This window comes from Gemmatimonadales bacterium (assembly GCA_035502185.1).
In the GTDB taxonomy this organism is placed as follows: domain Bacteria; phylum Gemmatimonadota; class Gemmatimonadetes; order Gemmatimonadales; family JACORV01; genus Fen-1245.
Map to the genome: position 1 here is coordinate 1 of DATJUT010000035.1, position 41,597 is coordinate 41,597.

A 41,597-nucleotide genomic window follows, 5' to 3' on the forward strand; every position below is an offset into this window, starting at 1 on the left:
GCCGCCCGCCAGGCCGATGGCCGGATAGACGGTGATGTCGTGGCACTGGTCCGGGCCGGGCTTCGGGTGGCCCGCCTGCGCCGGCGTGTTGCCCACCATGATGTCCACGATGCCCTGGATGGCCGGGCGCAGCGCCGCCGAATCCGCCGCGGTCGGCGCGCCCGTGCCGTTCCGCGACTTCACGACGCTGTCCAGCAGCGGGGCGATGTACCTCGGCGGGATGACGAATTCCATCCCGTTGATCGTCGCCGTGTAGCCGCCCTTGGCGCGCGCCTCGGCGGCCGCCTGCGCGGCGGCCGCGACGTCCTGCGGCGCCTCGGCGTGCGTCGGCGGCGCGGTCAGGCTGTCGAAGATGCGCGGCGAGGACACGATGTGCGCCCGCTCCGGGTGCGCGAGCGGCACCTGGATGACCTCGATGCGGAACAGCGCCGAGTTGGGATCCTGGTCCGGCGCCAGCCGCGAGCAGCCGGCCAGCTCCGTCGGCGAGCGCACGCCGGCCTGACCCGAGACGTACACGTACACGTTGGCCGTGTCGTTGAGGTCGGGCACGACCGTGTGCGTGTGCGAGCCGCGGCACGTCTGCACGTTCGCGATGTAGCGGGGATTCGTGATGTCCGTGATGTCGAAGATCCGGATGCCGCGCAGCCGGTCGGCGCTGACGGAGTCGTGCACGCCCTGCGTGCCGCAGTCCAGGCGGCCCCCGGTGCCCTCGCCCGAGACGAACAGCAGGTTCCGGTACACCGAGACGTCGCTCTGCGAGGCCGGGCACAGGTACCCGGTCTTGAGCGCCGGCGCCGCCGGGTTGGTCACGTCCCAGACCTGGAAGCCGTTGTAGTTCCCCTGGATCACGTACGGCCCCTGGAACGCCAGATCGGAGTTCGTGACGCCCTTGAACCGCTCCGACGGCTGCGTCCTCGAGACGACGCGCAGGTTCCACGTCGCCTCGGCGGCGTCCATGAGGCCGGCGCGGAGGCCCACGCGCGGATCCGGGGTGGGCGGCGTGGTGGACAGGTTCGGGGCCTGCGCGTACGCCATCGTGGCGCCCGCGGCAAGGGTGAACGATCCGATCAGGAGCGTCAGCGAGCGTCGCATGGACACCTCATGAGGACGGGGGACACGGGGCATCGAGATCACTGGCTGGGAGCGCCGAACAGCACCGTGCCGAGCATCCGCTGCATGCGGGCGATCTCGGTCGTCTGGTCGGCGTACACGTCGGACGCGAACTTGTAGACGGTTTCCTCTTCCCCGGCGCCGCGGGCGAACAGGGCGTTCACCATGGTGACGGCGCCGCTGTGGTGCTGGATCATGAGCCGCAGGAACAGGCGGTCGAACTCGGGGCCCCGGGCGGAGTCGAGCTGCGCCATCTGGGCCGGCGTGAGCATGCCGGGCATCAGCATCGGCTGGTCCATCCCGGGCATGGACATGCCGCGCGGATCCGGGGCCGGCACCGGCTGGTGGTGATCGCCGAGCCAGCGCCGCATCAGTGCGATCTCGTCCGTCTGCGCGTTGATGATGCGCTCGCACAACGTGCGCACCGACGGGCTCGCGCCGTGGCTCGGCGCCCAGCGGGACATGGCGACCGCCTGCGCGTGGTGCGCGATCATGCCGGTCATGAAGTCCACGTCTGCCGCGGTGTAAAGCAGCGCGCCCCGGACGGTGTCCGCCGGGACCTGGGCCAGTGCGCCGGCCGTACTGCCGCACGCAAGGGCGCACGGTACGAGGAGTGCCGCGAAGCGTTTCATTTATAGTAGTGGTTGTGGGTCCAATGAAGACTAACCACGTCGGAGATTAGACGCACGGGGCGAGCGGAAGGTTTCAAGCCCCCGCGGAGGCATCACCATGCCGGTGCCATGAGGATCGTAGCCGGACGGTTCGAGGGCCGGGACCTTGTCTCGCCGAACGATTTCCGCGTGCGGCCGACCGCCGAAGCCGTGCGCGCGGCGTTGCTCGATGCGCTCGCCGCGGAGGTCGGTGGCGCCCGCGTCCTCGACCTGTTTGCCGGCACGGGAGCGCTGGGGCTCGAGGCCCTCTCGCGCGGCGCGCGCAGCGCGGACTTCGTCGAGTTTCGGCCGGCGAGCCTCCACGCGCTCAAGGCCAATGTCGTGGCCCTCGGGCTCAAGCCGCAGACCCGCATCTTCAAGCGCGACGCGGTCCCGTTCGCCGAGGCGCTCGGCGCCGACAGCTACGACGTCGCGTTCGCCGATCCGCCGTACGGCTCGAAGATCCTCGATCGCGTGATCGCGGCGTGGCGGCGGAGCGGCTTCGCGCGGGTCTTCGCGATCGAGCACGACCCGGCGCACGACCTGCCGGCCGGCGTCCGTCGGATGGACTTCGCCGAGGCCGCCGTGACGATCTACCGGCTCTAAGCCGCGCGCGGCGGCAGCGCCCGGGCCCCACGCCCGGACGCGCAATGACACAGTAACTCATTGCGATATAGGAGCTTCCAGCGTCGGCCTTCACGACGCGCCCGGACCGGTCGCGTCGCCAAGCGCGCTCATTCCCGGACGGTTACATTTCCCGTCCACCTGCACATCGAGGTACCCATGGGCGCCCGCGCCGACGCACTAGCGGACCGCATCGAGCTTGGGGCGCGCGCGCTCGCGAGCTTCGCCGAAGGGCTGACCGACGCCGAGTGGCGCACGGCGGTCCCGCCCGACGGGCGCCAGGCCGGCGTGATGATTCATCACGTGGCCAGCATGTATCCCATCGAGCTGGACCTGGCGCGCACCATCGGGTCGGGCAAGGCCGTCACCGGACTCAGCTGGACCGACGTCGCCAAGCTGAATGCCGAGCACGCGCACCACCACGCCGCGGTGGGCAAGCGCGAGACGGTGGAGCTGCTGCGGCGCAACGCCCGGGCGGCCGCGGACGCGGTCCGCACGTTCACCGACCAGGAGCTGGACCGCGCCGCTCCCCTGTCGCTCGAGGCGGACGCCCCGCTGACGGCGCAGTTCTTCATCGAGCACCACCCGTTGCGTCACGCCTTCCACCACCTCGCCAGGATCCGGGCGGCGCTGCAACGCTAGTGTCTCACCGTTGCCGCCGCGCGTGACCGGGGCCGGGGTGCTCCGCCCCTGGCTGCCGGCCCGCTGCGGGGATCGTCCGCCCTCGCGCGCGCGGCGACGGAAGCCGTGACCCGCATGCTGCGCTTCCTGTCCCGCTTCTTCCACGACGACGTCGCGTTCGCCCGCGGCCGGACCGTCGCGCTCTACGCGGTGCTGGCGGCCGCCAACGCCGGGGCGTGGCTGTGGGCGGTCACCGCGTTCCGCGCCTACCCGCTGCTGCTCGGCACGGCGCTGCTGGCCTACAGCCTCGGCCTGAGACACGCCATCGACGCCGATCACATCGCCGCGATCGACAACGTCACCCGCACGCTGATGCAGGAGGGGAAACGGCCGGTCGCGGTGGGGTTCTTCTTCTCGCTCGGCCACTCCACCGTCGTGGTGCTGGCCGCCGTGGCGATCGCCGCGACGGCGTCCGCCCTGAGCACCCGGCTGGCGTCGTTCCGGACGGTGGGCGGGGTCGTGGGCACCTCCGCTTCGGCGGCGTTTCTCCTGCTCATCGCGGTGATGAACCTGTTCATCCTCGTGTCGCTGTACCGCACGTTCCACGGGGTGCGCACCGGGCGCCGCTACGAACCCGAGAGCCTGGAGGAGCTCCTCGCCGCGGGCGGGCCGCTGGCGCGCGTGCTGCGCCCGCTGTTCCGCATGATCCGGCGCAGCTGGCACATGTACCCGCTGGGACTGCTGTTCGGGCTCGGGTTCGACACCGCCACCGAGATCGGCCTGCTGGCCATCTCCGCCGCCGAGGCTGCGAAGGGCATGCCGATCTGGTCCATCCTGGTCTTCCCGGCCCTGTTCACCGCCGGGATGTCGCTTGTGGACACGACCGACAGCGTGCTGATGGTGGGCGCCTATGGCTGGGCGTTCACGCGGCCCATCCGCAAGCTGTACTACAACCTCACCATCACGTCGATCTCGGTGCTGGTGGCGTTGCTGGTCGGCGGCGTCGAGGCGCTCGCCCTGCTGGCGGACCGCTTGCACCTGAGCGGCGGCCTGTGGAGCGTCGCCGTGGCCCTCAACGGCGACATCGGGAGCTTCGGCTACCTGATCGTCGCCGTGTTCGTCGCGTGCTGGCTGGTCTCCGCCGCCATCTACCGCCTGAAGGGGTACGACGCGCTCGAGCTGGCGGAGCCCGCCGCGCTCGGAGACGCGGAGCCTCGCTGATCCCGCGCGCGGCGCGCGGCGTCCCGCCGCCTCACGAGCTCCCGATGAGCACGCCTGCCGCGAACACCAGGATGCCCCCGACCATCACCTGGACCACGGCCGGGATCGGGGGCGTGTCCATGTAGCGGTGGCGCACCCAGGCGATGGCGCTCAGCTCCACGACCACGACCGCGATCGCGACCGCCATCGCCACCGTGAACTGGGGGATCAGGAACGGGAGGGAGTGGCCGATCCCCCCGAGCGCCGTCATCGCGCCGCAGATCGCCCCGCGCAGCCACGGATGGCCCCTGCCCGTCAGCGTCCCGTCGTCCGAGAGCGCTTCGGCGAACCCCATGCTGATGCCGGCGCCCACGGAGGCGGCGAGCCCGACCAGGAACGCGTCGTGGGTGGCGTGCGTCGCGAACGCCGCCGCGAAGATCGGCGCCAGCGTCGAGACCGAGCCGTCCATCAGCCCCGCCAGGCCCGGCTGCACGATCTGCAGGACGAACAAGCGGCGCTGCGACTCCTCCTCGGTCGCCTTCGCGCCGCCGCCGAGCTTCTCGCTCTCCAGCTGCTCGGCGCGGTCGGCGTGCGAGATCTCGGCCTGCGCGAGGTCGTCGAGCAACTGCCGCGTCCCGACGTCCTGGGCTCGCGCGGCGGCGTGCTCGTAGAAGCGCCGGGTCTCCAGCTCCATGGCGCTCGCCTGGGCGCGGATCTTCTCCAGCCTCAGCGGCTGCATCAGCCACACCGGGGCGCGCTGCACGAACCCGCGCACGTCCTGGCGCCGGATCAGCGGAATGTGGTCGCCGAACCGCTGCCGGTAGAGCTCGAGCAGGCGCCGGCGATGGTCGGACTCCTCGCCCCGCATGCCCTCGAAGACCGCCGCCGAGGCCGGATAGTTCGGCCGCAGGCCGTCCGCGTAATCGGCGTAGATCCGCTCGTCCTCTTCTTCGAGCGAGATGGCCAGAGCGAGCACCTCGCGGTCGCTCAGGCTGTGGAAGTCGCGCATGGCTGTGCTCCCGGGCGCGCCCGCGTCGGGGACCGAGGACGCCGGGCGAGTTGGTGAGGATGGGCAGGCCGTGGCCTGGCCGGAGACTCGGCGAATGGTCGCAAAGTGCGGACCACGAGCCCGATGCGGAAGGACACCACCGGCATTCCCGCCGCGCCGCCCCGGTCTGGCCACCGCTCGCAGGCGCCACGGTGGTTGCCGCCAGCCGGCCCTGCCCGGGAGGGCGGCCCCCGGCGCTGGCCGACCGCGGCCACGCGCCGTAGGTTTGACGACCATGAGCGACACGCCACCTCCGCCCGCCGGCGGCGCTGCCCCGCCGCCCCCCGCCGCCCCACCGCCCCGCAAGCGATGGTGGCATCATTGGCGCGGCATCCTCGTCACCATCGTCCTCACGCCGGTCCTGCTGTTCGTCGCGTACACCTTCGTCGCCGTGAACTGGAGCTACTCCGACGGCGAGCGCGCCGGCACGCTCCAGAAATTCTCGCGCAAGGGGTGGCTCTGTAAGACGTGGGAGGGCGAGCTGATGCAGCCCACGGCGCCGGGCGTCGCCCCGACGCTGTGGTACTTCACCGTGCGCGACGACGAGACGGCGCGTCGCGTGGAGGCCGGCCTCGGTGTGCGCATCGTGCTCCACTACAAGGAGCACCGGGGCGTCCCCTTCGCCTGCTTCGGCGACACCCACTACTGGGTGGATCGCGTCCGCGTCGAACGGTAGGCCGCGCGCGGCGGGGTCCCGGCCCTCGCGCGGATCACGATCCCCCGCCTGACAAAACGCGCCTCACCGGCGGGCGAGCCGCCCGCCGGTGAGGCGACGCCGTGCACTGCGGAACCCGCGGCCCAGGCGCACGCTGCGGCGCCGCGAGCCGGACTCCACGCGCTCGCTAGGCGGCGGGCGCTTTCCCGACGGGCCAGATGATCAGGGCACCGGCCACGATCGCCAGGAGCGCCATGATCGTGTTCAATCCCGAGAAGTAGAGATGCAGCAGCGGGATCACTCCGGTGAGGACTAGCCAGATGCCCAGCAACAGCATGCCCCAGTCCTTGGTGATCTTCATCGAGAGACTCCTGCGAAGGGTGGACTGCCCTGAGGTAGCCGACCGTCGAGCGCACCGCGCCACGGGCGCGGGCGACGCCCCGCCGGCCATCCCTACGATGCACGCGGCAGCCCGGAAGCGTTAGAGCCGGCGTCGGGGCGACCACCCGCCGTCCGGATCGTTCCCTGCCCCCGCCTCGCTGGCGGGTGTGCCCCGTCGAGCGCCTCGAGCAGGAGGCTCCCGGCGCTTCGGGACGCTAGGGACGGGGTCGCGCCCCGGTGGTGTCGTGATGCTCGGCTCGCGGATGCTCGTGCTCCACGCCGACGATGGTGCCGTCGAGCGCGCTGACGTTGCACTCGTACACACCCGGTCGTCCCGCCAGCGTGAACTCCCAGGACCAGATCAGCTTCCCGTGCTCGTTCTCCAGCTCGACCGCCTGCACCTTGCCGCCCGGAATCCTGGCGGCGGCGACCTTGAGCGCCGAGTCTTCGCTGACCTTGGCCTGCCGCAGCAGGGCGGCTGGAACCTCACGCTGGTAGCCGGCCGCCGGGTTTCGCCCGGGGCCAGGCTGCTGCGCCGGGGCGCCGCCCGCCGCGATCAGCGCGAGTGCGGCCGCCATGAGGGATACGCTCTGCATGTCGTCCTCCTCCTGGACCGTGACGTCGAGCGGGGCGTGGACGGGGCGAGGTTCGTGAGTCCACCGCCGTTGCCAAGACTAGTCCGCCAAGCTGTCGGGAGGATGACACGGCGACAATCCGCGGGTCGGCGCCGGATCCGTCGCCGAGCGTACCCGAAGGCCTGCCGCGACGCCCGCGCGTCCGTGCGCGGCCCTGGCAGGAGGCCGGTCCCGCTGCTAGGCTTGAGGGCCATGTCAACCTGCGTCACCTGCAGTCGAGAGCTGTCGCCCGAGACGGCGTACTGCCCGGCCTGCGGCACGCCCAACCCCGAGGCGACGACGGAGACGATGCGGACGTCCGCGAGCCATGCGGCGCGCGCGATGGCCCCGACCGACCTCGCCTGGCAGCTGCAGAAGGCACTGGGCCCGAACTACCTCGTCGAGCACGAGCTGGGCGAGGGCGGATTCGCCCACGTATTCGCCGTCACCGACCGCAAGCTGTCGCGGCAGATCGCCGTCAAGGTCCTCCGCCCCGAGTTCACCGGCAGCCGCGCGAGCGTCCTCCGCTTCATCCGCGAGGCGGAGTCGGCGGCGAAGCTGCACCACCCCAACATCCTCTCCATCTTCTTCGTGGGCGAGGGCGAGGGGCTGGTCTACTTCGGGATGCCGCTCGTGCACGGGGAGACGCTCGACGCGAGGCTCAGGCGCGAGGGACAGCTCCCCGAGGCGGAAGTGATCCGGATCGGCGGCGACATCGCGGACGCCCTCGCGGACGCGCACGCGCAGAGCCTGGTGCACCGCGACATCAAGCCGCAGAACGTGATGCTGCAGGGCGAGCAGCGGCGGGTGCTGGTGGCCGACTTCGGGATCGCGAAGGCCGCGGCGGGCAGCGGCGAGCGGCTCACGGGGACGGGCACGGTCATCGGCTCGCCGCACTACATGAGTCCCGAGCAGGCCGCCGGCGGCCTGGAGGTGGACGGGCGCAGCGACATCTACTCCCTCGGCATCGTCCTGTGGGAGATGCTCGCCGGCGAGGTGCCGTTCGACGGCCCGACCACCCAGGGCATCCTGATCCAGCATCTCACCAAGGCCATGCCGGGGCTCAGGACCCGGCGGCCGAACGTGAGCACCCAGCTCGACCGGATCGTGGCGCGCTGCACCGAGAAGAAGCCCGCGGACCGCTTCCAGACGGCGAGCGAGCTGGCGGCGGCGCTGAAGGCGCGCGCGACGGCCGCGGCCCTGGCCGCGGCCGAGCAGCGCCGGTTCCCGTTCGCCCGCGCCGCGGCCGTGCTGGGCGCGGTGGTCGTGGTCGTCGGGGGTGGAGCCCTGCTCGCGAAGTCGTTCCGGGCACCTCGCGCGGCCTCGGGCGCCCGCGCCCCCGAGGCCGCGCCGCACGGTGCGGCGGCGCAGGGACAGGTCCACCCGGCCCCGCGCGCCCGCCCCGTGCCGGCGCAACCGCCCCGCAAGGTGCAGCTGGCGCCGACCGAGGTGACGCTGACCGTCGGCGCGACGCACAAGCTGACGGCACTCGCCTACGACGCGGACGGCAACGTCATCCTGTCCGGCCTGCGCTACCACTGGACGTCCAGCAACCCGCAGGTGGCCCGCGTCTCCTCGTCGGGGACCGTCACCGCTCTGTCGCAGGGGAAGGCGACCATCCGCGCGGAGGCTGCCGCCTCCGGATCGCCGCCCAGGAGCGGGACCGCAGACGTCACGGTGAGGCGGCGCGCGCCCTAGCGCCCCCTCACCTCGTCCGCCCCGACCGGGGGCGGCCCTGGCCCTCTACCGCACCCTTGACCGTCACCGCGAAGCCGCCGGCGCGAGCGACTCCCGGCAGGGCGCCGGGAACGCCGCGCGGAGGGTCAACCATCGGCAATCCGTCGCGAGGCGGGCCGCAACAGCGCTAATTCGGCGGCTGCACCTCGTCTTCCCGGGCCGGGCCCGGCATTCGCGCCCCGTCGCGCAGCTCCCGGCGCATCAGGGGTGCACCTCCGTCGCCGGGTGGGCGACAGGCGCGACGTCGTCGAACTGCTCGCGCGCGAGATCGTCCGCGGACTCCGCACGCGAATCGAAGGGACGCAGACGGAAGGCGTAGTGGTAGCTCGGCGCCAGCATCCGGTACTCGTCGTGCGTGTAGGCGCCCCAGGAATTGTCGCCGCCCACGCCCATCACGTGCAGGTCGAGGTCGAGCCAAACCAGGTCGCGGGGCCGGACGTCGTTGACGTGCCGGTTCACCGACTGGTCCCGGTCCACGTAGCCCGCTTCGGGCGTCTCGAAGTCCTCGGGCAGGTTCTTCAGGGCCGTCACCTCGAGGACCGGGGCGCCCACCGCGAGCAGCCCGACCCCGCTGCTGTCGGTGAGCGCGGCCCAGCGCACGTCGGTGCGGTTGCCGTTCTCCTGAGGCCGGACGTACGGCGTGTAGAGGCCGGCGACCGCGCTGGCGTACCGGCCAACCTGCGCCCCCGTCTTGCGGTCCCAGTAGTTCTCGAACGGGCCGCGGCCGAGCCACTCGTCGTGGTCGAACGCGCCCGGCAGGATGAGGCTCATGCCGACCCGCGGCAGCTCCGGCAGCGATGCGGACGCCTTGGTGAGCGTGTTGTCCACCAGCACGTCGCCGGACCCGAGGACGGTGTACGTGCTGGCGAACGTCGCGATCGGAAGGCCGGCCTCGTCCTTCAGCTGCTGCTCGATCGTCACCCGGACGACGCCGGCCGCCACCTGCTCCACGCCAGCCGACGTGACCGCGCGGTTCTCGCCGGCGTAGCGCCAGGCGCGGGCGCGCCGCGGCAGACCGTTCCCCCAGTCGTTGTCCGTGGCCGGGCGCCAGAAATACGGCTGCAGGGCCCGCTGGACCAGCTCGGTCCCACGGTAGCGGAGTGACGCCAGCTCCCCGCGGCCGAGGTCGAAGCGCACCGCGAGGTCGCGCCCGGTCACCGTCGCGCTCGAGTCCGTCTGGGTGAGCTGGAGCGCGGGGAGCGAGGCCGCGGCCACACGCGGCGCGGGCGCCGCCACCGACAGGGCGAACTGCTCCGTGGCGACCTCGTGCCCCGCCGGCACCAGGCCCAGCGCCGCTCGACGCCTGAGGCTCAGGTTGAGGAAGTACTCCCGTCCGGGCTGCGGCGCCGGCAGGCGGTAGCCCAGTGCCACCGTGTGCACGGTTCCGGGCGCGCCGGCGAGCGAGTCCACGACCCCGGAGTCGAGCGGCACGCCGTCGCCGGTGATCCGCCAGTGCAGAGCGAAGTCGTGGAGGTCGGTGAAGTCGTACTCGTTCCGCACCGACACCGTCCCCACGGCGAGGTCCACGGGCGCGAAGTTCACGTACTGGTAGACCTTCTTCACCTCCCACAGGCCCGGGTGCGGCGTGCGGTCCGGGTTCACCAGTCCGTTGTCGTTGAAGCTGCCGTCGCTCGGCACGCCCGGCGGACCGTAGTCGCCGCCGTAGGTCCAGTACGGTCGCCCGTACCAGTCGTGCTCCAGCAGGCCCTGGTCCACCCAGTCCCAGATGAATCCGCCCTGCAACTTCGGATAGCGCTTGATGACGTCCCAGTACTCCTGGAGGTTGCCGGTGCTGTTGCCCATGGCGTGGGCGTACTCGCACATGATCAGCGGCCGGTCGGCGTCGCTTCGGGCGTAGCGCTCGAGGTACGCGATCGGCGGATACATCGGGACGTACAGGTCCGAGTGGCGCTCGGGGGCGTTGGTCTGGATCCCCTCGCGCTCGTATTGCACGGGGCGCGTGGAGTCCCGCCCGTGGATCCAGCGGTAGTCCGCCAGCATGTTGTGCCCGTCGCCGGCCTCGTTCCCCAGCGACCAGATGATCACCGCCGGGTGGTTCTTGTCCCGCTCCACCGCCCGCTGGGTGCGGTCGAGGTGGGCCAGCGCCCACTCCGGCTTGTCCGCCAGCGTGACGTCCTTGTCGTAGCCCATCCCGTGCGACTCGATGTCGGCCTCGCCGATGACGTACAGGCCGTATTCGTCCGCCAGCTCGTAGAAGCGTTCCGGCTCCGGGTAGTGCGAGAAGCGCATGCCGTTGAGGTTGAACTCCTTCATGAGCTGGACGTCGCGGCGCATCGTGGCTTCGTCCTGCACCCACGCGGTCACCGGATTGATCTCGTGGATGTTCGTGCCCTTGAGGTAGATCGCCTTGCCGTTCAACAGGTACCGGCCGCCCTTCACCTCCGTGGTGCGGAAGCCGATCCGGCCGTTCACCACCTCGACCGGCCGGCCGGCCGGGCCCAGCAGCGCCAGCGTCAGGGCGTAGAGGTTCGGCTGCTCCGCCGACCAGAGGCGGGGCGCGGCGACGGCCAGCTCGAGACTCACCGCCGCGGAATCGCGGACGGAGACGGTCTGCCGGCCGGTCGCCACCACCTGGCCGCCGTCCCAGAGTTTCAGCTCGACGGCATACGTCCCCGCCGCCGCGCCGGTGTTCTGCAGCGCCACGTCAACCCTCAGGCGGCCGTCCCGGTAGTCCGGCGCGAGCGACGCCCGGGCGAAATAGTCGCGGATGTGGACGCGGGGACGTGCGTACAGATACACGTCGCGGAAGATCCCGCTCAGCCGCCACTTGTCCTGGTCCTCGAGGTAGCTGCCGTCGCTCCAGCGATAGACCTCCACGGCCAGCGCGTTGGTGCCGGCGTGGACGTACCGCGTGACGTCGAACTCCGCCGGCGTCTTGCTGTCCTTGCTGAAACCGACGATGCGGCCGTTGATCCACAGGTAGAAGGCCGAGCTGACCGCGCCGAACCGCAGGTAGATCTCGCGCCCGGTCCATGCCGCGGGGACCGCGAACGCGTGGCGATAGGAGCCGACCGGGTTGTCTGCGGGGAGCTCGGGCGGCGTGGGCCGGCTGAGAGCGTGGAAGGGGTACTTGATGTTGGTGTAGATCGCGACGCCGAACCCTTGGCGCTCCCAGTTGGACGGGACCGGGATCGTCGGCCAGGCGCGATCGTCGTAGCCCACCCGATAGAAGTCCATCGGCCGGTCTGCAGGCCTGGGCGAGTAGTGGAACTTCCACGGCCCGTTGAGGCTCCGGTACCACGGCGCGGTCGTCGGATGGTCGGTCTGCCAGAACGGTGCGATCGGACCGTCCGCCAGCGCCTGCGCCTCGGTCGCGAACGCGGTGAAGCTCGCCCGCGGCGCCTCGGTGTTCCGGTGCACCACGCCGGGGTTGTCCCAGTCGGGCACCGGACCGTCGCGGACCGGCGTGTCGAACGGCCGGCCGGTTCCCTGGGCCAGGACGTTCGCGGGAATCAGGATCGCGGCGGCGAGGACAACGACCGCTCGGGCAAGGTTCGGCGCACGGCTCCGCGGAAAGCGCACCGGGCTCGGGATCATCGGGAGTCTCCTGTTGCTGGTCGTGCACCGCGGTCCCAAGTATGCGGGCGAGGTTCACCCGCCGTCAAAGCGCGTCTGGCGCCGCTCGCGCTCGTGACGCACTGTTACCGGGACGTTGATGCGCTCGGAGCCGAGCGCGGCTTCTTCACCGTGACGGAGCAACGATCATGCGAGGACGCAGCGCGACCCTGGCTGTAGCGTCTCTCCTGGTGCTGGCTGGCGTCGCCGTCGCCCAGGCGCCGGTCCGCATCGTGATCAACGCCGATCTCGGCGAGACCACCATCAGCAGGTACATCTACGGCCAGTTCGGCGAGGACCTCGGGCGCAACATCTACGACGGGTTCTGGACCAGGGCCGGCACGGGCCAGTGGCATCTGCGCGACGACGTGATCGAGGCGCTGCGGCGGATCCAGGTCCCGACCCTGCGCTGGCCGGGCGGCTGCTTCGCGGACTACTACCACTGGCGCGACGGCATCGGGCCGAGGGACCAGCGGCCGAAGATGGTCAACACCGTCTGGGGCGGCGTGACGGAGGACAACAGCTTCGGCACCCACGAGTACCTGGAGCTGATCCACCGCCTGGGCGCCGAGCCGTTCATCGTCGGGAACGTCGGCAGCGGCACGGTCGAGGAGATGTCGAAGTGGTGGGAGTACCTCCACGCGCCGACCGGGAGCCCGCTGGGCGACGAGCGCGCGGCGAACGGCCATCCCGAGCCGTACGACGTCCGCTTCTGGGGCGTGGGCAACGAGAGTTGGGGCTGCGGCGGCGCGATGACCCCGCAGGCCTACGCGGACAACTACAAGCGCTACGCGGAGTACCTGCGCGGCGCCCGGCCGTTCCGCATCGCCTCCGGCCCCAACTCGGACGACTACGCCTGGACCGAGACGATGATGCGCGAGGCCGGCCGGATGATCGACGGCCTCGACCTGCACTACTACACGCTGGTCGGATCGTGGGCGCACAAGGGGTCGGCCACGGACTTCGGCGAGCAGGGCTGGTTCACGGCCCTGCAGCACGCGGAGCGCATGGACACGCTGATCGCGCGCCATGCCACGATCATGGACCGGTACGATCCCGAGAAGCGCGTGTGGCTCATCGTGGGCGAATGGGGCATGTGGCACGACCCGGAGCCGGGCTCCACGCCGGGGTTCCTCTACCAGCAGAACACGCTGCGGGATGCCGTGGTCGCCGGCCTGCACCTCAACATCTTCAACAGCCACGCGGACCGGGTGCGCATGGCCAACCTCGCGCAGACCGTCAACGTGCTGCAGGCGATGATCCTGACCCAGGGCGATCAGATGATTCTCACGCCCACCTACTGGGTCTTCGACATGTACAAGGTGCACCAGGACGCGACGCTGCTGCCGCTTCACATCAGTTCCGACGCCTACACGTTCAACGGTCAGTCCGTGCCGGCCGTCAGCGCATCCGCCTCGAGGGACAAGGACGGGCGCATCCACCTCACGCTCGTGAACCTGGACCCCGACCGCGGCCGCATGGTGCAGGTCGACATCCGCGGGCAACGGGTCTCCAGCGTCGGCGGGCGCCTGCTGACGGCGACGGCGATGAACGCCGACAACACGTTCGAGCAGCCGAACGCGGTCCAGCCCGTGGACTTCCAGGGGGCCAGGCTCACCGGCGGCAACCTGACGCTGGACCTGCCCTCCAAGTCGGTCGTCGTCGTCGAGCTGCGTTGAGCGAGGGCACCGCGTGAACACCGCGATCCGCCGACTGCTGCTCGCCGTCGCACCCCTCTTCGCCCTGACACCCCTCCATGCGCAGGTCGAACCCAAGGCGGACCCGGTCGCCGACCCGCGCAACGTGGTGACCGACGGCACCGTCCGTCTCACGGTGCTCACGCCCCAGCTCGTACGTCTCGAGTGGGCCGCGGACGGCCGCTTCGAGGACCGGCCCTCGCTCGTGTTCCTGGACCGGCACACGCCGCCCGTCGCGTTCACGCAGCGGAACGAGGACGGCTGGCTGGTGATCGCGACCGCGCAGCTGACGCTCCGGTACCGGCCGAAGAGCGGCCGTTTCGGACCGGAGAACCTGAGCATCACGGTGAAGAACGCGGACTCGACGGTGACGTGGCGGCCCGGCACGACGGATACGGCGAACCTGGGCGGCACGACTCGCACGCTGGACGGGGCGGCGGGCCCGGTGACGATCGAGAAGGGGCTGGTCTCGCGCGACGGCTGGACGCTGGTGGACGACTCGGACCGCCCGCTGTTCGACGCCAGCCCGTGGCCGTGGGTGGTGCAGCGCGCCCCGGCCCAGCGGCAGGACTGGTACTTCTTCGGCTACGGGCACGACTACCGCCGCGCGCTCGCCGACTTCACGCGCGTGGCCGGGAAGATCCCGATGCCGCCGCGCTTCGCGTTCGGCGCGTGGTGGTCGCGTTACTGGGCGTACACCGACACGGAGCTGCAGCAGCTGGTCGAGGATTTCCATCGCCACGACGTGCCGCTCGACGTGCTGGTGGTGGACATGGACTGGCACAACACCTTCGAGCTGCGCTGGCAGGGCCAGCCGAAGGACCAGGCGGGACAGCGGCTGGGCTGGACCGGCTACACCTGGGACCATGCCTACTTCCCGGATCCCGACGCGTTCCTGGGTTGGGTCAGGCAGCGGGGGCTGCACACCACGATGAACCTGCACCCGGCCTCCGGCATCCAGCCCCACGAGGCGCAGTATCCGGCGATGGCGCGCGCCACGGGTATCGACCCGGCCACCGGGCAGTACGTGCCGTTCCGGATCGAGGACCAGCACTTCGCGGAGGCGTACTTCGCCAACGTGATCCACCCCCTGGAGCGACAGGGCGTGGACTTCTGGTGGCTGGACTGGCAGCAGTGGGGCAATACGTCGATCCCGGGACTGACCCCCACCTGGTGGCTGAACTACGTCTTCTTCACCGACATGGAGCGGCAGGGCCTGCACCGGCCGCTGATCTACCACCGCTGGGGCGGCCTCGGCAATCACCGCTACCAGATCGGCTTCTCCGGCGACATGCACTCCACCTGGCCGGCGCTGGCCTTCGAGACGTACTTCACGGCCACCGCCGCCAACGTCGGCTTCGGCTACTGGAGCCACGACATCGGCGGGCACATTCCAGGCCCCGTTGCGCCGGAGCTGTACACGCGCTGGATCCAGTTCGGGATCTTCAGTCCGATCCTGCGCACGCACACCACCAAGAACGCGAACGCGGAGCGTCGCATCTGGGCGTATCCGGCCGAGTTCGCGGACGCGATGCGGGACGCCTTCCAGCTCCGCTACGCGATGATCCCCTACGTCTACACGGCCGCGCGGCGCGCCTACGACTCCGGCGTGGCCGTGGTGCACCCGCTCTACTACGACTGGGCGGAGGCGGCCGACGCGTACGCGTTCCGCGACGAGTACGGCTTCGGCGCGGACCTCGTGGTGAGCCCGGTGGTCGCGCCGATGGACAGCGCCAGCGCGCTGGCGCGCGAGCGCCTGTGGCTGCCGCCCGGCGATTGGGTGGAGTGGTCGAGCGGCGCGCGGCTCTCGGGCCCGCGCGCGCTGGACCGGGCGTTCGCCCTGGACGAGCTGCCGGTCTACGTGCGGGCCGGCGCGATCCTGCCGGAGCAGCCCAAGATGGAGCGGAGCGGCGAGCGGCCGGTGGATCCGCTCATCCTCGACGTGTTCCCCGGCGATTCCGGCAGTGCGCGCATCTACGAAGATGCGGGCGACTCGCTGGGATACCGCGAGGGCGCGTGCACCTTCACGCCGGTGCTCGAGCGGCGGACCGCCGACACCACCGCGCTCACGATCGCGCCCGTGGAGGGCTCGTTCCGGGGCATGCTGCAGGGGCGCGCGTACGAGGTGCGGCTGCGCGGGACGTGGCCGCCCGCGCACGTGACCTGGCAGGGCGCGGATGTCCCGTACCGGGCGGACGGGTCCGCACCGGGCTGGCGCTACGATGGGGACCGGCTCACCACGATCGTGTCGCTGCCGCGGGCCGACGTCGCGACTCGCAAGGAGCTGGTGGTGACGCCGCCCGCCGGCGCCGACGACGCGCTGCTGGACGGCGTGCCCGGCCGGCTGCGGCGGCTCGAGCACGGCATGACCATGCTCGAGACGCTCTGGCCGGCGGACTGGCCGTCCGATGCGTACGTAACGCTGGCCCAGACCGGGCACCGGATCACGCTGCATCCGGACTCGGCGGCGGTGGAGCTGAGGCGCTTTCGGGAGCAGCTGCCCGACGTGCTGCGCGCCCTGCGGCAGATGAAGGGCGACACCGCGGTGATCCGCCGGGTGCTGCGGCACCTGGACCAGGCGCCGTAGCCGGACCGGCGCCGGCAAACCAGCGGCTGGGAGCCATCCATGGACGGCGTAGCGTTTCGATGCCTGGTCGCACTCATCTTCGTCGCCTACATGGCCCACCGCGTCTACTACATCCGCAAGGTACCGCACGCCTCCGCTTCGGTCGTGAAGCAGCCGCCCGAACCGGGCGGCGCCATCATGTTGCTGCTCATGCTCACGACCGTGGTGATCCTCGCACTGTACGTCGTCGCTCCCCGGCGCGTGAGCTGGGCGTCGTTCGCCCTGCCGGCGCCGATCCGGTGGGCGGGACTCGGCCTCACCTTCACCGCGTTCGCCCTGCTGGAGTGGTCGCAGTCGGCGCTGGGGCGGAACTGGAGCCTCCGCGTGCAGCTGCTCAAGGAGCACGAGCTGGTGGTCGGCGGGCCCTACCGCTGGGTGCGGCATCCGATGTACACGGCCGGCCTGCTGACCAACGTCTCGGTCCTGCTGCTCTCGGCCAACTGGGTCGTCGGCGGGAGCTGGCTGCTGATGCATGGCTGGCAGTTCGCGCGGCGCATCCCGCTCGAGGAGCGCCTGATGGTAGAGCAGTTCGGCGACTCGTACCGGCGGTACATGCGGACGACCGGCCGGCTCCTGCCGCGGCTCGGGCATCGCGGCCAGTCCCCCCTCACGCACCCGTGACCGCGCCTCCGCCCCGAGCCGCGCGCTAGGAGTCGAGCGATGTCGCCCCTGCTGTTGGCCTGCCTGCTCGCCCTGCAACCGCCCGCTCGCGACAGCGTCGTCGTCCCTGTCGCCGGTGGCTTCCTCGAGATCGAAGTGGTGGCCGCGGACGTCATCCGGGTGGCGTTCGCGCCCGACAGCGCGTTCTTCGCGCGGAAGAGCCTCGCCGCGGGCGACCGCGCGCGCGAGAAGGTGCCGTACAGGGTCGTGCGCGCCGGCGGCGAGACCAGGGTCGAGACGCGTCGGCTGTCGGTGCGCGTGTCACGGGCCGGCGCCGTCGCCTTCTACGACGCGGCCGGCAGGAGGATCCTGGCGGAGACACCCGGCGGTCGCGAGCTCACGCCGGCCGAAGTGATGGGCGAGCGCACGTACCACGTGCGCCAGGTCTGGCAGGGGAATCCGGGCGAGGCGCTCTACGGCCTGGGGCAGCGGCAGGAGGGTCTGACGGATCTCAAGGGCTACGACCTCGACCTGTGGCAGCGCAACACGTCCGAGGTCGTGCCCGTCTTCGTATCGAGCCGGGGTTACGGCATCTTCTGGGACAACACCTCGTTCAGCCGCTTCGGCGATCTGCGCCCGTTCGTGCCGATCCCCGCCGCCCAGCTCCTGGACCGTGACGGCAGGCCGGGCGGACTGACGGCGACCTACTACGACGGAGCGGTTTTCGAGCGTCCGGTGGGCACGCGGGTCGATTCCGCGATCCTGTTCGCCACGCCGACCGACAGGACCGATCCGGCCGTTCGGCTCCATCCAGCGCTCCCCGCGCGCGGGCCCGTGAGCGCACGCTGGGAAGGGTGGATCGCGCCGCGCGCCACCGGCACCTGCCAGATCGAGCTGGTCGCGAACGAGGCGGTGAAGCTCTGGCTCGACGACAAGCTGGTGATCGACGATGCGCGCTCCTGGTGGCTGCCGTGGCGCGGCGTCGCCAAGGTCCGGCTGGCCGCCGGGCGGCGCCACCGCGTGCGCCTCGAGTACACGGACGTCGAGGGCGAGGCGGAGACGGTGCAGCTCAGGTGGAAGCCGCCGGCGCCGACGGCCAACCCGTCGCTATGGTCGGAGGTCGGCGACGGCGTGGACTACTACTTCCTCTATGGCCCAGCGCTCGACCGCGTGATCGCCGGCTACCGCCGGGTCACCGGCCGGGCGGCGATGCCGCCCCGCTGGGCCTTCGGCTACTGGCAGAGCCGCAATCGCTACGCCACGTCGCAGCAGAGCCTCGACGCCGTCGACGAGTTCCGGCGCGCGCGGATCCCGCTCGACGTGATCGTGCAGGATTTCCAGTACTGGAAGCCGGACCAGTGGGGCTCGCACGAGGCGGACTCGGCGCGGTTCCCCGACGTGCCGGGATGGCTCAGCGCCATCCACGACCGCCACGCTCGGCTCCTGATCTCGGTGTGGGGCAAGTTCTATCCGAACACCCACAACGCCGAGGAGATGCAGTCGCGCGGCTTCCTCTACCAGCAGCCGCTGCGGGCGGGCGTGAAGGACTGGCTGGGCTACCGCTACACCTTCTACGATGCCTTCAACCCGGATGCGCGCCGGCTGTTCTGGGATCAGCTGCGGCCCGCGCTGTTCGACAAGGGCGTGGATGCGTGGTGGCTGGATGCCACCGAGCCCGACATCCTGCCGGCCTGGGACCTGGAAGCGCAGCGCAACGCCATCAACCCGACGGCGCTCGGCTCCGGCGCCCGGATGCTCAACGCCTATTCGCTCGAGCAGGTCGCCGGCGTGTACGAGGGCCAGCGCCAGGCGGCCCCGGACCGCCGGGTCGCGATCCTGACCCGCTCCGCGTTCGCGGGGCTGCAGCGCTACGGCGCGGCCATCTGGTCGGGCGACATCGCCTCGGCCTGGCCGACCATGCGCAAGCAGATCGCGGCCGGCCTCGGCTTCTCCATCAGCGGCACGCCGTACTGGACGATGGACGTGGGCGGCTACTGGCCGCAGCCGCGTTTCCGCGCCGAGCCCATGGCGCCGGCGGACGCCGAGGAGTGGCGCGAGCTGAGCGCGCGCTGGACCGAGTTCGGCGCGCTCGTTCCGCTCTTCCGGGCCCACGGCGAGGCGCCGCCGGTACGGGAGATCCCGCGGTTCGGCGACACCACCGCGGCGTATCACGCGATGGTCTACTGGGATCGGGTGCGCTACCGCCTCCTCCCGTACATCTACTCTCTGGCCGGAGCGGTCACCCAGGACGGCGCGACGATGATGCGGCCGCTGGTCATGGACTTCCCGGCCGATACGATCGCTCGCGAGGTGACCGACCAGTACCTCTTCGGCCCGGCGCTCCTGGTGAACCCCGTCACGGAGTACCGCGCTCGCAGTCGCACGGTCTACCTGCCGCCGCCGACCTGGTACGACTTCTGGACGGGGAAGCGCCTGGCCGGCGGACGGACGATGGAGGCCTCGGCCCCGTACGACCGCATTCCTCTGTACGTGCGCGCCGGCTCGATCCTGCCGGTCGGACCGGAGCTGCAGTACGCCGACGAGAAGCCGGCCGACCCCATCACGCTCGTCGTCTACGCGGGCGCCGACGGCCGCTTCTCGCTGTACGAAGACGACGGCGCCAGTTACGGCTACGAGCGCGGCCAGTTCGCCCGCATCCCGCTCCGCTGGGACGAGCGCAGCCGCACGCTCGTCATCGGCCGGCGCGAGGGGTCCTTCCCGGGGATGCTGGAGCGCCGGAGCTTCCAGCTGGTGTTCGTCTCGCAGGACCGCCCCGTCGGCTTCGGCTTCGAGCTGCCCTCCGATCGGACCGTCAGCTATGTCGGGGAGGAGCTGCGCATCCGGGCGCCGTGAGGACGGAGGCTCGCTGCCCCCAGCGCGAGCCGGCGCCCGGACCTCAGCGCGAAGCGGTCAGGACCGGCGACTCCCGGTAGAGCGCGGGGAACGTCGCGCGCAGGTGGTCCACCTTCGGCAGATCGTTGATGACGATGTAGGGGTCGTGCGGGTGGTGGTACGCGTAGTCCTGGTGGTACTCCTCGGCCCGGTAGAATCCGCCGAACGGCGCCACCTGCGTCACGATCGGCCGCGAGAACTCGTGCGCCTGGGTCAGGCGCGTGATGACGGCCTGCGCGTCGCGCCGCTGCTGGTCGTTCAGGTAGAAGATGGCGGACCGGTAGCTGCTGCCGACGTCCGGACCCTGGCGGTTGAGCTCGGTCGGGTCGTGACCCACCAGGAAGAAGACGTCGAGCAGCTTCTGGTACGTCACCACCGCGGGATCGAAGGTGATCTCGACGGACTCGGCGTGGCCGGTCGTCTCACTGCCCACGGCCTGGTAGCTCGCCGTCTCCGCCGTGCCCCCCGAATAGCCCGCGACGACCTGCGTCACCCCTTTGACGTGCTCGAACAGGTTCTGGATTCCCCAGAAGCAGCCGCCGGCCAGCACCGCCGTCTGGCGTGTCGCCTGGGCCGAGGCCGATGCAGCCACGAACGCCAGCATGGCGCTCCAGGCGAGAAACCGCGCGCTCCTGTGCATTGCACATCTCCTACTGGAGGAGTCGGTAATCTAATCAGGCGGGCAACCGCCCGTTCGCGTTGGCCGGCCGGTGAGCGCCGGTCACCAATGGACGGTCGTTGCCCGCAGGACGTGGCCGCCGCGATCGGGCGCGGAGCCTCCCCGGCCCGCGAAATAGCGATCCCTGATGGCAGCCGCTCCGAGATCCTCGATGTCGCGATACCCCAGGGCCATCAGCCTGGCGTGGAGAGCATCCGTCTCGAAGTGACTCCTGAGGGCCTCGCCCACGGAGGCGACGCGCGAGGCGAGCGCCCGATGCGCGGCGGCGTACCCCTCGTGGCCGCCGCTCGAGGACGGGGGATTGCCGTAGTCGAACACGACGTGAGCGCCCCCGGACACGCCGGCGATGAAGCCCAGGGTCGAGAAGACGGCCTGCTCCGTCAGATACGGCACGACGCCCAGCCAGGTGAAGAAGGTCTGTTGCGCCGGGTCGAAGCCGGCGCCAGCCAGGCCGTCCGCCAGCGTCTGCCGCTCGAAATCGATCGGAGCGAAGGTGAGCGCGCCGGGCACCTCGATGGCCGCATCGGCGAGCCGTCGTCGCTTCCAGGCCTGGGTTGCCGGATGATCGACCTCGAAGACGCGCAGGCGCGTCCGTGCCAGGTCGGTGCGGTACGCGTAGGTGTCGAGACCTGCCCCGAGCACCACCAGCTGGCGGACACCCTGTACGACGGCAGCGGCCAGCGCGTCCTCGGCAAACCGGGTTCTCACGGCGATGAACAGGCGCAGCCCTCTCGTGGACGGGTCGTCTTCCGCCCGGCCGACGACCGCCTCGGCGTCCACGCCCAGAATGCGCACGGCCAGGGGATCGGCGAAGATGAACCCGCGTTCCAGGACCTGATGGGCGGCGCGGTGTCGGGCGGCGCCCAGTGCGGTGCGGCTCGGCTGTCCTAATTCCACGGGCCACGCGCGGGAGCCCACCCGGGCACTTCCGCCTCCGCGGTCTGCCGTTGCGCGATCAGCCTGCTGAGACCCGGGGCCCAGTCGCTCGCTCGCCCGGGCCTTCGCGAGCAGACGCTCCGAAACCCACGCGCTCCTCGAGCTCGCCGACCCTCGTCGGCAAGGCCTCCAGCGTCTGTTGGCGCTGCGGCATGGGACCTCCGCCGGTGATTCCCGTCGAGCGCACCTGTCACGCGCCAGTCTCCGTCAGCTTCCCGGCAACCTCGGAGCGAGGAAGCTCGTCTGCTCCCGCGGCCGGACGCAACCCTCCGGCGAGCCACCGCGGTCGGCGAGACGTGAGATGCTCGTGGGGATCCCGCAACTGGCGGACCGCATCCGCGCGCCGTGAGCAACTCCCGCTAGATTCTCCGGCGTGAAATCCAGCGTCCCGCGCCACTCGCGCGCTTCGCCACCGCCGGTCCGCTTCGCGAGCGGAGCCGCCGCGCGATGACGTTGGTCTCGCTGGCCGGCGTGGCGGTGCGCTTCGGCGACCGGGAGCTGCTGCGGGACGTGACCTTTCTCGTCGAGCGCGGCGAGCGATGGGGCATCCTCGGACGCAACGGCTCCGGCAAGACGACGCTCTTCAACCTGATCCGCGGCGACCTGACGCCTTCGAGCGGCACTGTGGCGCGCTCGGCCGGGCTGCGCATCACGGTGATGGACCAGTACCGCGATTTCGGCGACGCGGTGACGGTGTGGGAGGCGGCGGCGGGCGCCTTCGCCGACCTGTTCGCGCTCGAGCACTCGCTCGCCGAGCAGGCCGCGGCCATGGCCGTGGCGGGGGATGCGGTCACGCCGGCGATGTTGGAGCGCTACGACCGCGACCTGCACCGGTTCGAGCGCGAGGGTGGCTACGAGGCCGCGGCACGGGTGGACGCCGTCCTGCACGGCCTCGGCTTCGACCCGGACGCCTCGCGCGCCCGCCCGCTGGCGACCCTGAGCGGCGGCGAGCGCGGGCGCGTGGCCCTGGCCTGTCAGCTCGCGGCCCCGGCCGACCTGCTGCTCCTCGACGAGCCCACCAACCACCTCGACCTCGAGACCACGCTGTGGCTCGAGGGATATCTGCGCGGCCTCGATGCGACCGTGCTCCTCGTCACGCACGACCGGGCGCTCCTCGAGGCGTTCGCCGATCACGTCCTGCACGTCGAAGGGCGAACTGCGACCGCCTATGCCGCGGGGTACTCGGCCTTCGTCACCCAGCGCGCCGAGCGCCGGCTCGCGGCGCAGCGCGCGTACCAGCAGCAGGCGTCGAAGCTCGCGAAGGAGGAGGACTACATTCGCCGCAACATCGCCGGGCAGAACAGCCGCCAGGCGGTGGGGCGGCAGAAGCGGCTGGCGCGGCTGCCGCGGCTCGGCCCGCCGCCGGGCGAGGACGACGTGATGGTCGTCCGGCTCGAGGCGAGGGAGCGTGGCGGCGACCAGGTGCTCGTGGCAGCGGGTGTGCGCATCGCATTCGGCCCGCGGGTGCTGCTCGACGGCTTCGGCGCGACCGTGCGGCGCGGCGAGGCCGTGGGGCTGGTCGGGGCCAACGGCGCCGGAAAGTCCACGCTCCTCAAGGTCTTCACGGGGGAGCGCGCGCCCGAAGCGGGCACGCTGCGCATCCCCGATTCGGTCTCCCTCGCGCACTACCGTCAGGACCTCGCGCAGGTGCCCGAGGAAAAGACGCTTTACGAGGCGATCGCGGACCAGCGCACGCGCTGGACGCGCGGCCAGGTGCAGGGCCACCTCGGGCGCTACGGGTTCTCGGGCGACTCGGTGCTGCGGCGGTGCGGGACGCTGTCGGGGGGCGAGCGGGCGCGGATGGCGCTGGCGCTGATGGAGCTCGAGGGCGCCAACCTGCTGGCCTTCGACGAACCGACCAATCACCTGGACGTGGAGTCCATCGAGGCGCTCGAGGAGGCGATCGGGGAATTCGACGGCACCGTGATCCTGGTGAGCCACGACCGTGCGCTGCTTCGGGCGCTGGCGACCCGCGTCTGGGTGCTGCACGGCGGGCGCATCACCGACTACCCCGGCACGTTCGCGGAGTGGGAGGCGGCCAGCGCCGAGCGCGCGCACGCCGCGCGCGTCGCGGCTGAGGAGGAGGAAGCCGGCCGGCGGGTGAAGGAGCAGCGCCAGATGCGCCGCGGGCAGGACACGCGCAGGCGCGAGGCGTCGGCCCAGCGCGCGGCGCGCCGCGCCCTCGAGGAGGCCGAGGCTGAGGTGACGCGGGCCGAGGCCGAGGTGCAGCGGCTCCAGGCGGCGCTGGCGGACCCCGAGCTCTACCTCACCGGCGACGGCGTGCGGCGTGCGGCGGCGCTGGGCAAGGAGCTGGAGGCGGCGCAGCGCGCCCTCGAGACGGCGTTCGCGGCCTGGGGGGCGCTGAGCGGCGAAGCGTAGAGCTGGAAGCGACACGCGTCAGCCCGCGGCGCGGCGCGGGTCCGACCTTTCCGAGTGGGACGCCGGCAATTGGCCCACGACCCGAGTAGCGGCCGTCCTCGACTATCGGCGGTGTGAGCCCGCGCGGATCCGATGGCAGTGGCCCGGTTCTTGAGGTTGGGGCAGTACCGACCGGGCTGCCCCGGCCGTCCGCGCGGGGCAATGCCCTGCGAGCCCACGAGTGCGGCGCGCCCCTGGCGCCGCCCGCCACCGCCAGAATCCCCGGGACACCCGACCCGGGGGAGGTGAAAAGACGATGATGCGACCGACCGTCCGCCGTTCCCGCGTGCTCTTCCCTCTCCTTCTCACCCTGACCATCGCCTTCTCCGCCACCCTCGGCGCCCAGCAGCCGGCGCAGGAGCAGCACCCGCCGAAGACCTTCACCGACGTGACGGTGCTGCCCGCCACGCCCGTGAAGGACCAGGCCGGCACGGGGACGTGCTGGGACTTCTCCACCCTCAGCATGCTGGAGTCCGAGTTGCTGCGCATGGGCAAGGGGGAGTACGACCTGTCGGAGATGTTCATCGTGGACCACGTGTACCGCGAGAAGGCCGACGCCTACTACCGCATGCACGGCAACAACACGTTCGGGGAGGGTGGGCTGGGCCACGACGTGCTCAACGCCATCGCGAGGTACGGCATCGTCCGCCACAGCGACTTCTCCGGGCTGTGGCCGTACGAAACCCGCCACAATCACGCCGAGCTGCAGAGCGTGCTCCAGGCCGATCTGGACGCGGTGCTCCACTCGAGGCCCGGGCCCTCGCCCAAGTGGGAGCGGGGCTTCGACGCGCTGCTGGATGCGTACCTGGGGCCGCTGCCCGACACCATCCGCGTGGACGGACGCGCCGAGACGCCCAGGCAGTTCGCCGCTCAGCTCGGGATCGACCCTTCCGCCTATGTGTCGATCACGTCGTTGACGAACATGGCCCTGTGGCAGCAGGGCGCGCTCGAGACGCCGGACAACTGGGCGCATGACGACAGGACCTGGAACCTCCCGCTCGACGACGCGATGCGCGTCCTGAGGCATGCGATCGAGAGCGGCTACACGGTGGCGATCGGGGCCGACGTCAGCGAGCGCTCCTTCGACCAGAAGGCCGGCTACGCGACCTGGCACGAGGGGGAGACGATCACGCCCGAGGCGCGGCAGGCCGGCTGGGACCGGTGGACCACGACCGACGACCACGGCATGCACGTCGTCGGCATCGCGCACGACTCGAGCGGCGCGGTCTACTACAAGGTCAAGAATTCGTGGGGCGACGAGGGGCCGTACCACGGCTACATCTACATGTCGGAGAACTACATCCGCGCCAAGTTCGACATGCTCACGCTGAACAAGGCCGCGCTGCCGCAGGACATCCGGAGCCGGCTCAAGATCTGACGGACAGCCTCGGCCTGGCAGGGACGGAGGCGCGCCGGGTGCGGCGGAGGTGAGCGCCGCACCCGGCGCCGGCAATGCACGCCGGACGAGTCAGTGCTCTTGGAACGGTCACGGTTCCCCTCCTCGTTTCAGAGACACCGGGATCGGCCGTGCTCCCGCGCAAAACGCCCCCCGTGAAGGAGGCGTCAAGGACGCGCGCCCGCGCCCGCGGCGGGCGCCGGACGGCGGCACTCGATCAGCGGCGGCGGCCTCGCCGCGGCGGGCGCTTCCTGCGCTCCTCCGTACGCGGGTTCCCTCGGCCGCGGCCCTGCGGCAGGGCCATCAGACGCCGGTTCTCGGCCGCGATCTGATTCCAGACGACCTGCAGTCGAGGTGGTACCAGTCGCCAGGCGGCCGGCCCGTGCGAGCCTTCGAAGTCGAGGTGCTCGAGGTACGAGGCTCGGAAGGCGGCGGCAAGCCCGGCGTCCGCCTGGGCAAAGAGCCGGTCCGCGAGCTTGAGGCAACGTTCACACGTGCTCAAGTCGCCACGGCCCTTGGCGGCCTGGGTGAACAGGGCGAACGCGTGGAGCGCGCCGTCGGGGTCTGCCAGATCGCCGCGGAGATCGGGGAATTCCGCCAGGAGAGAGGCGACGAGATCCTGATGAGCATGTGTCGCCGTGCGCTGCTGCCGCGGCGAGCCCGTCGCAGCCGGGGGACCGGCGACCCCACGAGTTCGTCGTGACGCGGAGTGGGGGTCGCCGGCGCCCTCTGCGTGGGACGCAGCGTCCTCGGACCCTCCCCGTTGACCCGTGCGCGCCGTCATGCCGGCGTGATCGCCACTTTGAGCACTCCTGCCGTCGCGGATTCCCGCTCGTTCGATACTAACCCGGGTCGCACCCGCCGTTCCTCGGAGTCGTCATGCGAGTTATTGGCGCCCCGTCTCTCTCCTGCCCAACCCGAGCTCGTGCCACTCGTACCAGCTCCACTCGCCGCATTGCTTCCGCGGGCACTGCACCTGCACCCGCCGCCCGTCTCCTACCTCGAGGCGCTCCGGAACGGGAAACGTCACTTCGCAGTGCTTGCATCTCACCGTTGGGGCACGACGCCTCAGTGCCACGGCGCCCTCACGGCTCGGCGAGCAGCGACGTCGGCACTCGCACGGCTTGCACCCCGCGGGCCGGTGGGTGCCGCGCCCGGCTTCGGGTCGGCGGGATGCCCCTCATACGAGACGAAATGGATCGAGCGCCCGCCATGAACGAGGCGGTGCTGCTGCGTCTGGCACGTACCCATGTCGCCTTAGTAAGCCGGGCTGAGAGGAAGGTGTGGGACGTGCCCGGCCTGGTGAGACCCCGCAATCTATCCGGTTCTCGGGGATTCCGCTCGGATGCGCCGTGCGGCCGCGCACCCGAACGGGGCTCAGGGGTCCGCGGCTCGCAGGCCGGTGCTGCCGCACGGTCCTTCCTCTCCGATCACGGTCGGTCGAAGCGATCCAGGTTCATCACCTTGTTCCAGGCCGCCACGAAGGCGTCGACGAACCTCCCCTGGGCGTCCGCGCTTCCATGGACTTCAGCCAGGGCGCGGAGTTGAGCGTTTGAACCGAAGATCAGATCGACACGCGTGCCGGTCCACTTGAGCGCGCCCGTCTTGCGATCACGGCCTTCGAACACGTCCGCATCCTTCGAGACGGGCTTCCACTCCGTGCCCATGTCGAGGAGGCTCGTGAAGAAGTCGTTGGTCAGCGTCCCCGGCCGCTTGGTGAAGACGCCGTGCTGGTTCCCTCCGACGTTGGTCTTGAGGACGCGCATGCCGCCCACCAGCACCGTCATTTCGGGCGCGGTCAGGGTCAGCAATTGCGCCCTGTCCACCAGCAGCGCTTCCGCCGACACGGTGAACCTGCCCTTGAGATAGTTGCGGAAGCCGTCCGCGCTGGGCTCGAGCACGGCGAAGGACGCCGCGTCGGTCTGCTCGGGCGAGGCGTCCATCCGTCCCGGCGTGAAGGGAACCGTCACGCGGTGCCCCCCCTTCTTCGCCGCTTGCTCGACGCCGGCGCACCCGCCCAGCACGATCAGGTCGGCCAACGAGACCCTCTTCTTGCCCTTCTGCGCGCCGTTGAACGCCTTCTGGATGCCTTCCAGCTTCTTGAGCACCTTGGCGAGCTGGGCCGGCTGGTTGACTTCCCAGTCCTTCTGCGGCGCCAGGCGAATGCGGGCGCCGTTGGCGCCGCCGCGCTTGTCGGAGCCACGGAACGTGGACGCCGACGCCCACGCGGTCGACACCAGCTCCGAGACCGACAGGCCGGACGCCAGGATCCTACCCTTCAGCGCGGCGACGTCCCGCGCATTGATCAGCGGGTGATTCACCGCGGGAATGGGGTCCTGCCAGATGAGCGGTTCGACCGGAACCTCCGGGCCGAGATAGCGCGCGCGCGGGCCCATGTCGCGGTGCGTCAGCTTGAACCAGGCCCGGGCGAACGCGTCCGCGAACTGATCCGGGTGCTCCATGAACCGCCGCGCGATCTTCTCGTAGGCGGGGTCGAACCGCAGCGACAGGTCCGTGGTCAGCATGGACGGCGCGATACGCTTCGACGCGTCGTGGGCATGTGGAACCGTGCCGGCACCCGCGCCACCCTTCGGCGTCCACTGCTGGGCGCCGGCCGGGCTCTTCGTCAGCTCCCATTCGAAGCTGAACAGGTTCCAGAGGAAGTTGTTGCTCCACTTCGTCGGCGTGGTGGTCCAGGTGACTTCCAGGCCGCTGGTGATCGCATCCCCGCCCTTGCCCGTGCCGAACCTGCTCTTCCAGCCCAGGCCCTGCTCCTCGAGCGGGGCCGCTTCCGGCTCGGGCCCCACGTTGGTCGCAGGGGCGGCGCCGTGCGTCTTGCCGAAGGTGTGGCCGCCCGCGATGAGCGCCACCGTCTCCTCGTCGTTCATCGCCATGCGGGCGAAGGTCTCGCGGATGTCCCTGGCCGCGGCGATCGGATCCGGCTTGCCGTTCGGGCCCTCCGGGTTGACGTAGATCAGGCCCATCTGCACCGCGGCGAGAGGATTCTCGAGGTCGCGGTCGCCGGAGTAGCGCTGGTCGGCCAGCCACTTCTCCTCGGCACCCCAGTAGACGTCCTCGTCCGGCTCCCAGACGTCCTCGCGCCCGCCGCCGAAGCCGAACGTCTTGAAGCCCATGGATTCCAGGGCGACGTTGCCCGCCAGGATCATCAGGTCGGCCCAGGAGATCCTCTCGCCGTACCTCTGCTTGATCGGCCAGAGCAGCCGGCGCGCCTTGTCGAGGCTGACGTTGTCCGGCCAGCTGTTGAGCGGCGCGAAGCGCTGCTGACCCCTGCCGGCGCCGCCGCGGCCGTCGCCGACGCGGTACGTGCCGGCGCTGTGCCACGCCATCCGGATGAACAACGGCCCGTAGTGACCGAAGTCGGCCGGCCACCAGTCCTGCGAGTCGGTCATCGCCGCGCGGAGGTCCTTCTTCAGCGCCGCGAAGTCGAGCTTCTTGAACTCCTTGCGGTAGTTGAAGTCGCTCCCCAGCGGATTGGACCTGGACGAGTGCTGGTGCAGGATTCTCAGGTTCAGCTGATGCGGCCACCAGTCTCGGTTCGTCGTGCCGCCGGCGGCGGCGTGATCGATCGGGCACTTGGCTTCGTTTGACATGGGCTCTCTCGTTTCGTCGTTGGCGCTCAATTACTCGGTTCGCTTGGCTCTGCGTCTCGGGCGGGGGCCGGTCCGCGCTTGTGGCGCCGCCGAGCGCCGTGAGATCCGGGCAGCCGTCGCCTTCCTCTGGCACGCGGCACACAGGCCGGAGAAATAGATCGAGTACCCCCGGATGGCGAACCCCCGTCGGCGCACGTCCGGCGGCCGTATCCGGTGCTCGACGGCCTCATCGTCCACATCGATGAGGCGGTCGCAGCGCTGACACACGAGGTGGTGATGCCGGGACGTCCGCGGGTCCACCCGGCTCGCGGCGCTCGGGCTGCACGCCTTGGCCAGCACGCCCACCCGCACCAGGGTCTCGAGCACCCGGTACACCGTGGTGCGGGAGACGCCGGGCAGCGTGTCCTTCACCGCCGCGTACACCTGATCGGACGTCGGGTGGTCGGTGCGGCCGGCGAGGACCTCGAAGATGCGGCGACGCTGGACCGTGACCGGAAGGCCGTGAGCGCGGCAGGCGGCTTCAAACTGCAGCGTGCGAGCGGGCGGGGCCATGGCTCTCCTCGGATGCGCCTGCTGCGCCGGGGGGCTCGGTCCAGAAGCATCGTTGGTAACCAATACCATTCGATGTTTTGTGTCAACCGACAGGGTCTCCCGGGTCGTGGGGCAGGCTCGCCCTGGCGCGACCGCCACCACCCTTCCCGGCGCTCCTGGCGCCGCCGCTCACGCGGCGCCCGGCGGTCGAGGTTGACGACGCGCGGCACCAACGATAACGTGGGCCCATGAATCCCGAGTGTCATTCTCGCCATTGGCACACCCACCAGCCGCGCGCAACCGAGTGGTCCACGCCGCCCCTGGCGGTCCACATCCGCAAGCTCCTCGTGCGCAGCGGGCTCGCGGTCGGGACCGCCATGATCATCGGGGGCGCGCCGGCGACAGCGCAAACGGGGTTGCTGGTCGTGGCGCACGGGGCCGACTCGGGCTGGGACGCGCTGGTTCGCGAGACGGTGGCGCAGGTGCGCTGGCCCCACGGTCCCGTCGTGACCGCGTTCCTGATGGCGCAGCCCTCGGAAGCCCCGTGCTGGGACAGCGCGTCGCCACGCTGGTGCCGAGGAGTTGCACTCGTTCAGCGACGCGCCCGGCGCGCGCGTCCAGGCGCAGTGATCCCGAGGAGAAGCCGATGCTCATCTCCAAGCCGATGAACGCGCTGATGAACACCCAGATCGGGCACGAGTTCGGCGCGTCGCTCCAATACGTGAACATCGCGGCCCACTTCGACGGCGCGGGTCTCCCGGTCCTCACGCAGCACTTCTTCAAGCAGGCGGAGGAGGAGCGCGGTCATGCGCTGAAGTTCGTGCGCTACATCCTCGACGCGGACGGCCGCGTGGCGATTCCGGCGGTTCCGGCGCCGCGCGCCCAGTTCGCGTCGGCCGAAGAGGCAGTGGCCCTGGCGCTGGAGTGGGAGTACACCGTGACGAAGCAGATCAACGGGCTGCTGGATCTCGCGTCGAGCGAGCGCGACTACGTGGCGCACGACTTCCTGGAGTGGTTCGCGCGCGAGCAGCTGGAGGAGTGCAGCAGCATGGACACCCTGCTCAAGATGGTGCGCCGCACCGGCGAGTCGGGGCTGATGCTGGTCGAGAACGCGCTCGCGTCCGGCCGCGCGATGAGCCAGGGGAGCCAGCCGGGAGGCGGCGCATAGGCACCGGTCCGTAGCGTGGCCGGGGGCGGCGTCGGCCGCCTCCGGGGCGTTGCAGGTGGACAGGCGGGACCAGGCGGCTAGACTCCGGTGGTGCGCGGCTTCGGATGCCGCGCGGGAGCGTCTCGCGTGTCGCGTCGCCGGGCTCTCTTCTGGACCCTCGCCCTCGCCGTCGTCGGCTTTGCGGCGCTGCGGGCCGGCGTGTTCGCGCCAGGGCCGCCGGCCGCGCCGGCGGCGCGGGCCGGGCGCGATGCCCCGACCCCTTCCGACCCGAACGCACCCACACTCCGCGTCCTGTTCATCGGCAACAGCCTGACTTACGCTCAGAATCTCCCCGCAATGATCCAGGGGCTGGCGCGCACGGCGGGCGTCAACCTGGTCTACGAGCAGCACGCGCCCGGAGGAGCGCGGCTCATGAACCACGCCGCCGACCCTGAGGTCCGCGCGCTCCTCGCCCGCGGGGGATGGGACGCGGTCGTGCTGCAGGAACAGTCGGAGTGGCCCGCGTTCTCCGACGAACAGGTACGCAGCGGGATCGAGCCGTACGCCGACACGCTCGCCGCCGAAGCGCGCGCCGCCGGCCCGTCGGTCCGGCTCCTGCTATACGAAACGCCGGCGCGGAGGGACGGCGACTCGGCCAACGTCGCGGTATCGCCCGAGATGGCCACGTACGAGGGGATGCAGCGTCGGATCAACCGGACCTACGAGCGCCTGGCGACGCTGCTGCGGGCTGCGGTGGTGCCGGCCGGCGCGGCCTGGCGCGTGGCGCGGCGCGAGCACCCCGAGATCAACCTGTACGCCGACCCCGTGCACCCCGGTCGCGACGGCGCCTACCTCATCGCGTGCGTCTTCCACGCCGTGCTCCTGACGCGGTCTCCCGTCGGCTCCGGCTACACGGCGGGACTCGAACCCCCGGTGGCCGCCGCGCTGCAGGCGATCGCGTGGCGTGCCGCGAGCGAGGAGGCGCGTGGACCGTGAGCGCTAGAACCCCTTGAGCGCGTCGGCCTCCGTGGCGAACACGGCGAGAATCGTCGAGAACCCGGAGATGTCGAACACCTCCTGGACCGTCTGGTTCAGGCCGAACAGGCGCAGCGCGCCCCCCGCCCCGTTCAGGCGCTTGGCCGTGCCGAGCAGGACGCGAAGTCCGGCGCTGCTGATGTAGTCGAGCGCCGTGAAGTCGACGACCATTTTCCGCCCGCCACTCGCGAGCATCCCGTCGAGCGCCTGCTGTGCCTGCGGCGAGGTGTTGCTGTCGAGATTCCCCGCGATGCCGACGACAGTGACGCCGTGCTCGATGCGCGTGGTGATGTTCATGGACCGTCCTCCGCGTCAGCCGCCGTTCGCCCACCTGCCAGGAGCTTCGCCAGCACGACGACGTTCCGACCGGCACGCCGCTGATAGCTGACCTCGTCCATCAGCCGCCGGGCCAGGTGAATGCCGAGCCCGCCGACCTGCCGCTCCTCCACGGAAAGTGCGGTGTCAGGGGCAGCCACGTCCAACGGGTTGAAGGGCGCGCCGTCGTCGGTGAGCGTGACCGACAACCGGTCCGTGCGCAGCTCTACGGCGATGGTCATCTCGCCGCCCTCCCGCCCGGCGAATCCGTACGAGATGGTGTTGTTCAGGAGCTCGTCGAGGACGACGCTCATGCTGCGCCGGATCCCGGCCGGCACCGCGTGCGCGTCCGCGAACTCGGCGAGCGCCGTCTTGACCCTGGCGACCTCACCGGGATCGGCGCCAATCGTCATTCGGAGGCTTGGCCGCATTCTCGTCCTCCGGCGTGCCGCGGGCCGACCCCGCCGGCGCCGTAATATGGTCACCCCGCTCCCCTTCGGCGCGGGGGGCCCTCGCGGGGCGGTGGGAGGTCGCCGCCGCCGCGAACCCGGCATTGCAGAGGGGCGTCTCCCGGTGCACGTTCCCACGGCAATTCGGCTGGCCCGCCGAGGGCGCCGCCGATCGCAGGCACCCCTCCAACCTTTGGCGGTCTGAGTTGTAATTGAGAGTGACACCTGCTGCGGCGGACGAAGAGGACCGCGCCCTGGTCGCGCGGTACCTGGAGGGTCACGGAGACGCGGCGAGCGGTCTCGTCGACCGCTACCAGATGCGCCTGTTCAACGTCGCGCTTCGGATGCTGGGCAACGTGCAGGACGCCGAGGACGTCACGCAGACGGTGTTTCTCAACGCGTTCGTGAACCTCCGGACCTACGACCCGAGGTACAAGTTCTTCAGTTGGATCTATCGCATGACCGTGAACGAGTCGTTGAACGCGCTCAAGCGCCGGAAGCCGACGGTAACGCTGGACGACGAGCTGGACATCCGGGCGCCGGGAGCCGCGGCCGATGGTGCGGCAGAGGTGGAGGACCGCGTCGGGAGGGCGTTGATGGGTCTGAAGCCTGACGATCGGGCGGTGGTCGTGCTCAGCCACTTCGTGTCCTTCTCCTACCAGGAGATCGCCGACGTGCTGGAGATTCCGGTCCGCACCGTCAAGTCGCGCCTCTTCACCGCGCGGGAACGGCTGCGGCTTACGCTTCGCGAACGGGTACGGTAGCCATGTTGAACCGCGACCAGATCGAGTTGATTCATCAGGAGATGGATGGTGCCAACACTGCGGAAGGGAGTGCCGCCTTCCGGTCGTTGGTGGAGAAGGATCCGGAAGCCAGGGCGCTGGCGGCCGAGCTGCGCCAGGTCGCCGGGCTGTTCGACGAAGTGGGGGCGCGCGAGCCGCCGCCGCAGCTCAAGCGGGCGATCCTCGATGCGCTGCCACAGCCGGCTCGAGCGTCACCAGGGACCGCGACAGCGTGGATGACCCTGCGCACGATCATGGGAAGGGCCGTTGGGGGCCTGAGACTCGGAACTGAACGCATGGAGGAGGCGATCATGACCAAGAAGGCGATGCTCATCGGTGGCGCCGCGGTGGCGATCGTGGTCGTCATCGCCGGGATCGTGACCGGCTTCCCCCCCGGCAGCCACGAAGCCGGTACGATCGGCGGGGTCGAGCCGGCGGCGCGGTATCATGGCCGGAACATGACCGAGGCCGACGTGACGCTCAAGAACCCCGAGATCCAGGCACTGTTCCAGAACGACCAGGTTCTGCAGCTGGTGCGGAGCGACGCGTTCCGGCAGGCCATGCAGAACCAGGCGTACCGGGTGCTCCTGGCCAGCGACGCCTACCGGCAGATCGTCGCCGGCCAGGCCTATCAACAGGCGATGGCCAGCCAGGCCTACCAGCAGGTGATGGCCAGCCAGGCCTACCAGCAGCTCATGGCCAGCCAGGCGTACCAGCAGCTGATCGCCAGCCAGGCGTTCCGGGACCTGCAGGCCAACTCGGCGTACCAGCAGGTGATGGCCAGCCAGGCCTATCAGCACGCGATCGCCAGCCAGGCCTATCAGCAGCTGATGGCCAGTCAGGCGTTCCGGAATCTGCAGAACAACTCGGCCTACCGTGACATGATGGCCAGCCAGGCCTTCCGCGACGTCCTGGCCAGCCAGGCCTACCAGCAGCTGATGGCCAGCCAGGCCTACCAGCAGGTGATGGCGAGCCAGGCATACCAGCAGCTGATGGCCAGCCAGGCGTTCCGGAATCTGCAGAACAACTCGGCCTACCGTGACATGATGGCCAGCCAGGCCTTCCGCGACATCGTGGCCAGCCAGGCGTTCCGGACGCTGCAGGCGAGCGAAGCGTTCCGCACTCTGGCGCAGAGCCAGGCGATGTCCCAGGCGTTCATGCGCGAGGCGAACCGCAGCCAGAACTGAGCTGACCCACGGGGATCCCGGCTCGCTCTAACGGGAGCCGGGATCTCCGAGTAGTTTCTTTCCCCCTCTGACAATGCACAGACTCCGATTCGTCCTGGCCCTCCTGGCCTGCGTGCGGCTATGCGCGCCCTCCGATCTCGCCGCGCAGTTCCAGACGCTCGAGACCCGCGACCTGCGGCTGGTGTGGACCTCGCCGCTCCAGTCCTACCTGGTGCCTCAGGTGGTCGGAGCCTTCGAGAACTCCCTTGAGTTCCACTCCCGCCTCTGGGACTGGTCGCCTCGGGGCAGGATCGACGTGCTGATGCACGATCTGTGGCACTATGGCAATGCGGGAGCGAGTCCACTGCCGGAGAACCACATCACCGTCGGGCTCGCACCGTACGAGACGGATTACGAGTCGGCGCCGGCGCAGGAGCGGATCATCTCCTCGCTCAACCACGAGATGACCCACCTCGTGACCACCGACAAGGCCACCGCGTCGGACCGGTTGTTCCGATCCATTTTCTTCGGCAAGGTCACGCCCAACCCGGCAGCACCGCCGTCCATGCTCTACGGCTACCTGACCGTGCCGCGGTGGTATTCGCCGCGGTGGTATCTGGAAGGGATCGCCGTCTATCTCGAGACGTGGATGAACGGGGGCGTGGGACGCGTGAACGGCCCCTACGACGAGATGGTGTTCCGCACCCTCGTCCGCGACAGCGGCCGGATCTACGACGTCGTCGGGCTGGAATCGGAAGGGACGACGATCGACTTCCTGGTCGGGGCCAACTCCTATCTCTACGGCACGCGCTTCGTCAGCTATCTGGCGCTGCGCTACGGCGACGACAGCCTGCTGGCGTGGTTCAACCGCAGCGAGGGCAGCCGGCGCTACTTCTCGTCGCAGTTCCGGCAGGTGTACGGACGGTCGCTCGAGGACGAGTGGTCGCGATGGATCGCCTGGGAGCGCGACTGGCAGCGCGCCAACCTCGCGGCGATCCGGCGGCACCCGGTCACCACGGCCCGCCCGGTCTCGAACCGGGCGCTGGGCGCCGTCTCCCGGGCGTACTACGACTCGGCGAGCCGGAACCTCTACCTGGCCCTTCGCTATCCGGGCCAGGTCGGCCACATCGCCGCCATCAACCTCGAGACCGGCAAGCTCACCAACCTCCGGGAGGTGATGGGGGCCGCGGGACTCTACGTCACCTCGCTGGCGTACGATCCGGCGTCACGCACCCTCTTCTACACGACCAACAACGCCAACTGGCGGAACCTCGTCTCGGTGAATCTGGCGTCCGGCCGGTACGAGGTCCTGATGAAGGACGCGCGGGTCGGGGATCTCGCCTTCGACCCGGCGGACAGCTCGCTGTGGGGCGTCCGGCACGACAACGGGTTCTCGACCCTGGTCCGCATTCCGCCGCCCTATCACGAGTGGCATCAGGTCCGCACCCTGCCGTACGGGCGGGACCTGTTCGACCTGGACGTTTCGCCGGACGGATCGACCCTCGTCGGCTCGATGTCGGAGATCAGCGGCAGCCAGCGGCTGGTGAAGACGGACATCCCGGCCCTCGTGGCCGGGGACACGACATTCCAGACCCTGTACGACTTCGGCGACGCGGCGCCGTTGAACTTCGTGTTCTCGCCGGATGGCAGGTACCTCTACGGCTCTTCGTACTACTCCGGAGTCGCCAACGTCTATCGCTATGACCTCGCCAGGCAGGACATCGACGCTCTGAGCAACGCGGAGACGGGCTTCTTCAGGCCGGTCCCCGTCTCCCGGGATTCCATCCTCGTCTTCGAGTACACACGCTGGGGATTCGTGCCCTCGCTGATCGCGAACCGCGCCGTGGACAGCGTGAGCGCGATTCGCTTCCTCGGGAAGGAGATCGCCGACACGCGTCCCGACGTGCAGTCGTGGATGGTGCCGCCCGCGTCGCGGGTGAACCTCGACTCGGTCACGATCTCGCAGGGACCCTACCGGTCGCTGCGCAACCTCAAGCTGGACAGCGCGTATCCGGTCGTGGAGGCGTATCAGGACGCGGCCGGCACCAACGCCGTGGCGGGCGGCATGCGCATGAACGTGTCCGACCGGATCGGCACGACGGCGGCCGACATCACCGCGACATACTCGCCGGACCGTCGCCTGTCGTCCGACGAGCGCCTGCACGTGCGCGCGAACTTCCACTACTGGAACTGGCAGGTCTCCGCCGCCCTCAATCCGGCCGACTTCTACGACCTCTTCGGGCCCACCAGGGTGAGCCGCAAGGGCTACTCCCTGGGGGTGCAGTACCAGGGCAACCTCCTCTATGACGAACCGAGGAGACTGTCCTACACGCTGGCGGCGGCGGGCTACGGCGACCTGGCGACCTTGCCGGAGTACCAGGGCATCGCGGCGCCCTTCAAGACGCTCCTGTCGTTCTCCGGCGACCTCGCGTACACCTCCCTGCGGCGCTCCCTCGGGGCCGTCCAGGACGAGCTGGGGACGACCTGGGGAGCGAGCGTCAGCGGCAACGAGGTGAACGGGAGGCTGTATCCCCGCGTGAGCCTGGATGCGTCCAGGGGGTTTCTGCTGCCGCTGGACCACTCGTCGCTGTGGTTCCGGGCCTCGGCGGGAACGGCGCTGGCCGGGGCCCGGACCGATCCGTTCGCCGACTTCTTCTTCGGCGGGTTCGGCAACAACTGGGTGGACTACCGCGACATCCAGCAGTTCCGGAACGTCGAGAGCTTCCCGGGCACGGACATCAACAGCATCGGCGGCGCCAACTACGGCCGGGCCCAGGTGCAATGGGTGACGCCGCCCCTCCGGTTCCGCCGCATCGGGATCCCGAGCTTCTACCTGCAATGGGCCGACCTGTCGCTGTTCGCAACGGGGCTCTCGGTCAACGTGGACGACGCGGCGGCCCGAAGCACGCTGGCGAGCGTCGGCGCGCAGCTCGACGTCCGGCTGAACACCCTCTCCCATCTCGAGTCCACGTTCTCGACCGGGTTCGCCGTGGCCCAGCAGCAGGGCGGCCCGCGCCGCTCCGCCTGGATGTTCTCGTTCAAGATCATGTGACGACCGTCCTCGCGGTTGCCGTCAGCATCCTCCCGGTCTTTCTGTTCCTGGGAGCCCTGGTCCTGATCGACAGCTACAAGCTCGTCGCGCTGCGGGCCGTCCTGCTGTCGGTCGCCGCCGGCATGGTCGCCGGCCTCGCCAGCTACGGGGTGAACGTCTGGCTGCGGCCCGCCCTCGAGCTGGACTGGGACCAGTACTCCAGGTACGTCGCACCGGTCGTCGAGGAGTCGCTCAAGGCCGGTTTCGTCGTCTACCTGCTGCGGATGAGCAAGGTGGGTTTCGTCGTGGACGCCGCCATCCACGGATTCGGCATCGGCACCGGCTTCGCGTTCCTCGAGAACCTCTACTACCTGCAGGTGCACCCCGACGCGACGCTCTGGACCTGGGTCGTGCGGGGGTTCGGGACCGCGATCATGCACGGCGGCGCCACGTCCATCGTGGCGATGGTCTCCAAGACGCTCCATAACCGCCCCGACGCCTTCCGGCTCCACCTCCTGCTGCCCGGACTCGCCGTGGCGGTGGTCCTGCATTCGCTGTACAACCACTTCCTGCTGCAGCCGATCCTGGCCACGGCGTTGATCGTGCTGGTCTTCCCCGCGCTCTGCGTCGCGGTGTTCCAGCAGAGCGAGCGTCAGACGCAGGCCTGGGTGGGAGCGGGGTTCGACACGGACCAGGAGCTGCTGCGGGTCATTCGTTCGGGGCAGGTTTCGCTCACACCGGTCGGGACGTACCTGAAGACCCTGCGCAACACCTTCTCCGCGGAGGTGATCGTGGACATGATGTGCCTCCTGCGCCTGCGCGCCGAGCTCGCCATCCGCGCCAAGGGTGTGCTGATGATGCGTGAGGCCGGGTTCGAGGCCGCGCCGGATCCCACGGTGAAGAACAAGCTCGAGGAGCTGCGATACCTGGAGACGAACATCGGGAGAACGGGGCTGCGCGCCCTGCATCCGTTCCTGCACACCAGCACCCGGGACCTCTGGCAGCTGTCGGTGATCGACGGATGACCACCCCACGCAGCGTGCCCGACGCCGAGAGACTCGCGCGCGAGATGGAAGTCGCGCGCAACATTCAGCGCGACTTCCTGCCCGAAGCGCTTCCGGTCGCGATGGGGGTGCAGCTGGAGGCCGCGCTGCAGCCCGCCCGCGAGGTTTCCGGCGACTTCTACGACGCGTTCGTGCTGCCGCCGGCGGGCACGATCGTCACCGTCGTCGGCGACGTGTGCGACAAGGGTGTCGGCGCGGCGCTGTTCATGGCCCTGTTCCGCAGCCTCATCCGCGCCTCCGCCGACCCGATTGGCGGCGGCGCCATCCAGATGATCGGCGGACGTCGCACCCTGGTTCGGCAGGCGCTGGAGTCCGCCTCGGCGGCCGACCTGCTGGTCCGGGTCGCGGGCTTCACCAACGACTACATCGCGCGTCTGCACGGGCGCACCAACATGTTCGCCACGGTCTTCCTGGGGGCGCTCGATCCCCGGGACGGGCAGCTCGACTACGTCAATGCCGGCCACGAGCCGGCCCTCGTCATCGCGCCGGACGGCACCATCCGGGAGCTCAGGCCCACGGGCCCCGCCTTGGGGCTCCTGCCGGAGGTCGAGTTCAAGGCGAGCCAGGCCAAGCTCGAGCGAGGCCACAGCCTCTTCGCGTTCACCGACGGGCTGGTGGAGGCGCGGGGCCCGGGCGGCGAGGCCTTCGGCGCCGAGCGTCTGCGGGACGCCCTTCGGGCGAACAACACGACCGCCTCCCATCTCGTCCGCGGAGTCCTGGAAGCCCTTGCCGCGTTCACGGGGCAGGCCGAACCCCACGACGACGTGACGCTGCTCGCCGCGATGCGCACGAGCGGCTGACGGGTCGCGGGAGAAACGTCGGGAGGTCGTCCGGGACTTGCGGTTGCGACCGGACTGGGCCCAGACTGTCGTTAGGCCGCGTCGTAGACATGGGCCATCCGTGACGTGAGAGCGTCACTGCCGCCGCATTCGCGGAGCAGGGAACGATGACCGACAACCGCGAACCCACGTCACCACCGCCGCTACCATCCCTCCTCCGCAACTGGCTGAGCACCGCCGGCATCATCCTGGCGGCCTCGAGCTTCTTCGCCGCCGTATGCCTGATCGCAATCGACTACTTCGGCAGCTTCAAGAACCCCTATATGGGGATCCTGACCTATCTCGTCGCTCCGGCCTTCCTCGTCGCGGGACTGCTCCTGATCGCCGCGGGCGCCCTCGGGGAGCGCCGGCGGCGCCGCCGGATGCGCCCGGGCGAGCTCCCCCGCTACCCCCGCCTGGATCTCAACGTGCCACGCCAGCGACGCGCATTCATCGCCGTCAGCGTGGCGACGTTCCTGTTCCTGATCCTCACCGCGCTGGGGAGCTACCGGACCTACCAGTTCACCGAATCGGTGGCGTTCTGCGGCACGACGTGCCACACCATCATGCGGCCCGAGTACACCGCCTACCAGGAGTCGCCGCACGCCCGCGTCGCCTGCGTCCAATGCCACATCGGCCCCGGCGCGGGCTGGTTCGTGAAGTCCAAGCTGTCCGGCGCCTATCAGGTGTACGCCACGATCGTCGACAAGTATCCCCGCCCGATTCCGGCGCCGATCAAGAACCTGCGGCCGGCCCAGGAGACGTGCGAGCAGTGCCACTGGCCGCGCAAGTTCTACGGTGCGGCCGAGCGGGTGATCCCGCATTACCTCCCCGACGAGACCAACTCGCCGTGGACGATCCGTTTGCTGCTCTACATCGGCGGCGGCGACCCCGCCTTCGGTCCGGCCGGCGGCATCCACTGGCACATGAACATCGCAAACCGGATCGAGTACGTCGCCACCGACAGCCAGCGTCAGGACATCCCGTGGGTGCGCGTGACCGACGCCCGCGGGAACGCGACCGTGTACCAGTCCACCGTCAGCCCGCTCACGCAGGCCCAGCTCGCCGCGTCACGTCCGCGAACCATGGACTGCATCGACTGTCACAATCGGCCGACGCACATCTACAACCCGCCGCTCACGTCGGTGAACCTCGCGATCAGCACCGGTCGCATCGACTCCACCATCCCCTTCATCAAGCGCCAGGCCGTCCGGGCGTTGACAGCTCCGTACGCCAGTACCGCCGCCGCGTTCAGCGGCATCTCCACCGGGTTGACGGCGTTCTACGACTCCGCCTACCCGGGACGGCCGGCCGCGGCGACCGCGCGCCTCCGCCGGGCGATCACGGCGGTGCAGATCGTCTATGCGCACAACTTCTTCCCTGGGATGAAGGTGGACTGGCGCGTCTACCCCGACAACATCGGGCACCAGAACTCCCCCGGCTGCTTCCGCTGCCACGACGGTAACCACGCCAGCGCCGATGGACGGACGATCCGTCACGGTTGCACCACCTGCCACGCGATCGTCGCCCAGGGCCCGGGCCAGGCGGCGGCCACCGTCGCCGCAACCGGGCTGGACTTCCAGCACCCGGTGGACATCGGCGGGGTCTGGCAGACGATGCTGTGTTCGGACTGCCATCACGGCGCCGTGGTGGAGTAGCCGGCTATCGGGCGGCCGGATCCCGGAGCACGGGGGAGTGCAACCTGGCGGTGGCCGGGCAACGGCACCGCAGCTCCGGCCACGCCGCGTGGGCCGCGGGGACGGGCGGCCCGCAGCCGGCGATCGCCATCCTCGGGACGTCTCCGAGGTCCTGCGGCGTTACCGGAGGCCGCCCCAGCTCGGGATCGAGCAAGGCTCCTCCGCTTGCACCCACCTGGTGGCGCGCCGGCTAGGGTGGCGGTCGCCTATCAGCCATGGCTCCAACTGGTGAGCAGGGGCGGCGAGCTCGCGGCCGTAGTGTCCTCTTCATGAGTGCTCCTGTCGCGGACGCCCGGCGGTGCTCCTGCCCAGCAAGGTGGAGAGATCGCAGGTCGCCAGGTCGCCGATCTGCTCGACCGTGAGATCGGCCGCGGGATACGCGGCGAGGTTGTGCGGGTCGAGCGCGTAGTGTCCCTGACGGGGGAAGACCGTCGTCACGCGGTCGCCCCAGACACTCTTCATCGCTGCCAGGATGCGCTGCTTGTCATCGA

At 70.4% G+C, this 41,597-nt stretch carries 33 protein-coding genes; 20 read left to right on the forward strand and 13 right to left on the reverse strand.

All coding sequences use genetic code 11. The annotated features are described in order from the left end of the window. Positions 1-1,092, reverse strand: a 1,092-nt coding sequence (locus tag VMF70_04810) for a hypothetical protein (GenBank protein HTT67328.1), incomplete at its 3' end; no start/stop codon positions are given. Between the two features lie 38 nt (positions 1,093-1,130). Continuing rightward, positions 1,131-1,742 (reverse strand): DUF305 domain-containing protein, encoded by a 612-nt coding sequence (locus VMF70_04815; protein HTT67329.1) that lies wholly within the window; start codon positions 1,740-1,742, stop codon positions 1,131-1,133. A gap of 108 nt (positions 1,743-1,850) precedes the next feature. Here VMF70_04815 and VMF70_04820 point away from each other — a divergent pair, with 108 nt between their 5' ends. The 3 genes from VMF70_04820 to VMF70_04830 all read left to right on the forward strand — a co-directional run bounded on the left by VMF70_04820 (position 1,851) and on the right by VMF70_04830 (position 4,226). Then, positions 1,851-2,366, forward strand: a complete 516-nt coding sequence (locus VMF70_04820; GenBank protein ID HTT67330.1) for an RsmD family RNA methyltransferase — start codon at positions 1,851-1,853, stop codon at positions 2,364-2,366. A 177-nt stretch (positions 2,367-2,543) separates the two neighbouring features. Continuing rightward, complete coding sequence (locus VMF70_04825) at positions 2,544-3,026, forward strand: hypothetical protein (protein HTT67331.1); 483 nt, start codon at positions 2,544-2,546, stop codon at positions 3,024-3,026. Between the two features lie 114 nt (positions 3,027-3,140). Beyond that, positions 3,141-4,226, forward strand: coding sequence for a HoxN/HupN/NixA family nickel/cobalt transporter (locus VMF70_04830; protein ID HTT67332.1), 1,086 nt, complete (start codon positions 3,141-3,143; stop codon positions 4,224-4,226). 31 nt (positions 4,227-4,257) lie between these two features. Here the strand turns inward: VMF70_04830 and VMF70_04835 are convergent, their stop codons facing one another. Next, the gene (locus VMF70_04835; GenBank protein ID HTT67333.1) at positions 4,258-5,214 is read right to left on the reverse strand and encodes a ferritin family protein; all 957 of its coding nucleotides are present in this window, start codon (positions 5,212-5,214) and stop codon (positions 4,258-4,260) included. 274 nt (positions 5,215-5,488) lie between these two features. Between VMF70_04835 and VMF70_04840 the strand changes: the two genes are divergently transcribed. After that, positions 5,489-5,929 carry a hypothetical protein gene (locus VMF70_04840; GenBank protein HTT67334.1) on the forward strand — a complete coding sequence of 147 codons (441 nt, stop codon included), beginning with the start codon at positions 5,489-5,491 and terminating at the stop codon, positions 5,927-5,929. A 166-nt stretch (positions 5,930-6,095) separates the two neighbouring features. Here the strand turns inward: VMF70_04840 and VMF70_04845 are convergent, their stop codons facing one another. Together VMF70_04845 and VMF70_04850 are read right to left on the reverse strand one after the other, a co-directional pair. After that, entirely contained in the window at positions 6,096-6,269 is a 174-nt protein-coding gene (locus VMF70_04845) for a hypothetical protein (protein HTT67335.1), read from the reverse strand. Positions 6,270-6,504: 235 nt separating this feature from the next. Further along, complete coding sequence (locus VMF70_04850) at positions 6,505-6,885, reverse strand: PepSY domain-containing protein (GenBank protein HTT67336.1); 381 nt, start codon at positions 6,883-6,885, stop codon at positions 6,505-6,507. Between the two features lie 231 nt (positions 6,886-7,116). On the opposite strand from VMF70_04850, the gene VMF70_04855 reads away from it, so the two are divergent. Continuing rightward, on the forward strand, positions 7,117-8,601 hold the full coding sequence (locus tag VMF70_04855; protein HTT67337.1) for a protein kinase: 1,485 nt from the start codon (positions 7,117-7,119) through the stop codon (positions 8,599-8,601). Positions 8,602-8,841: 240 nt separating this feature from the next. Here the strand turns inward: VMF70_04855 and VMF70_04860 are convergent, their stop codons facing one another. Beyond that, the gene (locus tag VMF70_04860) at positions 8,842-12,198 is read right to left on the reverse strand and encodes a glycoside hydrolase family 2 TIM barrel-domain containing protein (GenBank protein ID HTT67338.1); all 3,357 of its coding nucleotides are present in this window, start codon (positions 12,196-12,198) and stop codon (positions 8,842-8,844) included. 167 nt (positions 12,199-12,365) lie between these two features. Between VMF70_04860 and VMF70_04865 the strand changes: the two genes are divergently transcribed. Genes VMF70_04865 through VMF70_04880 form a run of 4 tightly spaced genes read left to right on the forward strand, consistent with a single transcriptional unit; the run spans position 12,366 to position 19,992 of the window. After that, positions 12,366-13,895, forward strand: coding sequence for an alpha-L-arabinofuranosidase C-terminal domain-containing protein (locus VMF70_04865; GenBank protein ID HTT67339.1), 1,530 nt, complete (start codon positions 12,366-12,368; stop codon positions 13,893-13,895). A gap of 13 nt (positions 13,896-13,908) precedes the next feature. Further along, positions 13,909-16,500, forward strand: a complete 2,592-nt coding sequence (locus VMF70_04870; protein ID HTT67340.1) for a TIM-barrel domain-containing protein — start codon at positions 13,909-13,911, stop codon at positions 16,498-16,500. Positions 16,501-16,539: 39 nt separating this feature from the next. After that, positions 16,540-17,160: an isoprenylcysteine carboxylmethyltransferase family protein gene (locus tag VMF70_04875; protein HTT67341.1), complete on the forward strand. Its 621-nt coding sequence runs from the start codon at positions 16,540-16,542 to the stop codon at positions 17,158-17,160. A gap of 39 nt (positions 17,161-17,199) precedes the next feature. Beyond that, positions 17,200-19,992 carry a TIM-barrel domain-containing protein gene (locus VMF70_04880; protein HTT67342.1) on the forward strand — a complete coding sequence of 931 codons (2,793 nt, stop codon included), beginning with the start codon at positions 17,200-17,202 and terminating at the stop codon, positions 19,990-19,992. Between the two features lie 43 nt (positions 19,993-20,035). Here VMF70_04880 and msrA read toward each other — a convergent pair whose 3' ends face one another. Both msrA and VMF70_04890 read right to left on the reverse strand, forming a co-directional pair. Continuing rightward, complete coding sequence (gene msrA / locus VMF70_04885) at positions 20,036-20,671, reverse strand: peptide-methionine (S)-S-oxide reductase MsrA (GenBank protein ID HTT67343.1); 636 nt, start codon at positions 20,669-20,671, stop codon at positions 20,036-20,038. 81 nt (positions 20,672-20,752) lie between these two features. Further along, entirely contained in the window at positions 20,753-21,628 is an 876-nt protein-coding gene (locus tag VMF70_04890; GenBank protein ID HTT67344.1) for an SAM-dependent methyltransferase, read from the reverse strand. A 465-nt stretch (positions 21,629-22,093) separates the two neighbouring features. Here VMF70_04890 and VMF70_04895 point away from each other — a divergent pair, with 465 nt between their 5' ends. The 3 genes from VMF70_04895 (at position 22,094) to VMF70_04905 (ending at position 26,163) form a co-directional block, all read left to right on the forward strand. Then, entirely contained in the window at positions 22,094-24,025 is a 1,932-nt protein-coding gene (locus VMF70_04895) for an ABC-F family ATP-binding cassette domain-containing protein (GenBank protein ID HTT67345.1), read from the forward strand. Between the two features lie 295 nt (positions 24,026-24,320). After that, positions 24,321-25,442, forward strand: coding sequence for a C1 family peptidase (locus VMF70_04900; protein HTT67346.1), 1,122 nt, complete (start codon positions 24,321-24,323; stop codon positions 25,440-25,442). A gap of 400 nt (positions 25,443-25,842) precedes the next feature. Next, positions 25,843-26,163 (forward strand): hypothetical protein, encoded by a 321-nt coding sequence (locus tag VMF70_04905; GenBank protein HTT67347.1) that lies wholly within the window; start codon positions 25,843-25,845, stop codon positions 26,161-26,163. Positions 26,164-26,890: 727 nt separating this feature from the next. On the opposite strand, the gene katG is transcribed toward VMF70_04905, so the two are convergent. Continuing rightward, on the reverse strand, positions 26,891-29,071 hold the full coding sequence (katG, locus tag VMF70_04910) for a catalase/peroxidase HPI (GenBank protein ID HTT67348.1): 2,181 nt from the start codon (positions 29,069-29,071) through the stop codon (positions 26,891-26,893). Between the two features lie 30 nt (positions 29,072-29,101). Beyond that, the gene (locus VMF70_04915; GenBank protein ID HTT67349.1) at positions 29,102-29,623 is read right to left on the reverse strand and encodes a transcriptional repressor; all 522 of its coding nucleotides are present in this window, start codon (positions 29,621-29,623) and stop codon (positions 29,102-29,104) included. 625 nt (positions 29,624-30,248) lie between these two features. Between VMF70_04915 and VMF70_04920 the strand changes: the two genes are divergently transcribed. Then, complete coding sequence (locus VMF70_04920; GenBank protein ID HTT67350.1) at positions 30,249-30,770, forward strand: ferritin; 522 nt, start codon at positions 30,249-30,251, stop codon at positions 30,768-30,770. A 126-nt stretch (positions 30,771-30,896) separates the two neighbouring features. Beyond that, on the forward strand, positions 30,897-31,745 hold the full coding sequence (locus VMF70_04925) for a DUF4886 domain-containing protein (protein HTT67351.1): 849 nt from the start codon (positions 30,897-30,899) through the stop codon (positions 31,743-31,745). Positions 31,746-31,748: 3 nt separating this feature from the next. Here the strand turns inward: VMF70_04925 and VMF70_04930 are convergent, their stop codons facing one another. After that, positions 31,749-32,081 (reverse strand): STAS domain-containing protein, encoded by a 333-nt coding sequence (locus VMF70_04930; protein HTT67352.1) that lies wholly within the window; start codon positions 32,079-32,081, stop codon positions 31,749-31,751. Continuing rightward, complete coding sequence (locus VMF70_04935; GenBank protein ID HTT67353.1) at positions 32,078-32,512, reverse strand: ATP-binding protein; 435 nt, start codon at positions 32,510-32,512, stop codon at positions 32,078-32,080. The genes VMF70_04930 and VMF70_04935 overlap by 4 nt, the downstream gene beginning before the upstream one ends. 254 nt (positions 32,513-32,766) lie before the next feature. Here VMF70_04935 and VMF70_04940 point away from each other — a divergent pair, with 254 nt between their 5' ends. From VMF70_04940 to VMF70_04965, 6 genes are all read left to right on the forward strand, one after another. Beyond that, complete coding sequence (locus VMF70_04940) at positions 32,767-33,312, forward strand: sigma-70 family RNA polymerase sigma factor (protein HTT67354.1); 546 nt, start codon at positions 32,767-32,769, stop codon at positions 33,310-33,312. A 2-nt stretch (positions 33,313-33,314) separates the two neighbouring features. Beyond that, a complete protein-coding gene (locus VMF70_04945; GenBank protein ID HTT67355.1) occupies positions 33,315-34,517 on the forward strand; it encodes a hypothetical protein in 1,203 nt (400 codons plus the stop codon). 73 nt (positions 34,518-34,590) lie between these two features. Then, a complete protein-coding gene (locus tag VMF70_04950) occupies positions 34,591-37,548 on the forward strand; it encodes a hypothetical protein (GenBank protein ID HTT67356.1) in 2,958 nt (985 codons plus the stop codon). Next, positions 37,545-38,552, forward strand: a complete 1,008-nt coding sequence (locus VMF70_04955; GenBank protein ID HTT67357.1) for a PrsW family glutamic-type intramembrane protease — start codon at positions 37,545-37,547, stop codon at positions 38,550-38,552. Before VMF70_04950 ends, VMF70_04955 begins: the two co-directional genes overlap by 4 nt. Continuing rightward, the gene (locus VMF70_04960) at positions 38,549-39,391 is read left to right on the forward strand and encodes a PP2C family protein-serine/threonine phosphatase (protein HTT67358.1); all 843 of its coding nucleotides are present in this window, start codon (positions 38,549-38,551) and stop codon (positions 39,389-39,391) included. Before VMF70_04955 ends, VMF70_04960 begins: the two co-directional genes overlap by 4 nt. Positions 39,392-39,537: 146 nt before the next feature. After that, the gene (locus VMF70_04965) at positions 39,538-41,067 is read left to right on the forward strand and encodes a NapC/NirT family cytochrome c (protein ID HTT67359.1); all 1,530 of its coding nucleotides are present in this window, start codon (positions 39,538-39,540) and stop codon (positions 41,065-41,067) included. Between the two features lie 306 nt (positions 41,068-41,373). On the opposite strand, the gene VMF70_04970 is transcribed toward VMF70_04965, so the two are convergent. Beyond that, positions 41,374-41,597: hypothetical protein (locus tag VMF70_04970; protein HTT67360.1), on the reverse strand; the 224-nt coding region annotated here is incomplete at its 5' end.

Excerpts from the sequence above, each read along its gene's own strand:
- VMF70_04815 (HTT67329.1), bottom strand. The coding sequence starts at position 1,742 with ATGAAACGCTTCGCGGCACTCCTCGTACCGTGCGCCCTTGCGTGCGGC.
- VMF70_04820 (HTT67330.1), top strand. The coding sequence starts at position 1,851 with ATGAGGATCGTAGCCGGACGGTTCGAGGGCCGGGACCTTGTCTCGCCG.
- VMF70_04825 (HTT67331.1), top strand. The coding sequence starts at position 2,544 with ATGGGCGCCCGCGCCGACGCACTAGCGGACCGCATCGAGCTTGGGGCG.
- VMF70_04830 (HTT67332.1), top strand. The coding sequence starts at position 3,141 with ATGCTGCGCTTCCTGTCCCGCTTCTTCCACGACGACGTCGCGTTCGCC.
- VMF70_04835 (HTT67333.1), bottom strand. The coding sequence starts at position 5,214 with ATGCGCGACTTCCACAGCCTGAGCGACCGCGAGGTGCTCGCTCTGGCC.
- VMF70_04840 (HTT67334.1), top strand. The coding sequence starts at position 5,489 with ATGAGCGACACGCCACCTCCGCCCGCCGGCGGCGCTGCCCCGCCGCCC.
- VMF70_04845 (HTT67335.1), bottom strand. The coding sequence starts at position 6,269 with ATGAAGATCACCAAGGACTGGGGCATGCTGTTGCTGGGCATCTGGCTA.
- VMF70_04850 (HTT67336.1), bottom strand. The coding sequence starts at position 6,885 with ATGCAGAGCGTATCCCTCATGGCGGCCGCACTCGCGCTGATCGCGGCG.
- VMF70_04855 (HTT67337.1), top strand. The coding sequence starts at position 7,117 with ATGTCAACCTGCGTCACCTGCAGTCGAGAGCTGTCGCCCGAGACGGCG.
- VMF70_04860 (HTT67338.1), bottom strand. The coding sequence starts at position 12,198 with ATGATCCCGAGCCCGGTGCGCTTTCCGCGGAGCCGTGCGCCGAACCTT.
- VMF70_04865 (HTT67339.1), top strand. The coding sequence starts at position 12,366 with ATGCGAGGACGCAGCGCGACCCTGGCTGTAGCGTCTCTCCTGGTGCTG.
- VMF70_04875 (HTT67341.1), top strand. The coding sequence starts at position 16,540 with ATGGACGGCGTAGCGTTTCGATGCCTGGTCGCACTCATCTTCGTCGCC.
- VMF70_04880 (HTT67342.1), top strand. The coding sequence starts at position 17,200 with ATGTCGCCCCTGCTGTTGGCCTGCCTGCTCGCCCTGCAACCGCCCGCT.
- msrA (HTT67343.1), bottom strand. The coding sequence starts at position 20,671 with ATGCACAGGAGCGCGCGGTTTCTCGCCTGGAGCGCCATGCTGGCGTTC.
- VMF70_04895 (HTT67345.1), top strand. The coding sequence starts at position 22,094 with ATGACGTTGGTCTCGCTGGCCGGCGTGGCGGTGCGCTTCGGCGACCGG.
- VMF70_04900 (HTT67346.1), top strand. The coding sequence starts at position 24,321 with ATGATGCGACCGACCGTCCGCCGTTCCCGCGTGCTCTTCCCTCTCCTT.
- katG (HTT67348.1), bottom strand. The coding sequence starts at position 29,071 with ATGTCAAACGAAGCCAAGTGCCCGATCGATCACGCCGCCGCCGGCGGC.
- VMF70_04915 (HTT67349.1), bottom strand. The coding sequence starts at position 29,623 with ATGGCCCCGCCCGCTCGCACGCTGCAGTTTGAAGCCGCCTGCCGCGCT.
- VMF70_04920 (HTT67350.1), top strand. The coding sequence starts at position 30,249 with ATGCTCATCTCCAAGCCGATGAACGCGCTGATGAACACCCAGATCGGG.
- VMF70_04930 (HTT67352.1), bottom strand. The coding sequence starts at position 32,081 with ATGAACATCACCACGCGCATCGAGCACGGCGTCACTGTCGTCGGCATC.
- VMF70_04935 (HTT67353.1), bottom strand. The coding sequence starts at position 32,512 with ATGACGATTGGCGCCGATCCCGGTGAGGTCGCCAGGGTCAAGACGGCG.
- VMF70_04945 (HTT67355.1), top strand. The coding sequence starts at position 33,315 with ATGTTGAACCGCGACCAGATCGAGTTGATTCATCAGGAGATGGATGGT.
- VMF70_04950 (HTT67356.1), top strand. The coding sequence starts at position 34,591 with ATGCACAGACTCCGATTCGTCCTGGCCCTCCTGGCCTGCGTGCGGCTA.
- VMF70_04960 (HTT67358.1), top strand. The coding sequence starts at position 38,549 with ATGACCACCCCACGCAGCGTGCCCGACGCCGAGAGACTCGCGCGCGAG.
- VMF70_04965 (HTT67359.1), top strand. The coding sequence starts at position 39,538 with ATGACCGACAACCGCGAACCCACGTCACCACCGCCGCTACCATCCCTC.